Genomic DNA, 57,671 nt, shown 5'->3' with positions numbered 1-57,671 from the left:
GCGCGCGGCCTGGTCGGGACTCAGCGGCGGGCACAGCCGCGTCTTGGAGCGGCCGCTGCGCGGCGCCTTGGCCATCACGCCGATCGCGCAGGTGGCGGACGATGCGGATGTCGGTCTCGGTAGCATCTCCCAGAATCCTCCGCGCTCAGTGGAAGGGCCGGACGATCCCGATGCGGAGCGTCTCGTCCGGCGGGATCGCGGTGGCCGAGCCGGGCGCGAAGGTCGGCAGCGCGTGCAGGCGCTCCGGCGTCAGGCCCATGAGGGCGACGTGCTCGCCGAGCAGCGCCACCGCCTCGACCGGCACGGCCACGAGCCGGGGGCCGATCCCGCTCCAGGCCACCGGCCGGAGGCCGAGCCAGGTCAGCCCGAGGGCGCCGTCGAGGCGCACGATCACGGCGGTGCCGCCGTCGTCGCGGCGGACGAGCCCGGTCACGCGGCCGAGCACGGGCTGGGACTCCTCCGGCTGGAGCAGGAAGCGGCCCGGGAGATCGCCGACGCGCACAGGTTGGGGGAACCGGTCGGCGGCACGACCGGCCATCTCGGGGGCGGTCATGCCGGGCTTCGGCATGTGGTCGGGGGCCGGCGAGGGACCGGCCGTCTGCGCCCGCCCCGCACCGGTGAGGGCGAGGGTCAGCAGGATCGCGCCGCAGGCGCTGGGAAGCGCGCGGGCGCTCACAGGCCGGCGAACCAGCTGAATCCGCGGCTCTCCCAGTAGCCGCCGGGATAGGTGTTGGTGACCTCGATGGCCGTGATCCATTTCGGGTTCTTGAAGCCGAGCTTGACCGCGGTGCGCAGGCGCAGCGGATACCCGTAGGGATCCGGCAGGTCCTGGCCGGCGTAGCGGGTGGCGAGCAGCGTCTGCGGGTGCAGCGCGCTGGCCATGTCGATGCTGCTCGGGTAGTCGTCCGCCGTCTTGAAGGCGACGTACTTGGCGGTGAGGTCGGCGCCGACGCGCTCCAGGAAGGCGCGGAGCGGCACGCCCGACCACTGCCCGATATAGTCCCAGCCCTCCACGCAGACGTGGCGGATGATGATCTCGCGCTCGGGCAGTTCCGCGATCTGCCGGCGCGTCCAGGGCCGCCTGTCGGAGATCAGGCCGGCGAGCTCGAGCCGCCACGCCTCGCCGTCGACCGGCTTCACGTCCTCGACATCGTAGTAGGCGTTGAAGCGCGGCGGCTTCAGAACCTGGGAGGCGGGGTATTCCGGCGCGAGCTTGCGGGGATCGAAGAGGGCGGCCTGGACGCCGTCGTTGAAGTCGGAGACCGCGCGGAGCGCGCGGCCGACCGCGGTCGTGTCGGTCACGTCGCAGCCGGTGAGCAGGGTGAGCGCCCCCAGCGTCAGGCCGCCGCGCAGCAGACCGCGCCGCTCGATCTGCCGGATCAGGGGCCTGTGGTCGTCGAGGATGCCGGAATCCGGCACCTTGAGGGGGCGGAACGGCGACATCATCGCGCCGCCTCCCGCGCCACGGCCGGGAGGGCCGGACGGCGGACCGGGCCGCCGGTCAGCATCGCCCACAGCGTGCGCGGCACGAGCAGGGCGAGCACGACGTGGATGGCGAGAAAGCCCGCCAGCACCGCCATGCCGGCGAAGTGGACGAGGCGCGCGCCCTGGAAGCCGCCGAGCAGCGCGACGAGACCGGAGAACTGGACCGGCTTCCAGATGGCCAGCCCGCTGACGACCTGGCTGATGCCCGCCAGAATGGCCACGATGTAGAGGATCTTCTGGACGGCGTTGTAGGTCGTCAGATCCTCGTGGGCGAGCTTGAGCCGCAGCGCGTCGCGGACCGTCTGCACGATGTCGCGCGGCCGGATCGGCAGGAGGCGCTCGCGCAGGCGCCCCGTCGCCACGCCGTAGACGAGATAGGCGCCGCCGTTAGCAACCAGCAGCCACATGGCGGCGAAATGCCAGAGCAGGCTCTCGGCCGCCCAGGACCCGAGCCGGATCGCCTTGGGAAAGTACACGCCGTGGATGATGACGGAATCGTCGTAGATGCCCCAGCCGGAGCCGATCAGCACCACCATCGTCACGGCGTTCGTCCAGTGCATGACCCGCACCGGCCAAGGGTGCAGGCGGGAGGCGGAAGCGCTGCCGTTCATCCTCATGGTCCGGATGTCCCCTGTGATTTCCGATCCCGTGCGCGAGATGTGTTCGAGCGACCGCGCGCCGACCTTCGGTATTGGATCCGTATTTCACGACGTCTCTCGGTCGTGGCGACGATAATTCATGAGATCAGATGATATATTTCGTGTCAGCATAAGACATAAAGAGGAATCTATGTCCTGCGATACGCTCTCAAATCTGTTCTCTACCTTGTCGGTGCAGGTTCACGCTTTCGCATTCTGCGAGATTCAGGAAGGCTGGCAGCTGTCGAAGAACGGCATGCCGGACGCGATCCTCGTTCACTACGTTCTGGCAGGGTGCGGGACGATTGCCGTGGAAGGTCAAGAACCTCTGCGTTTCGGGCCGAATTGCATCATCATCCCGCCGCGCGGCATGCGGCACGCAATCGGTTTCGCCGGAGCCAGCCGTGCGGTTACCGCTGACGATGCGCGCAGAGTACTTCCAGACGGCCTCATCGCACTGACGGCCGGCGATGGGAGTCGCGACATTCTCCTGGCCTGCGGATCCATCTCGGCGCGCTATGCCGGCGCGCTCGGTCTCTTCGATCGCCTGCACGACGCGCTGGTCGAGGATCTGTCGGGCAGCGATCGGTTGCGCCACGCCTTCGCGTTCATGGTCGAGGAACTGGTTCAACCGAGTTTCGGCACGCAGGAGGTGACGAGCGCCCTGATGAAGCAGTGTCTTGCGATCCTGCTTCGCGTTCACCTGAAGGAGAAGGGCGCGCAATCGCCGATCTTCGAGACATTGCGCGATCCGAGGCTGGTCCCGGCGATCGCGGCGATCCTCGATGCGCCCGGGGCGCCGCACACAGTCGACAGCCTGGCTGCGCTCTGCGGGATGAGCCGCTCCGGTTTCGCCGAGCGCTTCTCCGCCATCTTCGACGAGGGACCGATCGAATATCTGCAGCGGGCGCGCCTGCAACGGGCAGCCAAGATGCTGACGGCGTCGCCCATGCCCGTGAAGGTCATCGCCGAGAGTGTCGGCTACGCCAGCCGCAGCTACTTCTCGCACGCTTTCAAAGCCGCCTACGGCTGCGATCCGAGCGCCTACCGCACGCGGGCGACGCGACTGGTCCAGGCGCTGGAACCCCTGGCGCCGCGCGGAGCCGACGTCGCGGGCCCGGATTCCGCGAAGACTTGAGGGGGCGCGCGGGCCGATCGGTCGCGGGTCGGACACGAACATCGAAGACACTGTCACCATCAATGCTGACAGTCTCGCCAAGACGATGAAGCAGTGGAAGCCGCTCGACGTGCTGTATCGTGCAAATCTGGTGCTGTGGTGCGAGGGCGATCTCGGACTCGGTGCGACCCACAGGGAGCGGCGGGCGCACCGGCTCGGCCCGTGCCCGGCGACGGTCCGCCCGGGTCACAGAGGGCGGCAGGTTGCGGCCGCGCTTCCATCGTCACGATGGTTCAGTCACCAGGGAAGCGGATTGTTGAACCGGTCGACGTAGCGCAGCCCGACCAAGCCGCGGTTCGCCGCGATCATATCGACCACGCGCGGGATGCTCTCCTCGACAGACAGGGTTGCATCGCCGCCGCCCATCTCGGTCCGCACCCAGCCGGGGGCGACGAGGAGCAGGGCGTGCCCGTCGTCGGGGTGCTTGGCCGCATAGCCCTGCATGAGCCTGTTGAGGGCGGCCTTGCTGGACGCGTAGAGCTGCCAGCCGCCGGTGGCGTTCGCGATGCTCCCGAGTTCGGAGCTCATGATCCCGATGGTGCCGCCGGCCGGCACCAGATCCCGCAGGAGTTCGACCGCGCGCACGGGCGAGAAGGCGTTGGTCAGCATCATGTCGAGAAAGTCCGTCTCGCGCGCGCTGACCGGGCTGGCCTCGATGTCGCGCGCGATGCCCGCATTGATGAACAGGACATCCACGCATCGACCGCTCAGGCGCTCGCGCAGCGTGCGGACCGAGCCCGCATCGTTGATGTCGACCGGCCGGATCTCAAGCCTGTCGGGGAAGCGGTTCCCGAGCGTCTCGAGCTGGTCGGAGCGGCCGCGTGCCGTTGCGATCACGCGCCACCCGCGCCCGAGCCACTCCGCCGCGAGGGCGAGACCCAGTCCGCGCGAAGCGCCGACGATGAGCGCCGTGGATTGCCCTGTCATGGGAGCCTCCTCTGAATTGCCTCGGCTCCATGTGGCGCAGCGGCGCTCGAGAAATGAGCGCCGTTCTGTCAGATCATTCCGGACCCGGAGTCATGGAACGATGCCGTACGATGGCCGGCTGCTCGCCGGCGTGACGATCCTGATGGCGGTGGTCGAGGCCGGGACCATGACCCGGGCCGCCGAGGCCCTCGGGCTCACCCAGTCCGGCGTCGGTCGCGCCATCCAGCGCCTGGAGGCGCGTGTCGGCGTGCGCCTGCTCGACCGCACGACCCGGACCTTGCGGCTCACCGACGAGGGGCGACGCTTCTGGGAGCGGGTCGGCCCGCATCTCGACGGGATCGAGGCCGCGGCCCTGGAGGCGGCGGGCAGCGCTCAGGCGGTGCGCGGCCGCCTGCGGGTGAATGTCGACCCGTTCTTCTCGCGCCTGGTCCTGTCGCGGCAACTGGCGCACTTCCTCGCGATCCATCGCGAACTGCGGCTCGAACTGATCATGCGCGATCAGATCGGCGACCTCGTCGCCGACGGGTTCGATATGGCGCTCCGGTTCGGGGATCCACCGCTGGCGGGCTTCACCGCGCGCAAGCTCCTGGAGACGCGGATCCTGACGGTCGCGGCGCCGGCATACCTGGCTGCGCATGGCCGCCCCGCGCACCCGCGCGACCTCCGCGACCATGCCTGCATCGACTATCAGGATCCGTTGACGGGCCGTCCCTTCGCCTGGGAGTTTCGCCGCGGCGACGAGGTCGTGCCGGTGCGGCAGGCGGCGCGCCTGATGGTGTCGGACGTCGAGACGATGATCGGCGCCTGCTGCGAGGGCGCGGGGATCGCGCAGGTGATGCAGCTCGGCAGCCGGAACATCGTAGCGAGCGGCAAGCTCGTCGAGATCTTCCCGGATTGGCCCGACGAGACCTTCCCCCTGTACGCGATCTACCCGTCGCGCCAGCATCGCGCCGCCAAGGTCCGCGCCTTCACCGAATGGTGCCTGCAACTGGTCGGCGGCGACAACGCGCTCGCGACCGCCGCGACCCGGTGAGCCGCGCCCGGGGCTACAGCGCCGCCCGGCCGATCGAGGCACCGCCGTCGACGTAGAGCGTCTGCCCCGTCATGAACGCCGCCCCGTCCGACATCAGGAACGCGATGGCCGCTGCGATCTCCTCCGGCCGTCCGAAGCGGCCCATCGGCACCCCGGCGAGATAGCGCGTCTCGCCCTCGCTGCCCGGCGGGTTGTTCGCCCGGAACAGCTCGGTCTCGGTCGGGCCCGGCGCGACCGCGTTGACGGTGATCCCGGTCGTGGCGAGCTCGAGCGCCCAGGAGCGCGTGAAGCTGACGAGCGCGGCCTTCGCGGCCGCGTAGGCCGTGCGCTCGACGCTGCCGAGGACGGTCAGGCTGGCGATGTTGACCACCCGGCCCCAGCCGCGCTGGCGCATGCCCGGCAGGGTCGCCTGCACGGTCTGGACCGCCGGGTGGAGATTGACGCGCAGGACCTCGTCCAGCGCGGGGATCTCGACCGCCCCGAGCCGCTGCGGCCGGACCAGTCCGACATTGTTGACCACGCCGTCGAAGGCGAAGCGTCCGGTCAGGTCCGCGAGGACCGCGTCGGTGGCGTCGCCGTCGGCGAGGTCGACCGGCACGAGCGTTCCGGGGAAGCCGTCGAGACCGCGGCGCGCGATGCCGACGACGTGGTGGCCCTCATCGGCGAGACGGTGGGCCAGCGCCAGCCCGATGCCCTTGCTGGCACCGGTCACGAGAAAGGTACGGGACATCCTGGATCTCCTCAGGGTCGTGGGTCCGTCGACGGGGTCAGGCAGCGATTGAGGCGGCGCGGCGGAGCGCCGGCAGCATGTCCGCGGGCTCGGGGCGGCGGGTGTAGTCGGGGTTCACCTCGGCGTAGAGGATCACGCCGTCCTGCCCGACGACGAAGCGTCCAGGCATCGGCAGGGTCCAGCTCGCGTCGCCGTTGAACGCCGGCAGGTCGTTCTTGAGGCTCTTGTAGAGGTCGACCAAGTAGTCGGGCAGGGCGAAGCGCAGGCCGAACGCGGCCGCGACGTCGTTGTGCGGGTCCGACAGGATCGGGAAGCCGAGCGCGTTCTGGCGGACCGATTTCCGGCTGTTGGCCGCCGTCTGCGGCGAGATGGCGACGAGGCTTGCGGCCAGGTGTTCGAATCGCGGCAGCGCTTCTTGGAGCGCCTGGAGCTCCATGTTGCAGTAGGGGCACCACACGCCGCGATAGAAGCTGATCACGAGCGGGCCGCGGTCCAGCAGGGTCACCGAGGAGACGGGCTGACCCTCCGGATCGTTGAGCCTGAAGGCCGGAGCCCGGTCGCCGGCCCTGAGGGCGCGGGCCGCCGCGCCGGAGGCGATCAGCTCCGCGGTGGCCCGGTGCATCGTCCGGATCACCGAGGGCGGGACGTTGTAGGGGGGCTTGCCGGCCTCGAAGTCGGCCTTGAACGCGTCGAGCTCGGATTGCAGGGTCATGGTGCGGCTTCCGGATGCATCACCGCGGCGGCGCGGCGCGGACGACCGGAGTGATGCGCCTCCCCCGATAGACAGGGCAGGCGGCCCAGGGCGATAACGCTCATTCCAGGGAGGAATGGCGTGGACCGGTATCAGGCGATGGCCACCTTCGTACGGGTCGTCGAGGCCGGCTCCTTCTCGGGCGCCGCCCGGCTCCTGAACGTCGGCCAGCCTGCCGTCTCCAAGACGATCGCCCAGCTGGAGAACCGGCTGCAGGTCAGCCTGCTCGTCCGCTCGACCCATGGCCTGAGCCCCACGGAGGCGGGCCTGCGCTTCTACGAGCGGGCCCGGGCCGCCATCGCCGAGGCGGACGAGGCCGAGCGCGCGGCCCGCGGCGCTGGGGCCGGGCTCTCGGGCCGGCTGCGCGWCTCGGCGGCGACCACCTTCGCGCGGCTCCACGTGGTGCCGCTGCTACCGCGCTTTCTCGCCGCGCACCCGGACCTCGACATCGAGATCATCCTCGACGACCGGGTGATCGACCTCGTCAGCGCGGGGATCGACCTGTCGCTGCGCATGGGCGCCCTGCCGGACTCGACCGCCGTCGCGCGCAAGCTCGCGACCGGCGCGCGCTCGGTCCTCGCCACACCCGGCTACCTCGCCCGCGCGGGCGAGCCGCGCAGCCCGGCGGACCTGGCAGGGCACGAGGCGGTGATCTACAGCCAGCTGCCCGATGTCTGGTCCTTCACCCGGGACGGTGCCGCGGTGTCGGTCTCGGTCCATGGCCGCGTGCGGGTCAGCGCGGCCGAGGGCCTGCGGGCTGCGGTCCTGGCCGATATCGGACTCACCGTCACGTCGGACTGGATGTTCGCCCCCGAGTTGGCGAGCGGCGCGGTGCGGCGGCTGCTGGAGGCCTGGACGCTGCCCCCGATCGATCTCTGGGCGGTCTTCCCCACCGGCCGCATGGCCAGCGCCAAGGCACGGCTCTTCGCCGGCTTCGTCGAGGCAGCCATGGCCGAGACCCGGGCGGATCATTCCACGGCGGCATAAGCCTTATCGCTCCGCGCCGTCATCCGTCGCCGGACGGAGCCGTCTACCTCGTCCTCACGCCGACCGAACGGGGCCGGCCACCTTGAGGACAGCACCGATGGCCCGTTTCGACACCTACCGCGACGCCTTCCCCAATGCCCGCCTGACCCGCGAGCCGAACGGCGTGCTGGAGGTCATGCTCCACACCGAGGGGGGCAAGCTCGTCTTCGACGGCCACACCCACGAGCAGTTCGTCGACCTGTTCCACGCCATCGGCGAGGACCGCGACAACCGGGCGGTGATCCTGACCGGTGCGGGCGACGCGTTCATGGACGCGATCAGCCCCGAGGGCTTCGATTTCTTCACGCCGCAGGGCTACGACAAGATCCTGCGGGAGGGCCGCAAGGTGCTCGGCAACATCCTCGACATCGAGGTGCCGATGATCAGCGCGCTCAACGGCCCGGTCCTGCTGCACAGCGAGTACGCGTTGCTGACCGACATCGTGCTCGCGACACCCGAGACGGTCTTCCAGGACAAGCCGCACTTCGAATTCGGCATCGTGCCGGGCGACGGCATGCACATCCTGTGGCCCGAGGTGATCGGCTCGATCCGCGGGCGGTACTTCCTGCTGACGCGGCAGGTCCTGGACGCGCAGACGGCCAAGGATTGGGGCGTGGTCAACGAGATCGTGCCGCAAGACCGGCTGCTGGCCCGGGCGCACGAGATCGCGGACGGGATCGCCGCCCTGCCGCCGCTGACCGGCCGCTACACCCGGATCGCCCTGACGCAGCGCCTGCGCCGGCTCGTCGAGGAGGGCACCGGCTACGGCCTCGCCCTGGAGGGCATCAGCGCCGCCGACGTGGCCCGGACCATGGCCGCCCAGGCCTGAGCGCACAGCCTCTCCGAACTACCCCACGGTGTGCCGGGTCCGCGAGGATGGCCCGGCGCGCCGGCGGTTCAGAAGTAGGCCCGGATCTCCCGGGCGATGTCATCCACGTTCGTTTCCAGGGCAAAGTGGCCGGTGTCCAGGAAGCGCACCCGTGCGTCCGGGATGTCGCGTTTGAACGCCTCGGCTCCCGGCGGGACGAAGAACGGGTCGTTGCGGCCCCATATCGCGAGGAGCTTCGGGCGGCGCTCGCGGAAGAAGGCCTGGACCAGCGGGTAGCGTTCCAAGTTGCGCTTGTAGTCGAGCTTGAGCGTGACTTGGCGGTCCGCGTTGCCTGGCCGGGCCAGGATGGCGGCGTCGAGCGTGTACGCCTCGGGCTCGATGACGGACGGGTCGGGCACCCCGTGGAAGTAGGGCGCTTTGACCCCGTCGAGGGTCATGCGGGCGCGGATGGACTCCACGGCGGCCTCGTTCGGCTTCGCCCAATAGGCCCTGAGAGGCGCCCAGGCCGCCTCGCCGAGACCCTCCAGGTAGGCGTTGCCGTTCTGGGACATGTGTTTAGGCGTGGAATAAGGACCCCGTTTTTGGGGTGATCGGCGTCCAAACGGGACCCCAGGACAACTCATCCAGACTGCCTCTCGTGTTCGAACGAGAGGAGCGCGGGGGATGTTTGTCGTGGAGACGATCGCCAAGATCCGCCGCGCCTTTTTCGTGCAGCAGAAGCCGATCAAGCAGATTTGTCGGGAGCTGAAGGTCTCCCGTAAGGTCGTGCGGAAGGTGATCCGCTCCGAGGCGACCGCCTTCCGCTACACCCGCACCAGTCAGCCCGCGCCCAAACTCGGGCCATGGCGGGAGCCACTCGACGGGATGCTTCTGGCCAACGCCGGCAAGGCTCCCCGCGAGCGGCTGACCCTGATCCGTGTGTTCGAGGCGCTGCGCGGGCTCGGCTACGAGGGCGGCTACGACGCGGTGCGCCGCTACGCCAAGGGGTGGAGGCGCACGCGCACCGCCGTGACGGCCCCCGCTTTCGTGCCGCTCGTCTTCGCCCCGGGTGAGGCCTACCAGTTCGATTGGAGCCACGAGATCGTGCTGATCGGCGGCGTGACCGTCACGGTCAAGGTCGCTCACGTCCGGCTCTGCCACTCGCGCATGCTGTTCGTGCGGGCCTACCCGCGCGAGAGCCAGGAGATGGTGTTCGACGCCCACGACCGGGCGTTCGCCTTCTTCCGCGGCACCTGCCAGCGCGGGATCTACGACAACATGAAGACCGCGGTGGAGACGATCTTCGTCGGGCGCGAGCGCGCCTACAACCGCCGCTTCCTGCAGATGTGCTCGCACTACCTCGTCGAGCCGGTGGCCTGCACCCCGGCCTCGGGCTGGGAGAAGGGCCAGGTCGAGAACCAGGTCGGGCTGGTGCGCGAGCGGCTGTTCACCCCGCGCGTCCGGGTGAAGAGCTACGACGAGTTGAACGCCCTGCTGCTCGATGGGGTGATCGCCTACGCCAAGGCCCACCCGCATCCCGAGCAGTCGGATACGACCGTGTGGCAGGCCTTCGAGGCCGAGCGAGCGGCGCTGGTCCCCTATGCCGGTCGCTTCGACGGCTTCCACGCCGTCACCGCCTCGGTGTCCTCGACCTGCCTCGTGCGCTTCGACAACAACCGCTACTCTGTCGCGGCCTCGGCTATCGGCCGCCCGGTCGAGGTGCGGGCCTATGCCGAACGTGTCGAGATCCGACAGGACGGACGCGTCGTCGCCGAGCACGCCCGCGTCTTCGGCCGCAACCAGACGGTGTTCGATCCCTGGCACTACGTGCCGGTGCTGGCCCGCAAGCCCGGCGCGCTCCGGAACGGCGCGCCGTTCAAGGATTGGGTCCTGCCCGCCGCCCTCGACCGAATCCGGCGCAAGCTCGCCGGCAGCGCCGACGGTGACCGGCAGATGGTCGAGATCCTGACCGCCGTGCTCGGCGATGGCCTGCCCGCGGTGGAGGCCGCCTGCGCCGAGGCGCTGCGCGAGGGCGTGCACTCGGCCGACGTCATCCTCAACATCCTGGCTCGGCAGCGCGAGCCCATCGCGCCCGTCACCCTCCTGACGCCCGAGGGTCTGCGGCTGCGCCACGAGCCCGTCGCCGACTGCGCCCGCTACGACAGCCTGAGGAGAGCCCCATGATGGAACGTCAGCAGATCCTCGCCACCATGGGCGAGCTGAAGTTGTTCGGGATGAAGGCTGCCTACGACGAGATCATCAAGGTCGCGGTCAAGCGTACCCACGAGCCGCAGCAGATCGTCGGCGACCTGCTCCAGGCCGAGATCAGCGAGAAGCAGGCGCGCTCGATCCGCTACCAGATGACGATTGCCAAGCTGCCCCTGGCCAAGGACATCGCCGAGTTCGACTTCAGTGGCACGCCGATCAACGAGGGGCTGGTGCGCGACCTCGCTGGCGGCGAGTTCCTCGCCCATCAGCGCAACGTCGTGCTGGTTGGCGGTACCGGCACGGGCAAGACCCATCTCGCCATCGCGATCGCCCGCGCCTGCATCCGGGATGGGGCCCGGGCTCGGTTCTACAACGCGGTCGACCTCGTCAACCGGCTCGAAGCTGAGGCGCGGGCCGGCCGGCAGGGCCGCATCGCCGACCACCTCGCTCGGCTCGACCTCGTGGTGCTGGACGAGCTCGGCTACCTGCCGTTCGCGCAGTCGGGCGGGCAGTTGCTGTTCCACCTCATCAGCAAGCTCTACGAGACCACCTCGATCGTGGTCACCACCAATCTCGCCTTCGGTGAGTGGCCGAGCGTGTTTGCCGGCGACGCCAAGATGACCACGGCGTTGCTCGACCGGCTCACACATCACTGCGAGATCGTCGAGACCGGCAACGAGAGCTGGCGCTTCAAGAACCGCGCCTGAGGCCGGCTCGCACCCCGCGCCTCCAGGATCCATGCTCAGCCCGGCTGCGCTACCCCGACCCGCTCCGCCGGGCTGACCAGGGGCGTCACGCCACGCTCATGATGGGGTCCCGATTGGAAGCCGATCCGGGGTCCCGTTCCGATGCCGTTTGACAGTCTGCCGACTCTTATGCAGACTTCTTTCAGCATCTTTTACTGGTTCCGAAGAATACATTGTGCAACCAAAGATCTTATGCGCCCATTCATCTAGAATAAAATTCCCCAGAAAAACTGCTGCGCGCAGTTCATCTTTGTGTTTCGTCGTCAAGCGTTTAGTGCGGCGCCCTTCCATCCAATGGACGTAATAATACCCGTTTGAATGCTTTTTCAAAGTGGGGGTCATCGCTGCCTCGCTATAGATAAGCTCAGTATAACTCGAGAACACAATCAAATCAATGGACATTATCTCGAAATATGCACTTAAGACGTCTTGTCTGATCTTACGAACCGCCATCAGACAGATCAGACATTTCGGACGCGTGATATTTCGGCTCCGCAACACGCGCCGCATGTTACGGTAGCAGATGCATGGCTTCACAAACCTAGGCCTAAAGCTTGACGCTCATTGCCTTCAGTGGAGATGGGAGAAGCGCCCGCCAACTCAGCCGATTTTGGACGATACGCCGCTTGCGGATGCGAGACGGCTCCGCAGTCTCTTCACGGCCGTCGGCGTCCAGCTGCCGCTGCCGCTTAGCGTGGGAACACCCTCAATCTCGAATGCGGCGGCTACAGCACGTAGTGACGCGGTACCTTCTGGGTCGAGGCGTGCCAGAATCGGTGCAAGAGCCTCGGCTTGCTCTGTGGCTTTACAAGCGCGGGCGAGGCGAGCCTTGGCCGTGTCCTCAGCTGTGCCAGCGCGGCCCCTGAATCCACCGAGTCTCTGGCCGCGCGCTTTGGCAGCCGCCAGCGCGGCCTTGGTGCGGGCAGAGATCATCCGGCGCTCTTCCTCAGCAACTACGGCCATGATGCCGACGGTCATCCGGTTCGCCGAGGGTATATCGCATGCGACGAAGTCGACACCGGCTTTGTGCAGGCCGAGCAAGAAATGCGCATCCCGGGCAAGCCGGTCGAGTTTGGCAACCACAAGCGTGGCGCGGTGAGCGCGACAGAGAGCAAGGGCACGGGTCAATTCCGGCCGCTCGGCATTCGCGCCGCTCTCGATCTCGACCACTTCGGCGACCAACTTCCAGGCACCACCATTGAGGTAGTCAGTGACGGCCGCGCGTTGTGCCTCTAGACCCAGCCCAGAGCGACCCTGCCGATCGGTGCTGACACGCAGGTAGGAGATGAAGCGACTATAAGCCATCTAATACCCGTATCACCCTATGCAACGGACATTGCATAGGGTGATATGGAAAGTCTCCCTGTCAATGATGATTAGGCAAGCGTCGCACTTTGACCGGCGACTTCTTCCCGTGCCCCCCGGTATACCGACTAAGCAACTTCGTCAGCGCCTGCCAGACATCCCGAGAAAAGTGCGTCGGCGGGGGTGATCCGGACAAAATGTCCGCCTCGTGATAAGATCCTTATAGAGCTGTGGCAATGAGAAACAACCGGATCTGGCCGATTGCGGTTCATCAGCTCCTAGGCTCGGGTAACTGGCAAAGGGACATCTGTCGCTACTCAGATAACGAGCCGAAACGAAGCAGCCCATAATGGTAATTTCCGCTTCAGCTTAGGTCAGAACCCAGGGTGACCACAGTGAGAAGTCCAAGGCGAGCGTTGCTAAAGCAGACCCTCGACTTTGATAATAGCGTCAGCCGTGGCGAGACCAGATTGAAGAGCCCCCTCCATATAGCCAAAAAAAGGTAAGCAGCAGTGCTCACCCGCAAAAACTAGTCGCCCATGATAAGGCCGGCTTAAGAAAGGGCCTATCCGGGTCACCTCACCGGGTGCCGGACACGAATAGCCCGCCTTTGTCCAGCAATCATCAGGCCAGCAAATAAACTTTGGACCTCCGACCACATTACCGGCATAGTCAGGGTAGATCTTTGCCATTTCAGCGTCATAAAAAACTCTCACACTCTCGTCTCCCGAATCTCTGCGAATCTCGATCGCCCGATCAGCAGCCGGGCCTCCCGCGAAAAGGCTAAGTGTAAGCGGTCTTCCTCCCAATTGTGCCTGATTGTCAGTACCATCCCAAGTCAATCCCGCAGTATCCAGTGTCGCGTTCGGCGATAAGCCGCGACCGAACCAAAACCGCGTCGAAACACCGCTGAGATATTTCACCGCCCTCCCCATAGACATGCGATAATCGGCTGGAATCTCCGGACTTATACGGATACCAGTCGGGTCCCTCGACGACCATAAACTCGGCGGTACCGCCAAAACAACATAATCAGCCTCGACAATATCGCCACCCGCGGAAGTTATACTGGCTTTGGATTCTCCGATATCTATTGAGCTGATCGGTGTTGACAGGCGAACCTCTCCCCCCTGCCTTTCAATCTCCCTCGCCAAGCTTATCGCAAGACTCTGATTTCCTTGCTCACACCTTAAAGTCTCGGACTGAGTAAAATAGTCATCAATCTTTCCGTGTAGAGCACCGCCCCTGATTGCGGCCAAATTAGCCAAATAGCTCTGCGACGACGTCGGCGCGCCATTAGTGTTTGAAAACTGCACTTCCATCGCGCCGCGGGCAAGATCCGAGCAATCTTGCTTCGAGAGCCATTCGCCCAAACTGACCGAGTCGAGATCGACAGCGTTTTCCGCTTTCCAGCAGATGTATGGGTCACCAATGGAGCTTGCCTCGACGCACAGTTTATTCACTAAAACTCCCAGCTCGTTGTAAATGCCCTCTGCTTCTTTCCTAGCGACTAGGCGGCCACACAAATGTAACGGAGAATCAAGATCTAAAGAGGTAAACGCATCCTCGCCAGTGAGAACGGTGAACCCGAGACCGAATTTCTTTGCAAGCATAATCCAGGTAGGATGATTATATCCAATAAGCTCACCTCCCGCCTCTACCGCTCGGTATCCGCCCTCATCTAAATGCGTCCAGACCCTGCCACCTAAACGATCTCGAGCCTCGAAAACTTTAACATTGAAAGATAAAGCAAGCTTATTTGCCGCCATGAGGCCCGCAAACCCGCCACCCACGACTACGACGTTTAGCTTTGTCTTCCGAGCTCGCCCCGCTTTTAAAGTCTGTATATCGAAATGGTGAGCGAAATTCTCAATGCGATTCTGCAAATCCTTCTGGCGTTGTGCAGCCGGAGGCCTAGTGCCGAATCGTTGATCCAGACGGGCGAACAGCGATCCGGCCATGTACTAAGCCCCTCGGTTGACAAGCTCGCGAATCAGATTTCTATCATAAGGCGCATTCGACAGAAACTCGTTGCAGTCCAAAGGTTCAAAGTTGCCCTTCGGCAACTACTTTAGATATGCTGGCGAATCTGGTCGAGGCCCCGCCGGGATTAGATATTCCGTTCGGATAAATAACCGTAACACTGTTTGCACCACGTTTGCTCATGACTAAAACACGGAGGGGCCGGACCAGGTCAGAGATAGCTTAACAGATATACGCATTACCGCAAACAACAGGTAGCGCAAGTCAATCTAGCGTGCTACCGTGAACTCCGTCGTATGCATGTAGTCCTGTGATGGCTTGGCTTTGCCCATAACGTAGATGGAGGCACGCGACATGCCGAACGAGGAAAAGACAAAAACTGAACTTCAGATTGGATCAGACCAAAACGAGTCTGCGAGATCGCTAGTCATCTCGGGCGAAGTTGGCGATCTTCACAACGATCCACAGAAAATACATCAGCTGTTAGACTTGCTTAGTCTTCCTAAAGGGACACGGGTAAAGGTCGTAACTACGGCCACTTCCGTCATCGTTCGCTAGTAGAATAAGATTGCGGTGACGGAGGGAAGTGATGTCAGATTTGCATACGATGGTACTTCGTCCTGAGGTCCGGCTCGAAGAGGCCAATGGCTTAACATCAATTTCCTTCGCTCACTGGCAAGTAGAGCTCCCTTCCGACGAGTTGAAAGCGAGCGCCCCTCTGCTTGATCTCCTACAGAGGCGAGAGATCAATCCTGGCTTGGTTGACGAGCGTGTCAAAGGGCTTGTCACGCTGCTAGAAGCTCAAGGTTGCTTTCTTCCAGCGCCGCCGAGGCGGATGACCGAGCGGTCGCTCCTAAAGCTCTTTCAACCTCTGCGTTCGCAGCTCTACGCCGAATACTATGCCCACCCAGCGTGGGAGCGCCTCAGAACTGGTCAGGCCAGTCGGGGGGAGCTAACAGCCTGGATGATCCATAATTACCATATTTCACGATCGGCTGGAGTGATTGCAGCTAGAATGGCGTTGGCGACGAGCGATCCTGATCTGCGAGAATTCTTCCGCGAAGACGCGTTAGAGGAATACTGGCACTGCGATGCTTTTTATTTTGTAAATCAAGCGGGCGCGCGCCTTCTTGCATCCGATGTGAAATCTTATGTGCCGCTCCCAGCCTCAACGGCATTTGAAGATCATGCGCTTCGGGTGGCCGAAGAAATGCCGCTTGGTCACCTGCTCATAGCATATTTCCAGGAATCGAGCATTATATTTCGCCACGATAGCGAGCATTTTTACGACGCCGTCGAGAAAAACTATGGGCTTCCGAATGCTTTCGTCGGCTGGCGAAAGCATATGACGCTCGATTTAGATCACGATCATGCAGGCGAATTGGAGGCCCGCTTCGATGACGAGCGGGTAGTTTTAGTTGCTGAGGCGGCTGCTGCCATCCGAGCTGTCCAGCTTGCGCACTTTTACCTGCTCAGCGCATTGGATCAGATCGCCGCGCATGCTGACGTAGACGACGCTTTGGCTCCTCGCCTGCCATCAACAATGGCTAATCGTATCTCTACCCAAGATCGTCACGGTGAAGGTTCGCTAAGCTGCGATGCCGGGAGCTATCTCGTGACAGCAATGAGAGAAGGCGCTTATCGCGCGCTCGCGCTTGCGCGGACGCACGATCAGATTATCGCAACAGGGAGACTGGCCTCCTGCTTGCACGACACGCTTTCAAGGAGCGGCTTTGCGGCTCCCGATGACCCTTGGCTTGCCGCTTGTAGAAACTATATAATCGAGAGGGCTGTCGAGCCGGACGTCTTTATAAATTTGGCGCCAGTTTTAGCGACCAAGATTGCAGAGCGTTGCCCAGAGCTAAGCGACCAGGCTGCTAAAGTTCTTGCGGTTTCGTTGCCGCGAGTTGAGCGTCAGGGCAATCTCATAGCTGAATTCCGCCTAGAAGAACTAATATCGTTGGCTACGACTGGTAAATCCTTAGCGGCCTTGGCTTTGTCCGGAGGATGATTGTGGAGCGCGGCGACTGGTTTGATTTACGTGGGAATTACCGCGTCCAGAGCAAGCGTCAACATAGCTTATCTCGGTTGAGTGGCCATTGGGCTACGCTTGATTCGGCCGATTTGAACTCTGCCGCGGTCAACGCTCATTTACGCTTGGATCCGCAATGGCGTGGGCAGGCTAAGCTCGAAATCCGGCCTGCCTTGGTTGAGCGGCGCGCTGGCGAGTTCGCGAAGGAACCTGACATACTTTACAAGCGGAGTAATTTCATACGTAGCGAAAGAAGCGAAACTATGCCTTCGGACATCATCGATGTTCGTAAGGCATTGAATCGATGGAGACAGCGGCGCAGCTTCACGTCCAGCTTGCTGGGTCATGAGGTTATGTTGGTAATAGAAAAACTAATTGGCGACATCGAACAAATTTCGGCGATCGAATACTATGTACACGAAGCCGGTCATTGCATAGGTTACGACACAGACAGCAAATACCGGGACGGATACTTCAAAGTAGGCGGGAAAACGGTGTGGCCGCTTGTCTACATAGAGGAATTTCGGGCGGACCTTCTCGGTTTCGGTTTTGCTGCTTCACTCCTGCCGTCGAAAACAGCTTCGTCGGTCTTCTTTTACAATGTTCTTCTCCGGCTGAGTAGCCATATCGAAGGGGTCAGACAGTACGGCCATCATCCCTATGGCGTGATACCATTCCTTCTCTACGCGACACTACGTCGGTCTGGCTTACTCGGCGCGCCCTTAGACAACGGTGGCAGCATGGTTCTCAATATAACGACGTTTACCCCGGAGAAAATTGTCCAGTACGCGCACCAATATGCCGCCCTGGCGAGATCTGAAGCGGTTGAGCTGGACGCTGAGGATGGATCCGATGCTGCGATTCGCGCAGCGCTGTTTTACCGGTCCCTCTTACACCAAAAAATTGTCGATGAGTTCGATGCAGTTGTTAAATCGATTTTGATTGATTGCCCGCATTGAGTGTTGGGGTTGGGTATCGGTTGCGGCGGTGGAGTAGGTCGCGGACTCATAAGGCACGCAGCCAGACACGCAGGGCTGCGAGTTTGACGCCGGCCAGGAAGTTGTCGGGATCCTTGTCGTAGCGGGTAGCGACGGCTCGGAAGTGCTTGATCGTGCTGAAGAAGCGCTCAACCAGGTTGCGGTACTTGTACAGGAACGGGCTGAACGCCAGCACCTGCTTGCGGTTGGACATCGGCTTCACGTTCGCCCACGCGCCCTGCTCCGCCATCCGGGCGCGTAGCGCGTCACTGTCGTATGCTCGGTCGCCCAGCAGGATCTGACCGTGGCCTAACCCGCCCAGCATGTCGACCGCCGCGCGCCCGTCATGCGCTTGGCCTCCGGTGATCTTGAGGGCCACCGGACGGCCCTCGGCATCCACCAGCGCGTGGATCTTGCTCGTCAGGCCGCCGCGCGAGCGACCCATGCCACCGGATCGACCGTCTTTTTTTTTGGGCGCAGGCGGCATGTTGGTGAACCCGCACGCTGGTGGCGTCGATCATCTGCAGGTCGCCGTCGTAAGCCTTTGACCGCATCCAGAAGCCGATCCTAGATGCCGCGCTTGCGCCAGCGTCGAAAGCGGTTGCCGCGGGCCGTAGCGCGCCGGGATGTCGGCCCAGGGTGCGCCCGTGCGCAGCCGCCAGAAGATGCCGTTCAGCACCCGCCGGCTGCGGCGTCGCCCGCGTCGCCCCGCACGCGACGGGATCGAGCATCCAGACCGGGCCTCCTGTAAGCGTGCCGCTGGCGCGTCCATGAGCATGCAGCGCGCGGCCGTACCTGCTGCGCGCTCGATCACCTCGTGAAGGCGAACCGCACGCCCGGCCCACGGATAACCCCCGTAGACGGCCGTCACAGTCCGAGAACTTGCACAGGCTTTGGACGACAAACGTGGTCAACTCCCCAAACAGCGGAAGACCCACACTCACGCCGGACCAAGGCAATGGGGGACGTCTGTCAAAATCTCGTCCCCTGACGTGCCGACTTTCTGTAAACGGGTAGGAGGGTCCAGCCCACACGAAAAGGTGAAGATTCAAATCCCCTCTAGATAAGGTATCAATATTCGGGCCGAAATATAATCAATAATAACCGCCTTCTTGCCTCGCGCCTCCGGCGTATGGTCTTTTGAGAGATCCGAATGTGTAACTTCCAATTTTTCGTCTATACTCCTAATGTAATCTGTTGCGAAATGGACCGGAGAAAAACGTACTTGATGCGTCGACAACCGGTTATTGGTTTCAATAGCTCGAGCAATCTTGGAAACCTCATTATCGATCGTCTCTATGCAAAGTTCAGTGAGGACCGCTCGCTGATGAAAATCTTCTTCTAAAACTGTGGGAACCGAGACATGTCGGCCAGCGCGTTGGCTTTTATGATACTCGGCCAGATAATTACGGAGCCCCTTGATATTTGCCTGTAGTCGAGTATGGTCAACTATGAAGTAGTCACGGCCAAAGAACACTGTATTGTAGATATCATCGTTAGCAGTCAGAGTCCCGAGTTTCGCAAAATATATTATCTCCTTCGTCTGCAGCTTGCAAAGGCGCTCTGCGAGCACCTCCGATATCGACCCCCAGAATGAAAATTTCACCCCAAGAAAGTTTACCACTGTTCCAGTTGATTTGTTGCGGTAACGTGTGGACAAATAGAATTTGTTTTCGAAGAAGGCAGATCCATCGGCGCGAGGGACGAGCTCGAATTTTCCGGCTGCCTTAAGGTGCCCTTCTAACTCGTCAACATAGCCGATAACGACAACATCTCCGGGCTCAACAAACTCCTCGCCAAGTTCGGTCCACGCTGCCGCCTTCGCCTCAACGAGCGGGTACCTCACTATATTGAATTGAGAATGATAGTCGTACTTTAGTTCAGCGGCAGCATGCCGGATTAAGCTCGCATATTGAAGCACGTAATCTCGGCCAGGAAAGACGGCGCAGACAAGATCAACTGCCGTATCATTTTGTCGCTGAGCCCAATAGAAACGTGGCCTGATGGTATTAAAACGCTTGACGGGTCGGTCGGGGCCAGGCTGCTTATGCGGCGGATTAAACTCGATTTCTTTCAAGTTTTCATATTGAAACCAATCCGGATGCTCCTCCAAATGTTCGGACCAGCAGCCGAGCACTACGATATGATTATCCTTCGAGAGGGCCTTTTTTATCTCTTCGGTCGGAAGTTTTTTTCCAACATATTTTGGAACAGCATCTGCCATCGTCGCATCTAAGGGGCGAACCAATGGAAAAGGCACTATCGCGTCCAACGGAAAACAATAGAATTCTTTTAGATTCACGACTTCGGAATACGGAGGAGGTTCTAGTTCTTTGAGGTGGTCAAGCTGACGGAATACGTGCATACGTCGCGAACCAGTGCTCACCTCGATTCGGTCTTCCAGGCTGTTGATAGCTTGCACAAAGGCTTGAAGCCCTAGCATGCTGTAGCAGGTCACCCAGTTTAATGGACTAATGCGTCCGTTGACCGGCGGCAGTCCCCACCCTCCCGGCGACCCAATCTGCCGATCGCAAATAAATTCTACAGCTTTGATAATCCTTGCGTCTTGAGGCGAGATGAAACCGCAGGACAACAATGCAAGGATTATATTACCTGTCGCGTCCGGACTTTCTGACATTCCGTGCCAATCGGTCCACGAGCCGTCCGTGCTTTGCCTCGACAACAAAAATTTGCACGCCTTTCGGAACACAACCTCCGGGAACTCCAGGCTCCAGAGTTTAGTCACATCAAGCAGAGCCACGATGGCAAAGGCAGTAAAGCATGGATCGGACTTAAGTCCTGATACTTGCGGCCAACCACCATCTGAATTGCGCATTCCAAGAAGCGTCGAACAAGCGTCCGGCAATATCAAGGATGGAAGGTAGGTTCGATCACTCCGACAGAGCGCTCTAATTGCAGCCGCCGTGCTATACAATTTTGTACTATTAAACCGGCGCGAGAGTGGCCACCCGTTTTCATATAGTCCACACAAATAAGACAACCCCCGTTTAAAACTCAAATCTTGAGGGCCGAGATGATGGCCAAGAGCAATAAGCACGTCTCCGGTGGCTCCGACATCATTCTTCAGCTCGTATGTAGCAGTCCCCCATGATCCATTTGGCAGCTGTTCAGCTTTCAGCCATGCTAAAGCACCAAATATAGAGTCCCTGAATTCGTGCGCGGGAAGGTGGTATACTATGTGTCCGGTTGGCCACGGGTCTACGGCATCGCCAGGAGCGTTGCCCCAAGCTCTACGATGGCTCGTAGTCTGGTTGATGAGGAACGCATATGCAGACGACAGGCAGCGCCGTGCTCTGCTCTCTATCTCTCGCATCGCTGACGATTCCGTGCTATCAAAGCGGAGGGCTTATATTTCAGGTGGTTGGCTTTGGACAATACGTATGAGTCGTTCCTGGAAGCTCGGCTTCAGGAGGAAGTTCTGCGTGTCCCGTCCGATGCGGCGCATGACATCGGCCATCTTAGCCGAGTGTGGCGTACCTGCAGGAAGATCGTACAACTTGATCATACCGAGGTGGACATCCAAGTTTTAATGGCTTCTGCGTACCTTCATGATGTCGTTCACATCCCTAAAGGCTCGAATCAACGCTCTAAAGCCTCGGCTTTGTCGGCAAAAGTTGCTGTCGAGATTCTTACGAGATTAAATTTTCCCGAGAAGAAGTTGCCGGACGTAGCTCACGCTATTGAGGCGCACAGTTTCTCGGCAGGTATAGAGACTAGAAGCACAGAAGCAAAAATCTTGCAAGACAGCGACCGGCTCGAAGCTCTCGGCGCCATTGGTATAGCCAGAGCCTTTGCGGTCGGCGGGAGCTTGGGTTCCCAGTTGTTCCATTCAAGCGATCCCTTAGCTTGTGCTCGTGACCTGGATGACGGTAAATACATTTTGGATCACTTTTTCGTGAAACTGCGCAAGTTGCCGGAGCTTATGAACACACCGGGTGGCAAAACAATAGCAGAAGACAGGCTGGCATTTATGGAGACCTTTGTTGACGAGCTCGTGGCCGAAATGAACGTGTAGCTCGCGCCTGTTTGACAGCATCAAAAAACTTACTTTGCTAGCGCGGACGGCTTTTTAATAAGTTTCGTTCTCATGTCCGGCTGCGCTTTGTTGCGCGTCCATGCCGTCTACTCAGTACCACATTCAACCATAATGCCGGGGTGCTGCCATCCCGATATCTGTCGGAGCTTAAGCTGTTCGAGTTCGCTAATCATCGGCTTTGCCTAAGCAACCGTTCTCACTTTTCTGTTTTGTAAAAGTGCGACTGTTGGATGGCCATTCTGCTCTAAAGCGGTCGCTGCGTCGATCGCGTTTGTTCGCCGTTGACATGATGTCACAAACACAGATGAGATGGGAAGTTTTGATCGCGGATTTAGACTTCAGAGATGGCCGCTTGCGGCTCGCCTATTAAGCGATGTAGCGCTCAGAGATCCACACCGCGGGCCGAAGGGCTTCGCACCGTGAGCCGCTGATGCCGGGTGACGATCGGTTCCACCTCGGGCAACTCGATCCGCTCGGCGACGCTAAGCGATCTCGGCGGGGAGATCACCGCGTAGAGTGCTGCCACGCCATGAGCAGCGATCGGGACGATGGTCAACAACCTCGTCGGCATCCCCGCAGAGCAACCGGCTATTGCACTTGTGAGCCGGCGTGGAATCTCCGGGCCTGGCCTGTACGCCTCGCTCCTGGCGATCGGTGGAGGGTTGGCGTCAAAGAGGTGCGCGAGGTGTCGAAAGGCGCTGCAGCCGCAGCACCAGCTCGATCAGTTCCTCCGTACTCAGGCGTTCCAGCTCGCTGCCGCACATCCCACGAGGGAGTCAACTAAATCGGCTCCTGGCAAGACGCGCCGCAGGGGCCCCACATCGGCCTCTCGCCAGCGCCCCCCACTCGCGCGCACTCAAAGGGTAATTACCTCGGCATCTATTCACCTTCTCGGGCATGTGCTTGAATCATCATAATTATTCTTGAGTACATGGTTACCACGTCATCGAACGGGCGGACATCCATTTCCATCCGAGTAAGCTCATCATACGACGCCCATCGAGCATGGTATATTGATGAGTTCGATATTATTTCTTCCCTAGATGCAAATTTACAGACATAGATAAAATCGTAGTGCGATCTTACGCCCCCTCGCTGCCGTCGGTGCTCACGTTGAACAGCGTATGGTCTTGGAACTTCTTCTACAAGATCCGAAACCGGTCTATATGTAGCATGAAAAATAGGGTGATATTCAAAATTTACGATTCCGGTTTCTTCCCTCAATCTATTTGCCACAGCTTGATCCGGTGTTTCTCCATATTTTAACCGGCCCCCAGGCGGCAGATAACGTCTATGATAAGGATGTTTTATTAGAAGCAGCCGGTTGTCATTGCCTAGAAAATAAACCAGCGCTGCAAATCGGCCAAAATATAGGTAGTTTATTATCATTTGTGCCGTTCGATATATAAAGTATCCTAGGACTGAAACAGCAAGTGCAATTGAGACCCACTTAGAGAGCTCCGGGGCCATCGCGCCCATTATGTTGCTCGCAATATTAACTGCGAATCCTACGATCACGGCCCCCAGAACGAATCTATCTCCGCTATTCATGATATTTTGTCCTGCATATTCCAACCGGATATGAAGTTAGGTCGCCGGCATTTTACATTCGAATTTTCAATTACGACCACGAGCGTCTGATTTTATTCGCTAGCAAGCGCAAGTGATTCCCGTGGATCTAGCTTTGCTGGCCGGTGAGCAAATGAGCGGTTTTAGTCGCTTTTCGCTGCCGACTGAACAGCTGCATTTACTCGATGGTGCTCTGAAACGGACCGTCGCAAATCCACCTATTAGCTACATTCCGGCGTGTCCGTACCTTCCCTGGATGTAGTCGTCCATTCAAGTGGCTTTGAGATTGTGAACTGCTGAATCAGTAGCAGCTAGCCTGAACCGCCGCAGGTTTTGTAGCGGCCAGCCCCCTTCCTCGATCGCTTCCGATTAAGGATTCCCAGCTTAGAGACGTCCCTTCGGCAGGCGCTGAGGAGAGAAGGCCGTGGTGCATCATTTGACGATGCGAGTGGCGTGGCACGGCTCGCGTTGGAACGGGCGCGTCTGTCCCGCGCCATCATCCAATTCGTTCTGTGTGGCCCTCGACCGCATTCGTGAAGAGAAGGACGACGACGCGCTGGATGAGATCGCCGCCGTAGGCTGGGACGAGCTGACGCCGGAGCAGCTCCCGCCGTGCAAGGCCGAATCAGGAGCCTTCATGAACGAGCGTCCCTGGATTCGCCGATTCAAGCACCCCTATGCGACCATCAAGAAAGCGGCCGACACGCACGGCGTACTGAAGTCGACCATTGTCAAGGTCCCGGAATACGCGGCGTTCGCGGTGCCGTTCGGCTGGATGCTCAAGAGCGAGCAGACGGCGATCGATGCGAAGCTACCCTCACCACTGCCGCCGGATGAGAAGTCGCCTTTCGCAAGTCCCTGGGTGTTCGGCCGAGCCCGGCAGGCCGCACTTCTTGATCTTGTATTCGATCGGCTGAAGCCTGAACACTCCCTGGTCTTCTTCTATTGCAAGGAGGGCCAGCCGCTTGGTGACACTATCTCCCGGCTCATCGTCGGTGTCGGCCGGATCGAGAAGATCACAGCGACCAAGCATTATGACGTGCAGCCCGGTAAACCGACCTACCCAATGTGGGATCGGCTGCTGCGGCATTCGATCCGGCCGGACGGGACGGATGGATTCCTATTTCCTTATCATGAGTACCTTGAGCCGACGGGCGATGCCGCCGAGGACGAGCGGCGGCGACGCTTGTTGGAGGAGATCGCGGTCTCGCCCGACCCCGCCCACATGCGGGTCTACTCCTTCGCGGCCGAGTTGGCACCGACTGATGTAGCTCTCTCGACGCTGATCCGCTGCCTCGATGCAGTCCGAACAATCCGCGCGCACGGCATCGCCAAAGGTCCGTGGGAGCGCCGCGAGGAGTGGCTCAACAGCCAGATCGGTTTGGCCTGGACTGACCGCGGGGCTTTCCCGGGGGTCGGATCGGCGTTGGAGGCGCTTGGAATGCGGCTCGGTACCGCGCTCAGCCTCGAACTGCTGGCCACCGGAGCCCTCGCTAGCGACGATGACCCGTGGCCAGTCGTTGACGCCCTGCTGCACGGCAAGCAGAAGCCGCCGCAAGCGGCCTACGTATCCGACCTTGAGGCGGTCCGGCAGACCTGGATTAATCTGCCTGAAGAGCGTCGAGCGCTGCTTAAGCTGCTGTCTCGCATGTCTCTGACACCGGGACAGGCTCTCCGATGGTTCGATCCCGCAAAGCGCAGGGGTGCGACCACGAGCAGCGTCAACGACGCCGAAATACTTGCGAATCCCTATCGCATGGCAGAGGTCGATCTCGGCGACGCTAGGGAGACCGCAATCTCGATCGGAGTCATTGACCGCGGCGTCCTGCCTGATGCCACCGTCGCGGCCAAACACCCGCTGCCAGAGCCGTCGCGGATGACCTCGATCAACGATCCACGTCGCTTTCGCGCGGCGATCGTTGCGGTGCTGCGGCGCGCTGCAGACAATGGTGACGCCCTCCTCAGCGCGACGGAAGCGCTGGACAGGGTCGGAACTATCGATCTTGCCCATCCCTGCATGATCGGTTCGGACTGGCCTTCAGCCAATGCCGCGGGTCTAGCCGGCGTCATTGAGATCGTAGACGTAAGGAGCGGTGAACCGGATGCACCGCCGATCACAGCGCTTCAGCTGAACGATCTGAAGATGCGCGAGGATCGCCTGCGCTCGCTCATGAGCAAGCGGGCAGGGCGCGCGGCCAATGTCATCGCCGCCGATTGGAAGGCACTTCTCGTTACAGCGATCGAGAAAGCGGGTGGCGCCTACGATCCGAGTAACACCCGACACGCCCTCGCGATCAACGAGCAGGCGGTGGCACTAGGCCGTCTCACCAGCCGCCGCCTCACCGCGCTCGTAGGGCGGGCGGGCACAGGCAAAACATCGGTCATGGGAGCGTTGCTGCTCAACGATGAGCTCGCGCGTGGTGGGATCCTATTGCTGGCGCCCACCGGCAAAGCGCGCGTCAGGCTCGGAAAGGCCGCGCGGGGCGACGCGAAGACCGTCGCGCAATTCTTGAACGAACTCGGACGTTACGACGGAGCCCGCCAGCGTCCTCGCTTCACCGGCGAGGAGAAGCACCGCAAGGAACGCACCGTCGTCATCGACGAATGCTCGATGCTGACAATGGACGACCTAGTCGCCGTATTCGAAGCCCTCGATCTCGCACACGTTCAGCGGATCATCTTGGTGGGCGACCCGAACCAGCTGCCGCCAATTGGGGTCGGCCGCCCCTTCGCCGATCTGGTCACCTTCTTAGAGACGACGGAGGCGAAAGATGTGGCGGGTGTGGCGCTAGGCGATGCGCTGGCGCGGCTGACAGTCGAAGTACGCGCCGTGGCGGGTGCCGACGATCCATCGGACACGCTTCGCCTCGCTTCCTGGTTCACGCGCGAACCTCAGCCGGTCGATGCGGATCGCGTCCTCAGCGATCTCGAGCTCGGGCGTCCGTTCAACGACCTTGACCTGCTCTTCTGGCAGACCGCGGAAGACTTGCGGACGCGTCTTGGCGAAGCGTTCCAGCGGCACCTCGGGATGGCGAGCGCGGTGGACACGATCGGCTTCAACGCATCGCTCGGAATTGATGAGAAGGGGTGGGTTCCGTTCGACGACCCCGACGGCTCCGAGCGTTGGCAGATCCTGTCGCCTGTGCGGCTCCATCCTTATGGAGTTCACGACGTAAACCGCTGGACGCAGCGCCGCTTCCGCGCGCGTGAGCTCAAGGCCGCGGAGAATCCCTGGGTGATCAGCCTGGGCGACGAGAGCATCGTCATCCGCGACAAGGTGATTCAAGTCGCCAATCAATGGCGAGATGCTTATGATGGATCGGCACCGGACAAGCATTATGTCGCGAACGGTGAGGTCGGCCTAGTGGCCGGCGGCAAGTCGCCATGGCTTAATACGCTCTTTGCCGGCCGCCCAAACCTCACTTTCGGGTATAGCGGTCGTGATTTTCCCGGGGGCTCGGGACCGCTGGAGCTTGCTTACGCGATCACGGTCCACAAATCGCAAGGAAGCGAATTCCAAAAGGTCTTCGTGATGCTACCAAAAAACTGTCGACCACTGTCGCGTGAACTCCTCTACACGGCACTAACTCGGTCGCGACGCCAGCTCGTTCTGCTCGTCGAGGGAGAAAATGCCTCAGTGCTGTTTGACTACACTAGACCCGAGAAGTCGGAGACCGCACGACGGAACACCAATCTGTTTCAGGGCGTGCTTCGGCGAGCCGAATCCGAGGTGCCTTACGCCGAGAACCTAATTCATCGCACGGAGAAGGGGCACCTCGTGCGGAGCAAGTCCGAGCTGGTCATCGCCAACATGCTTTTCCAGTCTGGCACAGATTATGAGTATGAGCGGGTGCTCGAAGGCGACGTCGAGCCCGGTCGGCTTCGTCCGGACTTCTCCTTCGTGAGCGCTGATGGCGATCTAGTCCTCTGGGAGCATCTCGGGATGATGCAGCGGGAGGATTATCGCAAAGGTTGGGAGTGGAAGCAGCGCTGGTACGAGGCGAACGGCTTCACGCTCGGGCAGAACCTGTTCACATCCGAGGACGACGAGCGCGGTGGGCTGGACTCGTCCATCTTGCGGACAACTATAGCCCAGATTCAGGAGCAGCTCGAGTGAACAAGGCCCCATCCAGCACGGCCGCGCATGAACTTCCGCAAGTGCCGCGATCAGCTCTGAGGTGGATTGTAGTTTGAGTTTCGAGCGCTCCTTAAGCGATTATCGGCATCAGAGGTACGCCGCCTGAAGCCGAACCTTCCCGAACCGAATCCGTTCAACGTGAACCGCCTGCAAAGCCACTTTTAGCAGCCGACAAGACTGCGCAGGCCTCTAGGATAACCATGCCGAGCGACGGCGGCTCCTACTGCCTTCTCGCAAAACTATCCGTTGGGTTCCGGCCACTGTCGACTGCTCAAGCCCCCCCTCGATCAGCACCTAGGGCGTCCCACGCATTGCTCCGCACTCCGGCCGTCTCGCACAGCGACAACCTGGCACCAGTTTCGGACGAAGATGCCAAGCAAGCGGAATCGAAGCTTGACGGTGATAACATCCTTAACTTACAGAGGATAGAAAAAGAGGACATCCTCCAAAGTCCGAAGCTGCGGTGTAAATTTCTCGTATTTTTACAGTATAAGATTGTTATATAGTCGAAAAGTCGCAAGATGAATCTGGTTCCCACAGGCTTTCGGCCGGTCACCCTCAAATGCTTGGCCGGATCATTCGTCAAAGCGCGGTCCAAAACCTGGCTCGTGGAGAGCGTCGAGGAGGCCAATGGAGTTCCTCTAGTCGATCTCGTTTCGGTCGACGATGATTCCCAAGGCGAGACACTGCGTCTGACGCTCTCACCTGAGATTGGCGTCGAAATCATCGACTCGCAAGACTGGGCGCCGCTCCTACATACTTCGTTCGAGGGACCTGACCGGCTCGGCGCCTTCCTGCGCGCCACGGAGTGGCGCACCGCCTCAGCAGCGGACCGCAAGCTGTTCCAAGCCCCGTTTCGCGCCGGCATCCGGCTCGATGCCTATCAGCTCCTGCCGCTCGCCAAGGCCCTCGACTTGCCGCGCGTGAACCTGCTCATTGCGGACGACGTCGGACTCGGCAAGACCGTTGAGGCCGGGCTGATCGTGCGCGAGCTGCTGCTGCGGCGGCGGATCGACTTCGCGGTCGTGGCCGCCCCCGCCTCGATGCTGCTGCAGTGGCAAGACGAGTTGGCTCAGAAGTTCGGCCTCGATTTCACCATCGTCGATCGTGAGCACCTGCTCGACACGCGTCGCAGCCGCGGCTTCGCGGCTAATCCTTGGAGCATCGGTTCGCGCTTCATCGTTTCGCATAGCGTGCTGGCGGATGACACGTACATAGGGGGTCTGCGGGATCTACTGGGCGAATTCCGCGGGCGCTCGCTGTTCATCCTCGACGAGGCCCACCACGCCGCGCCCTCTGCGGGGGCGGCGTGGGCCGTCGAGAGCCAGATGACCCGGTCAGTGCGCCAGGTCGCTCGGCGCTTCGAGCACCGGCTGTTCCTCTCCGCCACGCCCCACAACGGGCACTCGAACTCCTTCGCCACGCTGCTGGAGATCCTCGACCCGCAGCGCTTCCACCGCGGCATCGCGGTTGAGCCCGAAGACCTCGCGCCCGTGATGGTCCGACGCCTGAAGGATGACCTGCGGCGCTTGGGGCAGCCCTTCCCCGAGCGCGTCGTCGAGCCGATCCGCATCGCGGACCTCCCGCCTGACGCGCCGGAGCTGCGGCTCTCCGAAATGCTGGAGGAGTACCGCGCCTCGGCTGAGGGCGGGGCGCGGGCCCGCTTCCTGTTCGCTAACCTGCAGCAGCGGCTATTCTCCTCAATCGCGGCCTTCGATCGCACGCTCGCCACTCACCGTCGCACACTCCTGCGCAAACGCGTCGAGGAGGGCGGGCCGGCGCCCGAGGTCGCGGAGGACGACGACCTACTCGGCAGCGCCACCGAGGGCGCACGAGGCGAGCTCGGCGACATCGACGCGGCCATCGCCCACGTCGACCGCATGCTCGCGGTCACACGGGCCGCGCGCGACCTGCCAGACGCCCGCGTCGAGAAGCTCCTCGACTGGATCGAGGCCGAGATGCTCGACGGCCGCCAGCGCTGGCGCGACCGCCGCCTGATCCTGTTCACCGAGTGGGACGATACCCGGCGCTGGCTAGTGGAGCGCCTGAAAGAGGGCCTGCTGCAGCGCAGCCGGGGCGCGATCGACCTCGATGGGCGCATCCTGGTCTTCACGGGCCAGACAGGCCTAGAGGAGCGCGACCGCATCAAGATCGCGTTTAACGCGCCCTTCGCGAACGAGCCGGTACGCATCCTCGTCTGCACCGACGCAGCACGCGAGGGGCTGAACCTGCAGGCCCGCTGCCGCGACCTCATCCACGTCGACCTGCCCTGGAATCCGTCGCGGCTCGAACAACGCAACGGCCGCATCGACCGCAAGCTGCAACCCGCCAAGACGGTGAGCTGCCGCTACTTCGTCTACGACCAGCGCGAGGAGGACCGCGTCCTCGACGCGCTGGTGCGCAAGACCGAAACCATCCGGCGCGAACTCGGCGCCTCAGGCGAGGTGCTGCGCCTGAACATCGAAGGGCGGCTGGCGCGCGGTGGCATTCGGCGCGGCGAGGCGGCTCGCCTCGCGCGGGAGATCGAGGGCGAGACGTCGCGCCGCACGGCGCTCGCTGAGCGGGAACTCGGCGAGGCGCAGGAGCGCCGGATCGCGCGTCTGAAGGAGGAGCAGGAGCGCCTTCACGCCGCCCTAGAGCGCGCGAAGAAGCGCGTCGGCGTCGCGGGCGCGGACATCCGCCGCGTCGTCGAGATTGCGCTAGCACAGGATGGGGCGGCCTTGCAGCCGGGCGGGTTCAGCGTGGCCGAGGCGACGCTGCTCGACCCCGAGCAGGCCGCCTTCGCTAAGGATCCAAGCTGGGCCTCGCTGTTCGACGAACTCCGTCCCGGCCGGCCCGCCCGCCCAAAGGACCGAGCGCGCTGGCGCCGTGAGACCCCCGTGCGCGGCCTCGTGTTCGACCCGCCCCTCGTAGCTGAGGGCGAGCCCGAGCCGCAGGACGTGGTGCAGCTCCACTTGGAGCACCGGCTGGTGCGGCGCCTAATCTCGCGCTTCGCGAGCCAAGGCTTTCGCGCCTCGGTCGGGCGCGTCACGGCAATGGTCGCGCGCGACCCCCGTATGCGCGTGGTGCTGATCGGCCGTTTATCGCTGTTCGGGCCAGGTGCGCGCCGGCTGCACGAGGAGATCATCCCGGTCACCGCGCAGTGGCGCGACGTCCGGCGCGAGACCGAGCCGCTAGTCCCCTACGCGGAGACCGGCGAGGCGACCACGATCGCCGAACTCGACGAGGCCCTGCGCCGCGGAGTCTCGCCTAGCGAGGGCGTGTTGGCGCGACTGCGCGCGAGCGTCGCGGCCGACATCGCGGACCTGCGCCCGCATCTCGAAGCTCGCGCTGAAGCAGCCGAAGCGGCAGCGGTGGCCGACCTCGCCGAGAACGGGGAGCGGGAAGCTGGGGCGCTAGCAGATCTGCTGCGGCGGCAAATCGAGAAGGTGCGCGAGGCGATGCGCGACGCGCAGGCTCCCGCCCAGTTCGAACTCGACCTCGCCTCCGCGGAAGACCGCCAGCAGCGCGAGCGGGAACTACGCCAATTCGAGGCCGACCGGCGCTCCTGGGACGACAAGCTTCTTCGCCTTCAGAACGACCTCGACGCCGAGCCTCTGGCCGTACGTGAGGGCTACGCCGTGCGGGCCCGCCAGCTCGAACCCCTCGGCCTCATTTATCTTTGGCCCGCGACGAACTGAGCCGCGCGGGAAGGACGCTCATGATCGACCACACCCGCCTGGATGACACCGCGGAATGGCTCAACTACCTCCAGCCGGAGGGGCTCGTCGTCGGTGCAAACGTGCTGCGCGAGCGCGAGCTCTCGCCCGTCCGCCAGACCGCACCGGACACCGATGAGGCCGCACGGGCCCTCGGTCTGCCATCGGGCGCCGAGCGCGAGGACGATCGACACTTCGTACTCGCCGATCCCTGGCGCTTCTTCGAGAAGGTCTTGGGCTGGCCGGCGAAGCTGGTCGCGGGGGCGCCAGGTGGGCCCGCCCTCCCAGCCGACCTCGCTCGGACGGTGCCCGAGCACGGCACGTTCCTCGAACCTGCCATGGCGCTGCTCTGGAACGGACCGGGCGAGGAGGGCGTGCCGGCTCAAGCGCTAGTGGCGCTCCACCCGGACCTCGACCCGGACGGCCGCCACTTGTTTGGGGCCGGCGAGTGGGAGGCGAGCCCGCATGCGCGGCTGGAACGGCTGGTGCGCGAGACCGGGATCGGCGTCGGCGTGCTCGTCGCCCGCAACTGCCTGCGGCTGATCTACGCCCCGCGCGGCGAGACGGCGGGCTGGCTCACCTTTCCGCTCGCGGCGCTCGGCCGCGTCGAGGGCCGCCCGATGCTCGCCGGGCTGAAGCTCTGCCTCGGGCGCCGGGCCTTCTTCACCGGCGCGCCCGAGACGCGGCTGCGCGCTTTACTCAAGGCCTCGAGGGAGGCGCAGGACAAGGTCTCAGAGAAGCTCTCGGGCCAAGTGCTCGGAGCCCTGCATGAGCTGCTGCGCGGCCTGCACCGGGCCGACCCGGAGGGAGTCGAGGCGCTGGTCTTGCGTGACTCGCACCACCTCTATGAGGGCTTGCTCGTCTGCCTGATGCGGCTCGTCTTTTTGCTCTATGCGGAGGACCGCGACCTGCTGCCGTCCTCCTCCGAGGTGCGCCTGCGTCAGCTCTGGGAGAGTGGCTACTCGATCCGCACGCTCTACGCGCGGCTTCTCGCCGACGAGGCGCTCAATCCCGATACGATGGATCAACGCCGCGGCGGCTGGGGCCAGCTCCTCGCGGTGTTCCGCCTCGTCCACGGTGGGCATCCGGGCTGGGTGACAGGGCGCGGCGGCAAGCTGTTCGATCCCGACGTCTTCCCGTTCCTGGAGGGCCGCGCGCCGGGCCAGCCACGCGATGCCGCGCGGGTACTGCCGGTCTCGGATGGCACGGTGCTGCGCATCCTGCACGGGCTGATGACGGTGGAGGGCCGCAGCCAGGCGGGCGAGCGCATCCGCGAGCGTCTGTCCTACCGAGCGCTCGACGTCGAGAGCATCGGCTCGGTCTACGAGACCGTGATGGGCTTCACGGCCCTGCGCGCCGAGGAGCGCATGATCGCACTCCGAGACGAGAAGCGGCTGCCGGCCTTCGTCGGGCTCGACAGCCTGCTCGCGCAAAAACCGGCCGAGCGCCAGAAGTGGCTCAAGGAGCGCGCGGTTAAGCTCTCGGCCAAGCAGCAGAGGGGCGTGAAGGACGCAACCGACGCCTCGGGGCTCATCGCTGCCCTCGGCTCCGCCATTGACGAGCGCGCTTCACCGGACGTCGTGCCGCTAGCGCCCGGCGCGCCCTACCTGCAGCCGACTGAGGAGCGGCGCCGCTCCGGCTCACACTACACTCCGCGCTCGCTCACCGAGCCGATCGTGCGCCACGCCCTCGAACCCGCCTTTGCGCGCATCGGCACGGACGCTGCGCCCGAGTCGGTGCTCTCCCTCAAGGTGCTCGACCCGGCCTGCGGCTCCGGCGCCTTCCTGGTCGAGGCCTGCCGCCAACTTGGCGCCCGGCTCGAACAGGCCTGGACAATGCACCCGGCCGAGAAGCCACCGATTCCGGCCGACGAGGATGAAGCCACGCATGCGTGCCGACTCGTCGCTCAGAAGTGCCTCTACGGCGTCGATCGCAACCCAATGGCCGTGGACCTTGCGCGCCTTTCGCTCTGGCTCGCGACGCTGGCCCGCGAGCACGAGTTTAGCTTCCTCGACCATGCGCTGAAGAGCGGTGACAGTCTTGTCGGGCTTACGCGACGCGAAATCCAGGCCGTCCACTGGGACGCCTCAAAACCCGGCCTGCCGCTTTTCCGTGGTATGATCGAAAAGGCTGTCGCTAAGGCGCTCGAAGGACGCGAGGCGATCCGCAACGCGGCCGACGACGTGGCGCTCGCGGTTCAGACCGCGCGCCACCGCCGCGTTGAGCACGAGGTCGAGCCGGCCCGCATTGTCGGCGACGCGGTTATTGCAACTTTCTTCTCGTCCGAGAAGCCGCGAGCGCGTGAAATCGAGCGGCAGAAAGTCGAGAGTTGGATTGCGGCCGAGTCGCAGCCTGACTGGGACCAACTGCAAGCAACAGCGAAATTATTCCGCGCACAGCAGGGATGGCGGCCGTTCCATTGGGAAATCGAATTTCCAGAAGTCTTCGCGCGCAACAATCCGGGCTTCGATGCGATCGTTGGCAATCCACCATTTCTGGGAGGTCTAAAAGTATCAAATCACCTTGGCATGAGGTATTTTGAGTGGCTCACATCGGTAAACAAGGTTAAGGGCCACACCGCAGATCTGGTCGCATATTTTTTGCGAAGATCATATGGGCTACTAAATCAGTTTGGCGCCTTTGGACTACTAGCGACGAATACAGTCTCGCAAGGAGATACGCGCGAGGCTGGATTGGAAAAGGTCATTTATGATGGCGGAACAATTTTTAGAGCTATTCGTCGACTTAAGTGGCCTGGGGAAGCAGCTGTAATCGTAAGCGCGATTCATATTGCTCGCGGCAAAACATATGTGCCCGCAAAAATGCTGAATGGAACGCGAGTACAGCGCATTACACCCTTTTTGTTAAGCGATGGACCTAGCCAAAAACCTAGCAGCCTAGAGTCCAACGCTGGAAAATTTTCTCAAGGAACAAATATTCGCTCTCCTGGCTTCTTGTTCGGCGATAATGGCGAGCCCTCCACGCTGGCAGATCTCGAGCGTATTCGCGCATACGATCCGGTCTCTGCCTCACGCATCTACCCATACCTTGGCGGATCCGAGATAAACTCGAGCCCAACTCATGAAGGCAACAGATTTGTCATAAACGTTAGCGATATATCTAGTCCCGAAGAACTTAAATTTTGGCCATCACTCGAGGAGATTATTCGGGCTAAGGTGAAGCCGGAAAGAGATGCTCTGGGCAACAATCCCAACAACATTCCTCTAAAGCGGCGCTGGTGGGCATACCATGCCGAACGCCGCGCGTTCTATGAACGCATAAAGCTATGCACGTCTGTTCTGGTGAACTCTCAAGTAAGTCCGCATCTGTCTTTTGCAATCCAGCAAGCCGGCAAGATATGGGGAAATACTACAAATATTTTCTTGCTAGAGAAATTCGCGCCATTCTGTGTTGTGCAATCAAGGATTCATGAAATCTGGGCGAGATTTTTTGCCTCCTCAATGAAAGACGACCTGCGCTACGCCCCCACCGACTGCTTCGAGACCTTCCCGTTCCCGCTCTGCTATGAGTCAGATCAGACCCTCGAAGTTGCTGGCCAGATTTATCATGATTATCGCGCTGCCCTCATGATTGAGGCTGACGAAGGCATGACGAAGACTTACAATCGCTTCCACGATAGCGAGGAGCGTTTGCCTGCCATCGCGCGCCTGCGCGAGCTGCACGACGCGATGGACCGCGCCGTGCTGCGCGCATACGGCTGGGACGAACTCGCCGAGACACTGCGGCCGGAATTTCTGACGCCGGAGATCGAGGACGACCACACCTATCAGGGCCGATACTTCTGGCCGGCCGAACAGCGGGACCTCGTCCTCGCACGCCTGCTCGCCCTCAATGCTGAACGCCACGCTGAGGAGATCGCGGCTGGGATCGCGCCATCGCGTGGACGGAAAACCGCGGATGAGGCTGAGGGCCAGGACGTATTCGACCTGATGTAATCATCTTCAGGTTGCATCGGCCTCGTGGGCCGGTAGTGTCCCCGCCGGGAAAGGGAGTGCCGCGTGGCCGAGACGGACGGAACGAGCGGGGGCGCCGCGACGCCAGTAGACCGGCTGTCCGCGTTGGGAGGACCGGCCTCGGCCGTTGAGGTTCGGGAGCGGCTCCTCGAACTCCTGCGACGCGACCTCGTCGGCCCGCATCCCGACCGCGATGGCGACCTCGCGCGCGAAGTGCTTGCTGGCACCAGCCCGTCGACGTGGTACCTCACCGGCTATCTTGGGCCGCGCCGGGGCGTGAGGGCTCCTGCGCCCATGAAGGGCGCTGCGGCAGACGAGGAGGCGGCAGAACTCGGGCTCGCGGCGCAGCGCGCCAGCGAGGGCATGGAGCAGGGAGCACCTGGTCCCGGCGCGGCGGCGGATGACGGCGCGACCGAGCGCCCGCCGGCCCGCTCCTTCGAGCCCTCCTCCCTCGGCCTGACGGTGCTCCTGCCGCGGGACACGGAGGAAATCACGGCGCGTGTCACATGGGGCGACTACGTCACCGAGCCGCCGCTTGACCCCGCGGTGGTCGTGCCCGCCGCTCGCGTCGCCGCAGCAGCGGCGGGCGAGCTGCCGAAGACTCCGGCGCCCGGCACGCTGCACTGGCGGCGCATCCCGCGAGAGGCTCGCATACCGATCCGCCTCGACGTGCGCCGGGACGGCGCACCGCGGACGGTAACGATTCCCGAGAGCGCCGCCCCACAGGTACCGGGTGGTGGGCTGCAGCTCGTTATCTCAGCCCGGCCGACTCGCACCGCCGGCATCGACGGGGTGCACCGCGACCTCACGGCTTTGTCGGTGTTCCTGGTGAACGCCAGGGCCGAGACGCTGCGCCGCTTTGGCGACGTCGCCTTCTGCTTCCAGGCCCGGCTCGAACTGACCTGCGAGCAGGGCTTCGCCGCGCGCGACGACCGGGCGTCCTACGCGGCAGAGGAGTTCGACGAGCGTCTCGCCGACCTACACTACCGAGACGTCTGCTCCTTCGCGGTGGGCCACAACACCTCGGGCGATTGGGCGGAGCCGGACGAGGACGGGCGGGTAAAGTGGGTTTTCACCAACCCGCTCCCGGTGCAGGAGGTCGAGAAGCTCGGCGCCGACATCGACCTGCCCGGGGTGATGCGCGGCATGGAGGCACTCGCGCAAGCCGCGGGCGACCCCGCAACGCTCAGCGCGACCCTCGCGGCTCTTCCGCAGGAGTACGCGGTCTGGGCGGCGGGACAGGCCGCTTCGGTGGCGGCCATCGAGGGCCAGCGCCGTCAGGCGGTTGCCCGCGAGTGCTTAGAGAACATCGCGACGGCGCAGGCTCGCATCGCAGGCGGTCTCGCACACTTGTTGAACGATCCCGTCAGCCGCGAGGCCTTCGCCATCGCCAACCAGGTGATGGCCCGCGCCAACCGCCAACGCGGCATGACGCTGAATGGCAAGCCCCCGGCCGAGCAACGGGCGCCGACGTGGCGCCTGTTCCAGCTCGCTTTCGTGCTCCTCAACCTCGAAGCGCTCGCCAAGCCCAACCATCCGGACCGACCTGTAGTCGACCTGCTGTTCTTCCCCACCGGTGGCGGCAAAACAGAGGCCTACCTTGGCCTCGCTGCCTTCGCGATCGCCCGGCGACGGCTCAGCCACCCTGGACTCGACGGGGCCGGGCTGTCGGTAGTGATGCGCTACACCTTGCGCCTCCTTACTCTCGACCAATTGCAGCGTGCGGCAGGCCTCGTCTGCGCTCTCGAATTGGAGCGGCGCGCGAGCGGTCGGCTTGGTACGTGGCCGATCGAGATTGGGCTGTGGCTCGGCGGTGCTGCGACGCCCAACACGTTGGGTAGCGCCAAGAACGTCAAGCCCGGCACGGCGGTACACTGGCACCGCGAGTATCGCGCCAAGCGCGGCCCAGCACCTGCGCCCCTCAAGGCCTGTCCCTGGTGCGGTACGACACTAAAGCCGGAAAGTTTCTATCTCTACCCGAATGGCACGGCTCCGCAGCGGCTCGATATTCGCTGCGACGACGTTGACTGCGCCTTCTCCAGCAGCGAGCGCCTGCCGATAGTGGTGGTGGACGATGAGATCTACCGCCGCCTGCCGGCCTTCATGATCGCCACAGTCGATAAGTTCGCCAATGTACCCTGGGAAGGCCGTGCTGGAGCCTTCTTCGGCCACGTGGAGCGAGCTGACACGACGGGTTTCTACGGCGCTGCCGAGCCAGGCGGTGGCAGTCCAATGAGCGCGCCCTTGCGCCCGATCGACCTTGTGATCCAGGACGAGTTGCACCTTATCTCGGGACCGCTCGGAACGGTGGCGGGCCTCTACGAGACCGCCTTCGATCTTCTCGCCTCGCGCACCATCGACGAGGTGCGGCGCGGGCCGAAAATCGTCGCCTCCACCGCTACGGTGCGGCGGGCCGAGGCACAGATCCGCAGCTTGTTCGGGCGCGCTCGCACGGCGATCTTTCCGCCGCCCGGCCCGAGCCGCCACGACTCCTTCTTTGCGAAGACCGATCGGGAGAGCCCCTCGCGGCTCTACACGGGGATCGCCTCACCGGGGCGAGGGCCGAAGCTCGTCTTCCTGCGCACGCTGCAGACTCTACTCGCCGGCGCACAGGCGCTCTCGTCCACCGCCGAGCCCGACCCGGCCGACCCCTATTTGACGGCCCTGTGCTACTTCAACGCACTGCGCGAACTCGGAGGGGCCCGGCGCATCGTCGACGACGAGGTGCGCACGCATCTGGCGACTTACGGGGCGCAGCGCGTGCGGCTGGAGCCGCCGGGCCAGCCCTTCGCCGACCGGGCTCTGCGCGAGATCCAGGAACTGACCTCGCGCTACAGCACCGACCAGGTCTCAGAGGCACGCACCCGGCTTGGGAGACCCGCCCGTGCCAAGGATGCGGTTGATGTCGCGCTCGCCACCAACATGATCTCTGTCGGCCTTGATATCGGCCGGCTCGGCCTGATGGTTGTGCAGGGCCAGCCCAAGACCGCCGCTGAGTACATCCAGGCCACTTCCCGCGTCGGCCGTGAGACCGAGAAGCCGGGCCTCGTCGTCACGCTGCTCAACGTCCATAAGCCGCGCGACCGCATGCATTACGAGCAGTTCCGCTCCTTCCACATGAGCTTCTACCGGGCGGTGGAGGCGACGAGCGTGACGCCTTTCGCGGCACGCGCCCTCGATCGAGCCCTCGCTGCTACTCTGGTTGCCGCGGCCCGCCACTTTGAGCCCGACCTTACGCCGAGAAGCGCCGCCAATCGGATCGCTCGAAACGGCCACGCCGCCGCGGCGGTGCGCGCTGCCTTCGAAGAGAAGATGCGAGTAGCTGGTATTGAGACAGCCGCGATCGAACGCTGCCTCGCACGAATTGATGCTCTTGCGGTGGCTTGGGCCGAGATTGCCGATCACCAGACCGCTAACGGCGACCAGTTCGTTTACGCGAACGAAGAGCCCGTGCGGCGCTTGCTCCAGGATCCGCTGGACGACCCGCCCAACATGGCGGCGAACCGCGCATGGTTCGCCGCCGGGCGCTCGATGCGAGACACTGAGCCGGTCGCGCTCCTGAAGCTGCGCGGTCCCGACGGCGCACCCCTCAGCAAGTGAACATTTGATGGCCGAAATCACCCAGAGCTTCAGCCAGCTGCTCCTGACCTATGGGCCAGGCGCCATGCTGGACTTGCCCGAACACGCAGTCGTCGTCGCGGGACTCCAAGGCTGGCGATACGCGGGCGGCTGGAACGAACTGCGCGAGGACCGGCTCGTGCCCTTGCTGCGCCAGCAGCTCGCCGGAAAGCTCAGCCCCACCTTCCACGGACTACGCCGCCCGCCCGCGCAGGACGAGGAGCGCCGCGATCCGAACGCGCCGGGCGTCGAGGTGGTGCTGTTCCCGACTTGGTTCACCGCCGACGAAGGCGACGCCGCCGAGACTGCCGAGGGCAGTGGACCCGCCCGCGCGGAGAAGCGGCGGCGCATGGTGACCTACTCCGACCTTAGCGTCACCCAAGGCGGTAAGCTCTCCTACGGAGGGGGAGGGCGCAAAAGTCCCGTCAACCCAATTCGTTTCGTTGCTGCTTGCCCGCGCGGCCACCTGCAGGACATCGACTGGCGCTTCCTCGTCCACCGCGGGCGCGACGGCACCTGTCGGAAGGAGATGTTCTGGGTCGAGCGGGGCGTGAGTTCGGATCCTGCCGACCTCTTCGTGCGCTGTACTTGCGGCGCCTCGGTCTCGCTCGGCGATCTTTACAAGCCAAAATTCCTGGGGAGGTGCGGCTGTCATAGCCCCTGGCTTCAGCCGAGGCGGCTTGCGGAGGAGGTCTGTGAGTCCGACCTCCGGTTGCTGCCGCGCTCAGCCACGAACACCTATTTCGCCCAGACTGTCACGGTGATCTCGCTCACAAGCGAGCACAGCCGGGTGCGGGAGGTCATCCAGCAGCACGGGGCGATCATCGAGAGCCTGCGGCCTCTCCCAAACTTCTTCACCATTCTCCGCACACTCCCGGCTACCAAGGAGGCCTTCCAAGAGTTCTCCGATGACGATATTGCGCGTGCGCTCGAGGAGGGAGACGCTGGCGCGGCGGCCTCAGCCCCGAACCCGCGCATCGCAGAGTTCGATCTCTTAGCCTCCGGAAAGCCAGTGATCGGCGAGGACCGAGAGGGATCCTTCCTGTTCGCCGAGACCCTCGAAAGGGGCCGGCTCGCGCTCACCCCGCCCTGGAGCGAGCTACTGCATGGGGTTGTGCGGGTTCACCGCCTGCGTGAAGTCACCTGCCTCTACGGGTTCACGCGCTTGGAGCCGCCGCCGACCACTGCTGAGAGCGAGCTCGATGAGATCCAGCTTTCTGTCGATGGCGCCGACCTCGCGCGCGACGTGGAGTGGCTGCCTGCGATCGAGCAGTACGGCGAAGGCATCTTCCTCCACTTCAAGCCGGACTTCCTGAAAGCGTGGCTGGCGCGGCCGGAGGTGGCCGATCGGGCGCAGGTGCTGCGGGATGGCGAGACCCGCGATGCTCGCCGCTTCAACCGCGAGCCCCGGCACCTAGGGATTGCCTATTGGGCGCTACACTCGCTCTCGCACGCATTGCTCTCCGAACTCGCGCTCGAATGCGGCTACCCGCTTTCGTCCCTGAAGGAGCGCATCTATGCCAGCGGTACCGGGCAAGCCCACCGATTCGGGCTTCTCATCTACACCTCAACCGCGGGCGGCCAGGGCACGCTGGGCGGCCTGAGCAGCATGGCCGAGCAGGTGCCACATATTCTCGAACGAGCCGTGAGGCACCTCGTGTTGTGCTCCAACGACCCAATCTGCGCCGAGCACGGGCCCGAGAACGATCACGACGACCGCCCCCTGCACGGGGCCGCCTGTCACGCCTGCCTTCTCGTGCCGGAGACCTCCTGCGAGGCGCGCAATACCCGGTTAGACAGAGGTCTTCTCGTCGAAACCGTTGTTGGAGCCGGCTATTCGATGTTCGATGTTTCGAGATAAGATTTAGAGCGATGCCCAGCAAATTTTGGTGCAGTTAGTCAAAGGAGGAGGCGCCACCGAATAGAGCTGCAACGTTCGAGCCTAATATAGGCCGCCAAGGTCTTGGGCCGGCCGGTTTGGTGGAGCAGCGTACAACACGGCTGCAGCAGCTTGTTCGGGTGCTTGAGGCGCCCGTCATGGCGACGCGGCTGGTTGATCGGGGACAACAGCTGCGGGTATGAGCAGCATCTCCGCTCGCGCCATCGGGCGAACAAAAATTGCTGTCGTTCGCGGCAGCTTAAGGCGCAGTGCGGTCAGAAGCCTATCGGTCGACTCTCCTGCCGCGCGCACGAATTCGCCATTCGAGACTTTAAAAGACGTTAGAGGTCTGCGCAAAGTGAGCTCATTGAGGCGGGTGAGAAGCTCCCAATCCTGAAAAACAGTTGCCGAACCGCCCAACTGTTGCACGCCGAAGATTAGGCGATGCACCGTACCTCCGGTTCCCGTCACCTCATCCTCGACGCTCGCAATAAGGAGCGGCGCATCGAGGCTGTCGAGCGACGCCAGGCGCACTGGAAGCTCACGAGCCTCTTGGACCGCGAGATCCATCAGCTGGTGCCCGACGCCGAGAACGCGGCTGGCAGCGTTCTCGCCCCTCAGCGTGCGGTCGAAAACGAGCCCCTCGTAGCGGTCGTCGACGCTCCAAGACCTCTCCCGCCATGGCGTCGGCGTCTTGAAGGCCAGACTGCCATCATCATCAGACCGGCTTACACGCCGCCCGTGCCGCTGCAAGGTCGCGGCGAAGAATGGTTCGAGGGCAGGAAGGTCGACCTTCGGCACGTCGCGGCCGACCGCCTGAAAATCAAAGCGCGCGACGTTGCCGAACAGGTCGCGGGCGGTGTCGATCACGTCGCGCCCGCCTAACGTCGCGGTCTTCTCGTCGAACCAGTCCGCGAGCCGGTTGTCGCGCCGTCCCCCCGCCCCTGCGTAGAGCTCGTTGAAGAACGCTTCGCCGGCGATGCCGATGACGAGGCGAGTGATATCCTCACGCTCCTCCATCGCATTCGACAGTGCCGCCTGGATGCGCTCCAGCTTCGCGCTCAGAAGGTCCCAGATCCTCGCCTCTACCGTAGCCGGGTTGCGCAGCAGGAAGACACGCACCTCCTCACGTTGTCCGTAGCGGGACAGGCGCCCGACGCGTTGGTGGAGCCGCATCGGATTCCAGGGCATGTCGATGTGGATCAGGGTCGAGCAGCGCTCCTGCAGGTCGATGCCCTCGCCCCCCGCCTCGGTCGAGATCAGGAAGCGGACCTTACCCCCGTTGAAGGCATCGGCGGCCACCTCCCGGCCGATGGAGATCGTCCGGAGGCCGGTTGCCGTGCGCACGCCATCGAGCCGCTCGTCGCCGTTGATGAAAGTCCCGGTGTCCGCGCCGAAGCGCGCGTTAAGGGCGTTCAGCACCAGTGCCTGCGTGGCCTTGTACTCGGTGAAGAACAGCACCGGCTCGCCGGGATCGAGTTCCGTCTCAATGAGGTCGAGGAGCCGCGCAATTTTGGTCTCCGGTGAGGCCGCGGCGGCGAGCGCGATCAGCTCGTCGAGCCGCGCGATCTCGTTCTCCATCAGCAGGGCGGCGAACTCCGCGGCCGCGTCCTCCTCGTCGCCCGGCTCTGCCTCGGACGGCGGAGACCTGTCGCGACCGCCGCCCGCCGCCAGTGCCCGCTCCAGCTTGGCCCGCCGTCGGGTCAGGGCGCTCTGGATCGCGGCGATCGAGCTCGCGGCGAGCTTCTGCAGAGTGATGAGCACCAGCATGCGGGTGGTCTGTGCCCGCCCAGTGAGCGTGTCCGCGTAGGCACGCCCGTCGAGGATGAAGTCGCTAAGCGTGCGGTAGAACAGGTCCTCGGCCCCGGAATAGGCGTAATCGCGGCTCTCGGTGACGACGGGCCGGAAGAGCCGCTCACCCTTCAGGTCCGTCACCGTAGCCTTGTTGTTGCGGATCATCGCCTGCGACAGGGCGGCGAGCTGCCCCTCGCGGTCCGCTTCGGGGTCGAACAAGTCCGGTCGCAGCAGCCGCATCAGGCCGAAGAAGCCGTAATCCTTGCCCCGGTGGGGCGTGCCGGTAAAGAGCAGCAGCGAGGAGACGCGGCCGCGCTCCTGCATCTCCCGCAGAAGCCCGTACGCGAGGGTGTCACCGCTGCGCTCGTCGAGGTTGAGGTGGTGAGCCTCGTCAACGATCACGAGGTCCCACGGCTCGGCTTCCAGGAGCCGGGTCCGCGCGCCACGCCCGTCGGCACGCAGGGTGTGGAACGAGGCCACCGCCATCGTGGCCGTGTCCCAGAAGTTGCCCCGCGCCGAGTCGGCCGCCGCCGCGTATTGCTGCAGGCGGATATCGAACATGGCCTTCAGGCGCGCGCGCCACTGCGGCACGAGCTTAGCGGGCGCGAGGACCAAGAGCCGGCGCACGCGGTTCGCGGCGAGCAGCGGCATCAGGATTAGCCCGGCCTCGATCGTCTTCCCGAGGCCTACGTCGTCGGCGACGAGCCAGCGGAACGGCCACGTGGCCGTAACCTTGCGGCAGACCCAGAGCTGATGGGGCAGGATCTGCACCCGCGAGCGCGAGAACACACCCCACTGCTCGTTGACGGAGGTGATGGCGAGCGCCTGAGCGCGCAGCACCGCCTCGACCGGGTCGCCGGCTCGGCCCTCGGCGAGCGCAGCAGCGAGGCTCGCCGCGGCGGTTAACTCGCCGGCCGGCACGCGCTGCAGCCCACTTTCGAACTCGACGATGACGAGGTCGCCACTCTGTAGCACCACTCGGCCGGCGCCATGGCGCGGATGTTCGACGGCCGCACTCGGCGCGAAGGCAGAGCTCATTCGGCGGCATCCATGAAGCCGTCCTCCTCGTCTTCGTTTTCTTCCAGCCAGGGCGCAGCGTCATTCAGCAGGCCCCCACGGAAGCGCAGCAGGTCGGGCACGTAGGCAGCCCGCGTGACGAGTTGCAGCGGCAGGTCGCCGTCGGACAGCAGCAAAGCCGCATGCCGGGGTGGAAGTCGGTCCGAGACGAACCGCCAGATCGCGATGCTGCGGTCCATCGAAGGTTCATCGCCGAGCCCCGCGCCGAGGTCGTTCAGGAGCCGACGGACGCGTCCGGTCGAGGCCCAGCCGTAGGGCGATATGAGGGATCGCCTGCGCTCGTCCCAGAAGCCCGTCCGCGCCAGTTCGCGCATCATCCAGTTGGCGCCGAGGCCGAGCGTGCGCACCAGCGGCGCTGCCTCGATGCCCGCCTCGCGCCAAATCGGCGAGAAGGACGGCGTAAAGAGATCGCTCAGACTGATATTGGACGTCGGCGCGCTGCCGATCGCGCGCGGCAGGTTCGTGGCGATCCAGGCGTAGTGAGGCAGCCAGTGGGCGATCTTGTAGAGATCGATCAGGGTGCGGCGCCACCGCCAATGCGCAAGGTCTGGCTGCGCGTCGCTCGCCCAGTCGCGCAGGCGAGCGAGCCAGACTTCGGGGCCTTCCGCCGGCGGCGCCCGCGAGAGGTCCGCCCACCAGCCCGTCGCTGCCGCAGCTTCGATGAAGCTTCGGTGCTGCCCGTCCTGCGCGCCGCCGAAGCCCTGAAAGCAAGCTAGCGCCAGGAAGGTGAACCACCCCGCACGGTCGTCGAGATCCCTGCGGTTCGACGCCGGCAGCAGGGATGAGGGACGGAAGTTCGCTGGATAAACCCGTTCCTCGTAGTTGCGAGTCAGCTCCCCGCGCTTCTCTGCCCACCAGGTCCAGATCGCGTCGAGCACGTCGGCGGCGGAGTGGGCGGGGGCCGGATTTTCCTCGTAGACGAAGGCCGAGGCCGGCACCGGCGGGGCGTAGTTGGTTAGCTTGGCCCGCAGCTTGTTGCGCTCATCGGCCGTCAAGCCATGCGCTGGAGGGCCGTCAGCCAGGGTCTCTAGAGGCTGCATCCAGGCGGGCGGCGAGCGGCGCACGGCGGCGAGAAAATCCTCACGATCGTCCTCGGCGACGAGGAAGCGCAGCACCGCCTCGCGCGCATCTTGCGTCACGGCACGCTCCGCCCACTCGCGGTGAAGCTCTCCGCCGGGGCCGTAGCCGGACTCGTTGCGGGCTAGCAGCACGAACTCCAGGCCTTGCGCGTCGTAGGCGCTGTCGAGGACGCGTTCGGGTGGGGCGAAGCGAGCCCGCAAAATCTCCCGGGTGGACTCTGGTCGGGGCACCGTGAGATCACCGACAGAACACCATGCTCCATTGCAGTTCAGGAACAAGGCTCGCTTGGCGAGTGTGCGCAGCTGCGCGCCCTCTTCTTGCAGCGGTGATCGATTGAGAGCGTCGCGGCTAAGGACCGCGCCGAGCCGGGCCGCCATCGCGGGTGTGACACGGTGGTTTGCCGCCGTAAGTTCATCGCCCAGGACGCGCTCGGCCGTGATGGTCGGCAGCGCACCAAAGCCGAGCCGCACCAAGTCAGCCGCCGTCTCGCGCCCGACCATCCTGCCGCGCCGGCCTGCCATGCTCTCCCAGTGCGCGATCGCGTCCTGCAGCGCCTGGTTGCGCAGAGCGCCGCCGAACACGCCCGCGGCGTCGCCCGCGCGGATCCGCTCGCTCGCCGGTGCACCTTCGCCCGCCGGGACAACAGGAGCAAACGCCGCGAGCGCGCCGAGGCCGCGGCCCTGTCCGTGGAGCCCGCAAGCGAGAGCATCATCGAGGTCGTCGCGCAGGAGGTCCCACAGACGCGCGAAGAAGTGCAGTTGCGGCGCTTCGACTGGGTCGAGGCCGAGCGCCGCGGCGAGACCCGGCCAGTCCTCCGTCGCTGCGCGGTGGAGCGCCAGAAGGCGCTGGCCAAGCGTGACGCCGAGATTGGCGAACAGCTCGGCTTGAGCCTCGGCCCCGCTTGCGAGGGTGGTCCGGTTGGGGCTGAGCGGGAAGGGACCGTCGAGCATCCAGCCGGCGCTGACAGAAGCGTCGAGCGGCGCTGTCCACCACAGGCGGGGCGCGCCGTCGAACGACACCGGGCCGGTATCACCGCGCTTGAGTGCCAGGATGTAATTATCGCCTAGGTCGAGGAGGAGCGCCGCGAACGGGTGCGCCCCGTCCACGACGGCGACCCGGATCCCTTCGACTTCGGCGATCGACCGATCTGGCTGCCGCTCGTAGACGCGCGACACGATTCCGTTCTGCACTTCCACGCGCCGGATCGCCTTAGCGAAGAGCGGCAGGAAAGGGGCACAGGCGGCGAAGCGCTCGACCGCGCGTGTTCCGTACTCGGCACGGCCCACGTCGAACGGCACTCGGATCAGCGTCGCCGGGCACTGGTCTCGGCTGTGATCGGCTACCTCGCCAGGTCCCCCGGCCCATCGGGCCGGGAGCATCCCACCGACAATTCGAGCGGCCAGGAGGTCGGACGCGACGGAAACCTCGCTGCTCAGTGCATGGACGGATTTGAAGCCGAGTCCGTACTTGCCCGTGGTCTCCGAGCCGCCCGGTTTGTCCGAAACGTGCATAAGGAGCATGTTCTGGAGGTCGCGGTGGTAGTTCTTGCGCTCTCCTGTCTCGCGGTCCGGGCCGCGGTGATTGATCGGGCGTCCCCAGTGGACAGCGTCGAAGCGGTCAGGCCTCGCCCGCAGAAGGAAGGCCCGCGGCCCTTCCGACGGTTTGCGTTGAAGCGTGGCGTCGTCGGCGTTCTGGAACAGTTCGAGCACGACACGCGCCGGATCGTATCCGAACTCCTCCACACGTCCTCGCACGCAGCGGAGAAGCGCAGCCTGGGCCTCGGGGCTGTCCATCAGCCCGTCCCACAGTCGCTTCTCCGCATCAGCGCGGGCTCCCTCCCGCGCAGCTGGAAGAGAGTGTCGGGTGTCGGTGTCCCTCTCGTGTGCCTCGATCAGCGGCCGCAGCACGGGGTCGGCTTTAAGCCGGAGCTGCCGGAGAACGGTCGGCAACTCCTCGCGCAGGACCGCCTGGGTTCGGTCGATGAGATCCTGCGCGAGTTCCCCGACCATGCCGCGTAATCCGTTCACGGCCTTTACCTGATGCGGCATGAAGAGGCAGAGGCAGCGATCGGCGATCGTGCGGACGAGATGGCGCATCTCGACGATAACCTCTGGAGCCGATGCGTCCTGCAGGGCGGACGGCCGGATCTGGAGGACGTGGACGTTCACAGTGCGCCCGTTCGGCAGGCGCATCCGGCGGGCGGTCTCGTGCCCGTTGCCGATCAGGAGCGCGCGACCGCCGTCCCGCCGCGCCTCGAAGCGGTCGCCACTGAGTGCAACCGCCCAGACGTCATCGCCAACGACCCGCTCTAGGAGGAAGCGCCGCGCCTCGACTTCCTCGGCCAGCGTTACGCGCGAGAGACAGGCGTTGACTACCCGGTCAATGTCGCCCAGGTGGTCGTCGATCCCGAGTGTCGCGCTTCCCTGCCACTGCGCCATGACCGCGCGCATGGCAGGGAATCGACCGGTGAGACCGAGCAGGGTGAGGGCGAGATCCTCCGGAAGGCGCCTGCGCAATGTCCTTAGGAATTCGTCGAAATCCTGCGCCGAGCGGGCATCCAGGTCGTGAAGGATTTCATCGGCCGAAGCTGCGTATGGGCCTCGGGACGCTGGTCCGGCTGCATCCGAATTGAGGCCGGCCGGAGCATCTCCGGACCGCCTGAGGGCGTCAGCTAGATCCGGATCAAGCAGGTAGGCCGGCGCGAGGCCGGCGCCGTGCACCGCGACCTGCTGCCCCTGCCGCCATCCGCCGTCGCAGGTCGGAACGGCCGTCCCTGTGAAGAGCCGGTGGCGCGCCGCCGCATCAAGGCACACGACGCCCGCCTTGAACGCGGCGCGGTAGAGGCCCCGCGCCGCCTCCTCCCGGCCGCCACCCAAGAGCGCCGCTTCGGCAAGCGCGTTCAGGACAGCGCTCAGATCCTCAACCCTGCGGGCGGGCGCTAGAGCGGCAAGGCAGGGCGCGGCCAGGGTTGAATCCCCGGCCTTGTCGTCCAGGAGCGCCGCGGCAAGCAGCCAGCCGGGCAGCGCGAGGTCTGCGCCCGCCCGCGCGAGCGTCGACAGGTCGCGGCGGTGCTCCTCGCTCCAGGCCACGGGCAGGCCAACGAGGCCGCACTCCCTAACCTGTAGCGCCAAGGCGTCGAACGACTCCTTCGCGTCCGGCAGGATCGCGGCCCGGAGCTGCGCGAAGCCGCGGTGCGCGCGGATCTCCGGGGGCAGGCTCGCCGCCGGATGGAACGCGAGCGCATCGCCTCGCCCCAAGATGCGTGACGCCGCCGCGCCGACCCCTTCCGGCAACGCTAGCACGCTCCCTGGCGAGACAAGGTGCCCGCCGACTGTCAGCCAGGCGAACCCGTGCAGGCCGTGGCGCAGCTCGGGCGGAACAGAGGCCGCGTCGGAATCGGCGAGCGCGTCAAGGATGGCGTCCTGGAGGATTCCCGGCGCCACGGCGCCATCGCGCAGGCCGCGCAGGGCAGCCCACAGCTCGGCATTGGCGTCGTGCGGCGGCAGGAGTTCGGATTGCTTCCTCAGTGCCTCTGCGCTCGCCGCCGTCCGCACGCGACGGAGAAGGCCGGTGAGCGCGCGGGGGACTGGCCTATCGGCCGCGAGGCACATCGTCTCGTCAATAGCGACCCGCCCGCCGTCCTCCAGCTCGTGGATCGGCAGGCGGCGCAGGAGGTCGGCGGACAGCCCGCTCTCCAGCAGGATCCGTCCCTCCTCCTCGGACGCCTCGAACCGCCCCTGCGCGAGCGCTTCTTCGAGCCGGCGTTCGAGTTCCGGACGGTCCAGTGGGGTCAGGGCAAGGGCGCTCTGCTCCCGCGGGGCCAACTCGGCCAGGATAGAGTCCGCGGCCAGGAAGGTCGACGTGCTTCCCCGCAGAAGGCGCTCGACCAGCGGCGCCAGCCCGGGCGGGACATCGTGGTAGAGCTTCGTCCCGACCATTCCGGCTTCGGCGACACCCACCAACAGCCGGCGCAAGGCCGCGACCTGCGCCGCTGGATCCGGCGCCCCAGGCTCTTTGATCCTCCTCACCAGCGCCCCGCGCGCGTCTGCGTCGTCGCTGAACCGCCTGGCGGCGTTGACGAAACGGATCATGGCGGCGGAGTCCATGGTCCTACCTCGTCCGTCCGTCCCGATAACGTTGTCGAAAAGCTCGGCATCGTTGGACGGGACGATGGAGAGCGAAAGCTCCGGAAGGGCCGGAAGCGCGACCTTCACATTCGCATTGGTGATCGGCGATGCTAGGAGGAGCGTTCCTCCCGCTGCCGCTAGGGACAGATCGCTGATCGACAGCACCCGGCGCTCGCCTTCCGGCTGCTGCATGACCGAGAACAGGCGGATGCCACGCAGGTTGCCGTCGCTGGCGAGGGCCGAAAAAGGTGCGTTGCTTGCTGCGATCAGATGCGTCGCCGCCAGAGCAGCCTGCTCGGCGCGCACGCTGTCTTGCTCTTGCACCGCGAGCGGTTCAATCGCACGGAGCATGGCAGCGAGAAGCTGGCGGTCCCGCAGGAGAGACGGGCGATTGCCGTCTTGCCAGTCTTCACTCACCACCACGACTCCAGAGGCCGCGGAGGCGAGGGCGCCGAGGATGCTGCTATGTGCCGCCCGCTTGGGCAGGAACACGATCGTGCCGTTGGGAATGTGGCGCACGATTGCCCGCATGGTCTCGTCGGGCGCGAAATTTCCGTCAAGCTGCATCGCATCCTGCAGCTTGCAGCGGAGCACGGCGCCGACGGTCTCATCGGTGGTCGGGCCGGGTCGGGCACTGTCGAGGATATTTGCCAGGGCAGCAGCCCGCTTGCGGTTCCGGAAGACGCTGGGCGGCACCATCTCTAACAGGTCGGCGAGTTCGGCTGCACTCCACGCCGGGACCGCCGTCGCGAGCACCCGCGGCGCGCCATCCTCGTCCGCTGCGCAGATCGCGAGCCCGCGGCGCGCCGCAAAGGCGTCGAGGTTAGGCAGGAGCGCCCCCAGCTCCGCGGGCGAGCCGAGGAGGGCGCCCGGAAGCGGCCGGAGGGCCGTCGCCGGGTCGAGTACCGTCCAGGCGGGCGCACGCCCGTCCCAGACCTCCGCCAGAACGGACCGGGCGCTGATTGCGGCCCGGTTGACGGCGAACCACCGGCTAGCGGTGAGCGCACGCACGACACCCGCGAGGTCGTTCGCCGACAGCACAGTGTCAGCGAGCGCGCACTGGAGCAGGCGTGGCAGGCTCGCCAACACCACGTCGTCGCGCAGGGCGCGATTCCAGCGGGCGGTCACGGGAGCACCCTCTCGCGCGCTCTCATCCGCGCCGTCCTCTGCCAGACCCAAGATCGCACGCCGTCCGGAATCGACGAAGAAGTAGCCGTGCAGGAACAAGCGCAGGGCAAGCGGTGGTTCGGAGGCCGGCCCGATCCCGATCTCCTGGGAGGGCCGTTCGCCGGTCGGCAGGAAGACTCCCCAGTCGATTGCAAGGCCGGGTACCGCCGGCGCGCCGCGCACTAGCAGGGCCGCGCCGTGCGGCAGGGCCTTCTCGGGCACCCTCTCGTTCTCCAGCGTCAGCGTCGACGGCCAGTCCGGATTGGCCTTGATCGCCCTGAAGCGATCGTCAGACGATAGGATCTCGATGCCGGAGAAGCGGATCTCCTGCGATCCCGACGGCGTCGACAGCGCGATGTTGCCGCCGAAGGAACGCTCCTCACCGGCCGCCGCGCCGGACGGCCCGTCCTCCGCCTCGGACAAGAGCGAGAGGCGCCCGCCGGAGCGGACGAGCGAGACCTCGCTCGCGCCATCCCACCTCAGATCGATCCGATCGAGGTGACGCGTCGCAGCGAGGATCGTCGCGAGATCCGATGTCCGGCTCAACTCGTTCATGAGCCTCCGGCGCGCTTCTTCCCCGTCGAACCGCGCCTCGACGAAGGCCATGCCGGCGGAGGGGCACAGGTCGTTGCGCCTGAGCGGCAGCCAGAGCGCGAGGTACTGGCCGGGGAAGGCCGCACCGTCTACCTGCGCGTGCAGGAGGGCGGCGTCGGGCTCGATCTCTTCCCACGGCCCAGTCGTCACGCGGGTCTTCTCAATGCCGTGATAGGGATTGACGACGAAGGGCACGAAGCCGTCGCCGTAACCAGCCGGCGCTACTACGAAGGCGTCGCAGAGATGGAACACCGCCTTCTGCCCGAGGCCGAACCGGCCCGCTGAGCCGGCCTCCTCCGTCTTGCTACTGGCCGAAGCGTGCCTGATGCCCTCCTCGTTTTGCTTCGTGTACCGGCCATCGTTCACCACGAGCAGGCCCGGACCGCGCAACAGCGGGTTCGCGGCGCCCGCGATCCCCTTCCGCAGATCGACTGAGAGGCTTGCGGCACCCGCATCGTCGGCGTTCTGAAGCAATTCCTTTAGTATTGAGAAGCGGGTCTTGTAGCGGTCCTGCAAATTGTTCCGGATCGACAGAACCACCGAGCGCGCATCGACCTCGTACGCGGGCATCCGCTTCGCCTCTATGGGGGTGAGCTGGTCCTTTGGGCCGGATCGACGAAGCGGAAGGACCAACGACGTTCCGAGGACGATAAGGTCAAGCTTGGCTCAGCGCCAGACGATGATCAAGTCAGTTGCATTGCGGAGCGGCGAGGATCGCTTACAGAAGCCACAATGAGCGGATCGAGGCAGGACTCCTGACGCTAGACTAGGAGATCGAGGTCTCGCCCGTGCCAGCGCGGTCAGACCGGAGCCCAGGCGCACGAGCGCGTCGTCGGTGCCGTCGCTGGGCTAGGACAAGACGGCTTGAACGCCGCTCCGCGCTACGTTGGTTCGCCGCAGATTTGCAATGCGAGAATGAGAGTCTCCTGAGGCCACAACTCGCATCGCCAGCTTGGCTCTTTCAGCACCTGGAACCAAACGTTCTTGGTATCCACCAACAGGCCGATCGGCGCCCAGTGAGGCCGGGTAGCAGCACGGCCGTCTCCTGCCATGCACAAGGATGCAGATAGCAGTAACTGTGTGAGATACTTCTGTGAGCCGCACGCCAAAATCGAGCTAAGTGCTTGATTTTACTGGCGCGCCCTACGGGAATCGAACCCGTGTTTTCGCCGTGAAAGGGCGACGTCCTGGACCGCTAGACGAAGGGCGCTCTGGCTGGGCCGGGGTTCTATAGTCGGACCGGAGACGCCCGGCAACCGTCCAGGCGCGGCACAGGTGCCACAGGTCCCGAGTTTGCGGGTCCTGGATCTGTCGGTCCTGCGTTTGACCGCGCGCCGGGTTGGGGCGATGGAGAGCCATGCCCCAGCCCACTCCTCGCATGACCCTCGTCCTCGGCGGGGCGCGGTCCGGCAAGAGCGCCTACGCGGAGGGGCTGATCGAGACCTGTCCCGGCCCGTGGCTCTATCTCGCCACCGCCCAGGCCTTCGACGACGAGATGGTCGACCGCATCGCCCAGCACCGCGCGCGGCGCGGCGGCGCCTGGCGCACCCGCGACGTGCCGCTCGCCCTGCCGGAGGCGGTCGCCGAGGCCGATGGACCGGTCCTGGTCGACTGCCTCACGCTCTGGCTCACCAACCTGATCCTGGCGGAGGCCGACGTGGCTCAGGCGACGGCGCGGCTCCTCGCCGCCTGCGCCGGCGCCCCGGGCCCGCTCGTGCTGGTCGGCAACGAGGTCGGGCTCGGGATCGTCCCCGACAACGCCCTCGCCCGGCGCTTCCGCGACGCCGCCGGCCGCCTCCACCAGCAGCTCGCCGCGCGGGCCGACCGGGTCGTGCTCACCGTGGCCGGCCTGCCGCTGGTCGTGAAGCCGCCGGCCCCGCAGACACAAGCCCCCCCGACAGGAGCCTCCGCATGACCGACGACGCCGCGCGCCACCGGGAGAAGATGGAGAAGCGCAAGGCCGTCCAGGACGCCGAGGTGGCCGCCAAGACCCTCGAGAAGGGCCTCCTCCTCGTCCATACCGGCCCCGGCAAGGGCAAGAGCACGGCGGCTCTGGGGCTGATGCTGCGGGCGCTCGGCCGCGGCTGGCGGGTCGGCACGGTGCAGTTCATCAAGGGCGGCTGGGATACCGGCGAGCGCCACGCCGTGGCGGCCTTCGGCGACCGGGTCGTCTGGCACACCCTGGGCGAGGGGTTCACCTGGGAGACGCAGGACAAGGCCCGGGACATCGCCGCCTGCCGCCACGCCTGGGAGGTCGCCGCGGGGCTGATGGCCGACCCGACGATCCGCCTGCTCGTCCTCGACGAGCTGAACATCGCGCTGCGCTACGAGTACCTCGACCTCGATGCCGTCGTCGCCGCCCTCCGCGCGCGCCGGCCGGACCTGCACGTCGTGGTCACCGGCCGCAACGCCAAGCCTGCCCTGATCGAGGCCGCCGACCTCGTCACCGAGATGGGCAGCGTCAAGCACCACTTCGCCGCCGGCGTGAAGGCGCAGGAAGGGATCGAGTTCTGAGCCCGAAGCGGACAAAGGCCCTGATGATCCAGGGCACCGGCTCCGACGTCGGCAAGTCGCTGATCGTGGCGGGGCTGGCGCGCGCCTTCACGGAGCGGGGCCTGAGGGTCCGGCCGTTCAAGCCGCAGAACATGTCGAACAACGCCGCCGTCACCGCGGACGGCGGCGAGATCGGCCGGGCGCAGGCGCTCCAGGCCCGGGCCGCCCGGGTGGCGCCCTCCGTGCACATGAACCCGGTCCTGCTGAAGCCGCAGAGCGAGGTCGGCTCCCAGGTTGTGGTGCAGGGCCGGATGGTCGCCACCGTGAAGGCGCGCGACTACCAGGCCTGGAAGCCCCGGCTGATGTCCGCCGTCCTCGACAGCTTCGCGCGCCTCGCGGAGGAGGCCGACCTCGTCCTCGTCGAGGGCGCGGGCTCGGCCTCCGAGGTCAACCTGCGCGCGGGCGACATCGCCAATATGGGCTTCGCCCGGGCCACCGACACGCCGGTGGTGCTGGTCGGCGACATCGACCGGGGCGGGGTGATCGCGAGCCTCGTCGGCACGCGGGCGGTGATCGACCCGGAGGACGCCGCGCTGATCGCCGGCTTCCTCGTCAACCGGTTCCGCGGGGACCCGAGCCTGTTCGCCGACGGCATGCGGCTGATCGCCGAGCGGACCGGCTGGGCGGCGCTCGGCCTCGTGCCGCACTTCCCCGACGCGGCGCGCCTGCCGGCCGAGGACGTGCTGGGACTGGCGGGCTCCGACGCGCGCGGGCCCGGAGCCCTCACGGTGGCGGTGCCGGTGCTCCCGCGCATCGCCAATTTCGACGATCTCGACCCCCTGCGGGCCGAGCCCGGCATCTCCGTGGTCCTGGTCCGGCCCGGCACGCCGATCCCCGCCGGGGCCGCCCTCGTGCTGCTGCCGGGCTCCAAGACGACGATCGACGACCTGGAGGCTTTCCGCCGCGAGGGCTGGGACGTCGACCTGCGCGCCCATGTCCGCCGGGGCGGCCGGGTGCTCGGCCTGTGCGGCGGCTACCAGATGCTCGGAAGAAGCCTCGCCGATCCGCACGGGATCGAGGGGGCGCCGCGCACCGTGCCGGGCCTCGGGCTCCTCGACGTCGACACCGTGATGTCGCCGGAGAAGCGCCTCGCCGCCGTCACCGGCACGAGCCTGCCCGACGGCGTTCCGTTCTCCGGCTACGAGATGCATATCGGCACGACCGCGGGGCCCGACGCGGACCGGCCGCTGCTGCGCCTCGCCGACGGGCGCCCGGACGGGGCGGTCTCGGCGGACGGGCGCGTGGCCGGGACCTACGTCCACGGCCTGTTCGTCGACGACGCCCAGCGGGCGGCGTGGCTCGCGCGCCTCGGCACCGTCTCGGCGGGCGCCGGCTACGAGGCCGGGGTCGAGGCGGCCCTCGACGGCCTCGCGCGACACATCGCGGCCCATGTCGACTGCGACCGGCTCCTGGCGCTTGCCCGGTAGGCGGCGCCTGAGCCAGGGATTACTCTGTGTAATGCCGGCCCCGCCACGAAGGGCCGCACCGCCCGGAGGAACGCCCCATGCCGCCCACGCCGTCCCCCGCCGGGGAGGATCTCGCCGCGAGCACCGTCCGGACCGTGACCCTGCGGCTCATGCCGCTCCTCGGCCTGCTCTACCTGATCGCCTATATCGACCGGCAGAACGTCTCCTACGCCAAGCTGGAGATGGTCGGCAGCCTCGGCCTCTCCGAGACCGCCTACGGGCTCGGGGCCTCGCTGTTCTTCCTCGGCTACTTCCTGTTCGAGGTGCCGGCCAACGTCTTCCTGGAGCGGGTCGGCGCGCGGATCTGGTTCGCCCGGATCATGATCACCTGGGGGATCGTCACCGTCCTGCTGGGCTTCACCCAGGGCACGGCGATGTTCTACGTGCTGCGCTTCCTGCTCGGCGTCGCCGAGGCGGGCTTCTTCCCCGGCGTGCTGTTCGCCCTGACCCTGTGGTTCCCGCAAGCGCACCGGGCGCGGATGGTCGGCTGGTTCATGATCGCGAGCGCGATCGCCAACGCGGTCGGCGCGGCGGTCGGCGGCGCGCTGCTCGGCCTCGACGGGCTCCTCGGCCTCCAGGGCTGGCAATGGGTGTTCCTGGCCACCGGCGCGCCGGCGATCCTCATGGCCGCGGTGGTGCTGTTCGTCCTCCCGGACGGCCCCGAGACCGCGCCCTGGCTGTCGCAGGCCCAGCGCGACTGGCTCGCCCGCACGCTCCGGGCCGAGCGCGAGGACGGCGGCCACGTCGACCACGGCAACCCGTTCGCGGCGCTCCTCGACCGGCGGGTGCTGATGCTCGCCGGGGTCTACGTCTCCCTGCCGCTCGCCGCCTACGGCCTCGGCTACTGGCTGCCGACCGTGGTCAAGGGCTTCGGCGTCTCGAACCTCACCAACGGCTTCCTCAACATCATCCCGTGGCTCGCCACGGCCTTCGCCCTGTGGTGGGTGCCGCGCCACGCCGCCCGCACGGGGGCGCAGGGCAACGCGCTGACCTGGCACGTGGTCGGGCCGGCGCTGGTCGGGGCGGCGGGCCTGGCCCTCAGCGTCGTCCTGCCGGGCAATGCCGTGAAGTTCGCCTGCCTGTGCGTGGCCGCGGCCGGGACCTTCGCGGCCCAGCCGGTCTTCTGGTCGATGCCCGGGACGTTCCTGCGCGGCGCCTCGGCGGCCGCCGGGATCGCGGCGATCAACTCGGTCGGCAATCTCGGCGGCTTCGTCGCCCAGAACGCCGTGCCGTTCATCCGCGATCAGACCCGGAGCGACCTCGTGCCGATGCTGTTCCTGGCCGCCTGCTTGGCCCTGGGCGCCGGACTCATGTTCGTGGTGCTCTCCGCCCTGCGCCGCGACGCGGCGCGGCGGGCGGTGCCGACGGCCGCGAGACCGGCCTGAACACGGCACGGATTCGTGCGTTATCCTTCCTCAGGCCGGCTCGTCCGGCAAGATGATGCAGACCCGCAAGCCCGCGGGCCATCGTCGAGGAGGGCACCGCGATGAGTCAGGGATTTCCGCTCATGATCCTCGCCTTCGGGACGCTCGGCGGCATCTGGTTCCTGGCCGCCGCGGCCCGGAAGCAGGTCGCCGACGCGAAGGGCAGCCCGGAGCGCTCCAGCGTGATCCACCACCACGGCGGCGAGCCGCGCCCGAACATGCAGGGCACCGAGCACTGACGCGACCGCGGCGTCCCCGCCGCGCGTCCGTCAGCCCGCCGCGATCCGCCGGCAATGGTCGAGGGCGGCGCCGATCAGGTTGTCGCTGGCCTCGGGCGTGCGGAACGCCGAGTGCGCCGACAGGGTGACGGTGGGCAGGCTCGCCAGCGGGTGATCCGCCGGCAGGGGCTCGACCGTGAACACGTCGAGCCCGGCCCGCGCCACGTGGCCGGCGCGCAGGGCCTCGACCAGGGCGGCCTCGTCCACCACCGCCCCGCGGGCGGTGTTGATCAGCATCGCGCCGGGCTTCATCGCGGCGATCCGCGCGGCCGACAGGAACCCGCGCGTCGCGTCGGTCAGGAGCAGGTGGAGCGAGACCACGTCGCTCTCCGCGAGCAGGTGCTCGAGCGGGACGAAGTCGACGCCGGGATGGGTCTTCGGAGTCCGGTTCCAGGCGAGCACCCGCATGCCCGCGCCCCGGCACAGCCGCGCCATCTCGGCGGCGATCCCGCCGAACCCGACGAGGCCGACGGTCTTGCCGGTGAGCTGGATGCCCTCCGTGCGCAGCCAGGATCCGGCGCGCATCGCCCGGTCCATCTCGGGCAGGCCGCGGGCGGCGGCCCACATCAGCGCGAAGGCGCACTCGGCGACCGCCGTGTCGCCGTAGCCCTTGATGGTGTGGACGCTGACGCCGAGCGCGTCCCGGAGCGCCTCCGGGTCCATGTAGCTGCGGGCGCCGGTGCCGAGGAACACAACGTGCTTCAGGCCCGCGCAGGCCCGGGCCACGTCGAGGGGGAGGGCGGTGTGGTCGATCACCGCGGTCTCGGCGCCGTCGAGGACCGCGGGCAGATCCTGCGGCGCGATGCCGGGATCCGCGTGGATCGCGAAGGGCGGGTCGTCGGGCCGCAGCAGCCGCCGGGCCACCGCCGCCAGGGTCTCGCTGGCATCCACGAACACGGCGCGCATCGGCGTCTCTCTCATCCAGTCCCGTCCGGCCACGATGCGTCCGGTGCGCGGACCGTGCCAAGGCCCGATCGAACGGCGCTCCGTCTCGGCGAGCGGCGCGGAGCCAGCCAGGGCAGCGGGCGCCCCGTCCGCGTGGCGCGGCTGGATTGCTTCGCTCCGCTCGCGAAGACGGCGTGGCTCAGCCCGTGAGCGACAGGCAGAGCCCGAGGAGCGCCAGCACGAGCCCGCCCTGGAGCCAGCAGGCCGTCCGGTAGAGGGTCAGGGCCCGGGCGATGTCGTCGGCCGTGGCCGCGTCCCGGCCGTCGCCCATATGGGCGTCCGGGACGAGGGTCCCGTCATAGACCCGCGGCCCCGCGAGCCGCAGGCCGAGCGCCCCGGCCATGGCGGATTCGGGCCAGCCGGCATTCGGCGAGCGGTGCCGGCGCGCGTCCCGGGCCATGGCCCGG

The 57,671-nt window shown here is 65.0% G+C and carries 34 protein-coding genes, 1 tRNA gene and 3 pseudogenes (1 of these 38 running past the window's edge); 19 read left to right on the top strand and 19 right to left on the bottom strand.

Translation table 11 applies throughout. The features are described from left to right. From MMR14E_RS28725 to MMR14E_RS28710, 4 genes are all read right to left on the bottom strand, one after another. Positions 1 to 75 carry the start of a TIGR04282 family arsenosugar biosynthesis glycosyltransferase gene (locus MMR14E_RS28725; RefSeq protein ID WP_331319035.1) on the bottom strand. It extends 618 nt beyond the left edge of the window, so only the first 75 of its 693 coding nucleotides appear in the window; it begins with the start codon at positions 73 to 75; its stop codon lies beyond the left edge, outside the window. A gap of 70 nt (positions 76 to 145) precedes the next feature. Beyond that, the gene (locus MMR14E_RS28720) at positions 146 to 676 is read right to left on the bottom strand and encodes a hypothetical protein (RefSeq protein ID WP_331319033.1); all 531 of its coding nucleotides are present in this window, start codon (positions 674 to 676) and stop codon (positions 146 to 148) included. Beyond that, positions 673 to 1,446 (bottom strand): molybdopterin-dependent oxidoreductase, encoded by a 774-nt coding sequence (locus MMR14E_RS28715; RefSeq protein ID WP_331319031.1) that lies wholly within the window; start codon positions 1,444 to 1,446, stop codon positions 673 to 675. Before MMR14E_RS28715 ends, MMR14E_RS28720 begins: the two co-directional genes overlap by 4 nt. Beyond that, entirely contained in the window at positions 1,443 to 2,096 is a 654-nt protein-coding gene (locus MMR14E_RS28710; RefSeq protein ID WP_331319029.1) for a cytochrome b/b6 domain-containing protein, read from the bottom strand. The genes MMR14E_RS28715 and MMR14E_RS28710 overlap by 4 nt, the downstream gene beginning before the upstream one ends. A gap of 178 nt (positions 2,097 to 2,274) precedes the next feature. Between MMR14E_RS28710 and MMR14E_RS28705 the strand changes: the two genes are divergently transcribed. Further along, positions 2,275 to 3,261, top strand: a complete 987-nt coding sequence (locus tag MMR14E_RS28705; RefSeq protein WP_331319027.1) for an AraC family transcriptional regulator — start codon at positions 2,275 to 2,277, stop codon at positions 3,259 to 3,261. A gap of 276 nt (positions 3,262 to 3,537) precedes the next feature. On the opposite strand, the gene MMR14E_RS28700 is transcribed toward MMR14E_RS28705, so the two are convergent. Continuing rightward, a complete protein-coding gene (locus MMR14E_RS28700; protein WP_331319026.1) occupies positions 3,538 to 4,227 on the bottom strand; it encodes an SDR family NAD(P)-dependent oxidoreductase in 690 nt (229 codons plus the stop codon). Between the two features lie 100 nt (positions 4,228 to 4,327). On the opposite strand from MMR14E_RS28700, the gene MMR14E_RS28695 reads away from it, so the two are divergent. Continuing rightward, positions 4,328 to 5,260 (top strand): LysR family transcriptional regulator, encoded by a 933-nt coding sequence (locus tag MMR14E_RS28695; protein WP_331319025.1) that lies wholly within the window; start codon positions 4,328 to 4,330, stop codon positions 5,258 to 5,260. A 13-nt stretch (positions 5,261 to 5,273) separates the two neighbouring features. On the opposite strand, the gene MMR14E_RS28690 is transcribed toward MMR14E_RS28695, so the two are convergent. Next, a complete protein-coding gene (locus MMR14E_RS28690) occupies positions 5,274 to 5,990 on the bottom strand; it encodes an SDR family oxidoreductase (protein WP_331319023.1) in 717 nt (238 codons plus the stop codon). Between the two features lie 37 nt (positions 5,991 to 6,027). Further along, the gene (locus MMR14E_RS28685; protein WP_331319021.1) at positions 6,028 to 6,702 is read right to left on the bottom strand and encodes a peroxiredoxin-like family protein; all 675 of its coding nucleotides are present in this window, start codon (positions 6,700 to 6,702) and stop codon (positions 6,028 to 6,030) included. A 120-nt stretch (positions 6,703 to 6,822) separates the two neighbouring features. Between MMR14E_RS28685 and MMR14E_RS28680 the strand changes: the two genes are divergently transcribed. Both MMR14E_RS28680 and MMR14E_RS28675 read left to right on the top strand, forming a co-directional pair. Continuing rightward, positions 6,823 to 7,728: a LysR family transcriptional regulator gene (locus tag MMR14E_RS28680; RefSeq protein ID WP_331319019.1), complete on the top strand. Its 906-nt coding sequence runs from the start codon at positions 6,823 to 6,825 to the stop codon at positions 7,726 to 7,728. 97 nt (positions 7,729 to 7,825) lie between these two features. Next, entirely contained in the window at positions 7,826 to 8,596 is a 771-nt protein-coding gene (locus tag MMR14E_RS28675; protein WP_331319017.1) for an enoyl-CoA hydratase/isomerase family protein, read from the top strand. Between the two features lie 68 nt (positions 8,597 to 8,664). On the opposite strand, the gene MMR14E_RS28670 is transcribed toward MMR14E_RS28675, so the two are convergent. Beyond that, positions 8,665 to 9,147 carry an alpha/beta fold hydrolase gene (locus MMR14E_RS28670; RefSeq protein ID WP_331319016.1) on the bottom strand — a complete coding sequence of 161 codons (483 nt, stop codon included), beginning with the start codon at positions 9,145 to 9,147 and terminating at the stop codon, positions 8,665 to 8,667. Positions 9,148 to 9,259: 112 nt separating this feature from the next. Here MMR14E_RS28670 and istA point away from each other — a divergent pair. Both istA and istB read left to right on the top strand, forming a co-directional pair. Further along, positions 9,260 to 10,753 (top strand): annotated as a pseudogene (gene istA / locus MMR14E_RS28665) (IS21 family transposase); the annotation flags it as partial. Between the two features lie 2 nt (positions 10,754 to 10,755). Beyond that, a complete protein-coding gene (istB, locus tag MMR14E_RS28660; RefSeq protein ID WP_331319012.1) occupies positions 10,756 to 11,490 on the top strand; it encodes an IS21-like element helper ATPase IstB in 735 nt (244 codons plus the stop codon). Positions 11,491 to 12,129: 639 nt separating this feature from the next. Here the strand turns inward: istB and MMR14E_RS28655 are convergent. Both MMR14E_RS28655 and MMR14E_RS28650 read right to left on the bottom strand, forming a co-directional pair. Next, positions 12,130 to 12,834: a recombinase family protein gene (locus MMR14E_RS28655; protein WP_331319010.1), complete on the bottom strand. Its 705-nt coding sequence runs from the start codon at positions 12,832 to 12,834 to the stop codon at positions 12,130 to 12,132. Between the two features lie 419 nt (positions 12,835 to 13,253). Further along, positions 13,254 to 14,795 carry an NAD(P)/FAD-dependent oxidoreductase gene (locus MMR14E_RS28650; RefSeq protein WP_331319009.1) on the bottom strand — a complete coding sequence of 514 codons (1,542 nt, stop codon included), beginning with the start codon at positions 14,793 to 14,795 and terminating at the stop codon, positions 13,254 to 13,256. 611 nt (positions 14,796 to 15,406) lie between these two features. On the opposite strand from MMR14E_RS28650, the gene MMR14E_RS28645 reads away from it, so the two are divergent. Both MMR14E_RS28645 and MMR14E_RS28640 read left to right on the top strand, forming a co-directional pair. Then, positions 15,407 to 16,828, top strand: coding sequence for a hypothetical protein (locus tag MMR14E_RS28645; RefSeq protein ID WP_331319007.1), 1,422 nt, complete (start codon positions 15,407 to 15,409; stop codon positions 16,826 to 16,828). A gap of 2 nt (positions 16,829 to 16,830) precedes the next feature. Continuing rightward, positions 16,831 to 17,808 carry a hypothetical protein gene (locus MMR14E_RS28640; RefSeq protein ID WP_331319005.1) on the top strand — a complete coding sequence of 326 codons (978 nt, stop codon included), beginning with the start codon at positions 16,831 to 16,833 and terminating at the stop codon, positions 17,806 to 17,808. Positions 17,809 to 17,854: 46 nt separating this feature from the next. Here MMR14E_RS28640 and MMR14E_RS28635 read toward each other — a convergent pair. Both MMR14E_RS28635 and MMR14E_RS28630 read right to left on the bottom strand, forming a co-directional pair. Beyond that, a pseudogene (locus tag MMR14E_RS28635) lies at positions 17,855 to 18,598 on the bottom strand (IS5 family transposase). Between the two features lie 276 nt (positions 18,599 to 18,874). Continuing rightward, the gene (locus MMR14E_RS28630; protein ID WP_331319004.1) at positions 18,875 to 20,662 is read right to left on the bottom strand and encodes a prenyltransferase/squalene oxidase repeat-containing protein; all 1,788 of its coding nucleotides are present in this window, start codon (positions 20,660 to 20,662) and stop codon (positions 18,875 to 18,877) included. 552 nt (positions 20,663 to 21,214) lie between these two features. Here MMR14E_RS28630 and MMR14E_RS28625 point away from each other — a divergent pair. Beyond that, positions 21,215 to 21,862 carry an HD domain-containing protein gene (locus tag MMR14E_RS28625; RefSeq protein WP_331319003.1) on the top strand — a complete coding sequence of 216 codons (648 nt, stop codon included), beginning with the start codon at positions 21,215 to 21,217 and terminating at the stop codon, positions 21,860 to 21,862. Between the two features lie 424 nt (positions 21,863 to 22,286). On the opposite strand, the pseudogene MMR14E_RS28620 reads toward MMR14E_RS28625, so the two are convergent. Beyond that, positions 22,287 to 22,647: pseudogene (locus MMR14E_RS28620) on the bottom strand (IS66 family transposase); the annotation flags it as partial. 115 nt (positions 22,648 to 22,762) lie between these two features. Continuing rightward, positions 22,763 to 23,434, bottom strand: coding sequence for an NUDIX hydrolase (locus tag MMR14E_RS28615; protein WP_331319002.1), 672 nt, complete (start codon positions 23,432 to 23,434; stop codon positions 22,763 to 22,765). Positions 23,435 to 23,876: 442 nt separating this feature from the next. On the opposite strand from MMR14E_RS28615, the gene MMR14E_RS28610 reads away from it, so the two are divergent. From MMR14E_RS28610 to MMR14E_RS28590, 5 genes are all read left to right on the top strand, one after another. Next, positions 23,877 to 27,569, top strand: a complete 3,693-nt coding sequence (locus tag MMR14E_RS28610; protein ID WP_331319000.1) for an AAA family ATPase — start codon at positions 23,877 to 23,879, stop codon at positions 27,567 to 27,569. Positions 27,570 to 28,111: 542 nt separating this feature from the next. Then, positions 28,112 to 31,270 carry a DISARM system SNF2-like helicase DrmD gene (gene drmD, locus MMR14E_RS28605; protein ID WP_331318998.1) on the top strand — a complete coding sequence of 1,053 codons (3,159 nt, stop codon included), beginning with the start codon at positions 28,112 to 28,114 and terminating at the stop codon, positions 31,268 to 31,270. Between the two features lie 20 nt (positions 31,271 to 31,290). After that, positions 31,291 to 35,244 (top strand): Eco57I restriction-modification methylase domain-containing protein, encoded by a 3,954-nt coding sequence (locus MMR14E_RS28600; RefSeq protein ID WP_331318997.1) that lies wholly within the window; start codon positions 31,291 to 31,293, stop codon positions 35,242 to 35,244. Between the two features lie 63 nt (positions 35,245 to 35,307). Next, positions 35,308 to 38,862 carry a DISARM system helicase DrmA gene (gene drmA, locus MMR14E_RS28595; RefSeq protein ID WP_331318996.1) on the top strand — a complete coding sequence of 1,185 codons (3,555 nt, stop codon included), beginning with the start codon at positions 35,308 to 35,310 and terminating at the stop codon, positions 38,860 to 38,862. A 7-nt stretch (positions 38,863 to 38,869) separates the two neighbouring features. Next, positions 38,870 to 40,741, top strand: a complete 1,872-nt coding sequence (locus MMR14E_RS28590) for a DUF1998 domain-containing protein (protein WP_331318995.1) — start codon at positions 38,870 to 38,872, stop codon at positions 40,739 to 40,741. Positions 40,742 to 40,915: 174 nt separating this feature from the next. Here the strand turns inward: MMR14E_RS28590 and MMR14E_RS28585 are convergent, their stop codons facing one another. From MMR14E_RS28585 to MMR14E_RS28575, 3 genes are all read right to left on the bottom strand, one after another. Continuing rightward, positions 40,916 to 43,591 (bottom strand): DEAD/DEAH box helicase, encoded by a 2,676-nt coding sequence (locus MMR14E_RS28585; RefSeq protein ID WP_331318994.1) that lies wholly within the window; start codon positions 43,589 to 43,591, stop codon positions 40,916 to 40,918. Continuing rightward, on the bottom strand, positions 43,588 to 51,168 hold the full coding sequence (locus MMR14E_RS28580) for a sacsin N-terminal ATP-binding-like domain-containing protein (protein WP_331318992.1): 7,581 nt from the start codon (positions 51,166 to 51,168) through the stop codon (positions 43,588 to 43,590). Before MMR14E_RS28580 ends, MMR14E_RS28585 begins: the two co-directional genes overlap by 4 nt. A gap of 564 nt (positions 51,169 to 51,732) precedes the next feature. Then, positions 51,733 to 51,808, bottom strand: a tRNA-Glu gene (locus tag MMR14E_RS28575). Positions 51,809 to 51,955: 147 nt separating this feature from the next. Between MMR14E_RS28575 and cobU the strand changes: the two genes are divergently transcribed. The 5 genes from cobU (at position 51,956) to MMR14E_RS28550 (ending at position 56,280) form a co-directional block, all read left to right on the top strand. Continuing rightward, positions 51,956 to 52,513: a bifunctional adenosylcobinamide kinase/adenosylcobinamide-phosphate guanylyltransferase gene (cobU, locus tag MMR14E_RS28570; RefSeq protein ID WP_331318991.1), complete on the top strand. Its 558-nt coding sequence runs from the start codon at positions 51,956 to 51,958 to the stop codon at positions 52,511 to 52,513. Continuing rightward, positions 52,510 to 53,112, top strand: coding sequence for a cob(I)yrinic acid a,c-diamide adenosyltransferase (cobO, locus tag MMR14E_RS28565; protein WP_331318990.1), 603 nt, complete (start codon positions 52,510 to 52,512; stop codon positions 53,110 to 53,112). The genes cobU and cobO overlap by 4 nt, the downstream gene beginning before the upstream one ends. A gap of 23 nt (positions 53,113 to 53,135) precedes the next feature. Further along, positions 53,136 to 54,578 carry a cobyric acid synthase gene (locus MMR14E_RS28560; RefSeq protein WP_331318989.1) on the top strand — a complete coding sequence of 481 codons (1,443 nt, stop codon included), beginning with the start codon at positions 53,136 to 53,138 and terminating at the stop codon, positions 54,576 to 54,578. 77 nt (positions 54,579 to 54,655) lie between these two features. Then, complete coding sequence (locus MMR14E_RS28555) at positions 54,656 to 56,002, top strand: MFS transporter (RefSeq protein ID WP_331318988.1); 1,347 nt, start codon at positions 54,656 to 54,658, stop codon at positions 56,000 to 56,002. Positions 56,003 to 56,103: 101 nt separating this feature from the next. Continuing rightward, complete coding sequence (locus tag MMR14E_RS28550; protein WP_010687019.1) at positions 56,104 to 56,280, top strand: hypothetical protein; 177 nt, start codon at positions 56,104 to 56,106, stop codon at positions 56,278 to 56,280. A 30-nt stretch (positions 56,281 to 56,310) separates the two neighbouring features. Here MMR14E_RS28550 and MMR14E_RS28545 read toward each other — a convergent pair whose 3' ends face one another. Beyond that, positions 56,311 to 57,225, bottom strand: coding sequence for an NAD(P)-dependent oxidoreductase (locus tag MMR14E_RS28545; RefSeq protein ID WP_331319096.1), 915 nt, complete (start codon positions 57,223 to 57,225; stop codon positions 56,311 to 56,313). A gap of 178 nt (positions 57,226 to 57,403) precedes the next feature. Then, positions 57,404 to 57,671, bottom strand: a 268-nt coding sequence (locus MMR14E_RS28540) for a cobalamin biosynthesis protein (RefSeq protein ID WP_331318987.1), incomplete at its 5' end; no start/stop codon positions are given.

This window comes from Methylobacterium mesophilicum, from assembly GCF_036441335.1.
GTDB lineage: Bacteria > Pseudomonadota > Alphaproteobacteria > Rhizobiales > Beijerinckiaceae > Methylobacterium > Methylobacterium mesophilicum_B.
Note: the sequence above shows the minus strand (reverse complement) of the source record. Positions and strands in the feature narration are given on the sequence as shown.

What these genes read in the sequence shown, in the direction of transcription:
- MMR14E_RS28615 (WP_331319002.1), bottom strand. Translation starts at nt 23,434, where the DNA reads ATGAATAGCGGAGATAGATTCGTTCTGGGGGCCGTGATCGTAGGATTC.
- cobO (WP_331318990.1), top strand. Translation starts at nt 52,510, where the DNA reads ATGACCGACGACGCCGCGCGCCACCGGGAGAAGATGGAGAAGCGCAAG.
- MMR14E_RS28705 (WP_331319027.1), top strand. Translation starts at nt 2,275, where the DNA reads ATGTCCTGCGATACGCTCTCAAATCTGTTCTCTACCTTGTCGGTGCAG.
- MMR14E_RS28545 (WP_331319096.1), bottom strand. Translation starts at nt 57,225, where the DNA reads ATGCGCGCCGTGTTCGTGGATGCCAGCGAGACCCTGGCGGCGGTGGCC.
- MMR14E_RS28685 (WP_331319021.1), bottom strand. Translation starts at nt 6,702, where the DNA reads ATGACCCTGCAATCCGAGCTCGACGCGTTCAAGGCCGACTTCGAGGCC.
- MMR14E_RS28560 (WP_331318989.1), top strand. Translation starts at nt 53,136, where the DNA reads ATGATCCAGGGCACCGGCTCCGACGTCGGCAAGTCGCTGATCGTGGCG.
- MMR14E_RS28670 (WP_331319016.1), bottom strand. Translation starts at nt 9,147, where the DNA reads ATGTCCCAGAACGGCAACGCCTACCTGGAGGGTCTCGGCGAGGCGGCC.
- istB (WP_331319012.1), top strand. Translation starts at nt 10,756, where the DNA reads ATGATGGAACGTCAGCAGATCCTCGCCACCATGGGCGAGCTGAAGTTG.
- drmD (WP_331318998.1), top strand. Translation starts at nt 28,112, where the DNA reads ATGAATCTGGTTCCCACAGGCTTTCGGCCGGTCACCCTCAAATGCTTG.
- MMR14E_RS28590 (WP_331318995.1), top strand. Translation starts at nt 38,870, where the DNA reads ATGGCCGAAATCACCCAGAGCTTCAGCCAGCTGCTCCTGACCTATGGG.
- cobU (WP_331318991.1), top strand. Translation starts at nt 51,956, where the DNA reads ATGCCCCAGCCCACTCCTCGCATGACCCTCGTCCTCGGCGGGGCGCGG.
- MMR14E_RS28700 (WP_331319026.1), bottom strand. Translation starts at nt 4,227, where the DNA reads ATGACAGGGCAATCCACGGCGCTCATCGTCGGCGCTTCGCGCGGACTG.
- MMR14E_RS28580 (WP_331318992.1), bottom strand. Translation starts at nt 51,168, where the DNA reads ATGCCCGCGTACGAGGTCGATGCGCGCTCGGTGGTTCTGTCGATCCGG.
- MMR14E_RS28630 (WP_331319004.1), bottom strand. Translation starts at nt 20,662, where the DNA reads ATGCGCAATTCAGATGGTGGTTGGCCGCAAGTATCAGGACTTAAGTCC.
- MMR14E_RS28600 (WP_331318997.1), top strand. Translation starts at nt 31,291, where the DNA reads ATGATCGACCACACCCGCCTGGATGACACCGCGGAATGGCTCAACTAC.
- MMR14E_RS28710 (WP_331319029.1), bottom strand. Translation starts at nt 2,096, where the DNA reads ATGAACGGCAGCGCTTCCGCCTCCCGCCTGCACCCTTGGCCGGTGCGG.
- MMR14E_RS28585 (WP_331318994.1), bottom strand. Translation starts at nt 43,591, where the DNA reads ATGAGCTCTGCCTTCGCGCCGAGTGCGGCCGTCGAACATCCGCGCCAT.
- MMR14E_RS28690 (WP_331319023.1), bottom strand. Translation starts at nt 5,990, where the DNA reads ATGTCCCGTACCTTTCTCGTGACCGGTGCCAGCAAGGGCATCGGGCTG.
- MMR14E_RS28555 (WP_331318988.1), top strand. Translation starts at nt 54,656, where the DNA reads ATGCCGCCCACGCCGTCCCCCGCCGGGGAGGATCTCGCCGCGAGCACC.
- MMR14E_RS28550 (WP_010687019.1), top strand. Translation starts at nt 56,104, where the DNA reads ATGAGTCAGGGATTTCCGCTCATGATCCTCGCCTTCGGGACGCTCGGC.
- MMR14E_RS28695 (WP_331319025.1), top strand. Translation starts at nt 4,328, where the DNA reads ATGCCGTACGATGGCCGGCTGCTCGCCGGCGTGACGATCCTGATGGCG.
- MMR14E_RS28715 (WP_331319031.1), bottom strand. Translation starts at nt 1,446, where the DNA reads ATGATGTCGCCGTTCCGCCCCCTCAAGGTGCCGGATTCCGGCATCCTC.
- MMR14E_RS28675 (WP_331319017.1), top strand. Translation starts at nt 7,826, where the DNA reads ATGGCCCGTTTCGACACCTACCGCGACGCCTTCCCCAATGCCCGCCTG.
- MMR14E_RS28645 (WP_331319007.1), top strand. Translation starts at nt 15,407, where the DNA reads ATGTCAGATTTGCATACGATGGTACTTCGTCCTGAGGTCCGGCTCGAA.
- MMR14E_RS28650 (WP_331319009.1), bottom strand. Translation starts at nt 14,795, where the DNA reads ATGGCCGGATCGCTGTTCGCCCGTCTGGATCAACGATTCGGCACTAGG.
- MMR14E_RS28655 (WP_331319010.1), bottom strand. Translation starts at nt 12,834, where the DNA reads ATGGCTTATAGTCGCTTCATCTCCTACCTGCGTGTCAGCACCGATCGG.